Raw genomic sequence first — 57,671 nt, 5'->3', positions numbered from 1 at the left:
AAACAGGGTGTCGCCGGCCTGCGCAAGGGGCAGCGGCTGCCCGTTTGCATCCAGGGCCAGGTAACCACGTTCACCCCTGACCACCGTGCGCACCTTGCTAGAGTCCCGTACACCGGCCCAAGCGATCATTTCGCCACTGGGCGAGGCCGTGCGCAGCTCAACGCGCACGTTGCGCCAGGGCGCACGGTCGGCAATCAGGCCCAAGGCCAGTTGTTCGGTATCACGATTGAGCGCTGCCGCCTGCAGCAAGCCGGCACAGGCGCGGTCAAGGCGCGCATCACGCAGGGACCAGTGCGCGTGCTCGGCCATGTCCAACGGTACGCGTTGTCGCGCCTGCATCTGTTCCAATGATGCCTCGCTGGCCTGTTCGACAAGCTCCCGCGCACCGTTGCCACTCAAACCGGGGAAGTCCCTGCGTAACAAGGCCTCGACTGCGCTGGCGGCCGGCTGTTGTGCTTGCACGTACTGCTCGAAATCCTCCCCCGACAATTCGGGCGCCTGGGCATGCAGTTGGTATCGCTGCACCGCGTCACGCAGGCGAGCGGGCGGGGGCTGCTGGTCCAGATGCAGGCGGCGCAACTGGTCGTCAGTAAACCCCGTGGCATACAACACATTCTCTGCCGTCTGCGCATCGAGCTGCGCCCAATCGCGCTGTAGCCCCTGCAGCAGTTCCAGCCTGTCCTGCCATTGCAACGGGCTCTCCAGCTCATGGCGCCAGCCACCGGCGCCGTTGTCTTCGATCAGCGGCGCATGGGCATCGGCGCGCCGTGGGTGGCGGATGCGCCGCTGCTGCGTTTCAGCATCCAGGTAGGTCAGGTAGCTGGCAGCCGGGGTACGCAGGTACTCACCTTGCGCCGTATCGAGCAGCTCGGCTACTGCGCCGCGGTGCTCGACGGCATAGCCCGGCAAGGCCGGGTCGCACAGTTTCAATTCGCCGGCTGCAGTGTGCACAGGTACCAGCTGCTCGACGTGGGCGGCGCGGGCCAGGCGCTGCGTTGCCGCGCCTGCGCCCACATTCACCGCCGTCATGGCCACCGTCTCGGCCACGGCGTACAGGTGCTGCAGCGCCCCTTGACGGTTACCCAGCTGCCAATCGGCGTAACCTTCGTACACCTCGTCAGCCACCTGCAACGCGCTGATGCCTAACAGCGGCAAAGCCAGCACTGGCAGGGCAAAACTGGCCAGGCTCAACGCATCCAGAGCCACACCGAGATAAAAATGCAGGCGCCGGTCACGCACCCGTGCATCTACCTGGGCGGTGGGTACGGCGTGCACGCGGCCATTCTCCAGCAAGGTGTCGATATGCAGCTTGCGCAGGTACGCAAACAATGGCTGCCCGATAGGCTCACGGCGGCCGTCAAGCGGTACCGGTGCATCCAATGCACTGCCAGCCAGCGCTTTGCTCAAGGCTTGCATGTAGGCTTCGCGGTCCTGCTCGCCGATGAAGCGCTGAAAGAAGTCGACGTAACCTGGCAAGCGGAACTGTTTGCCCAGGGTAAGGAATAGCTGCCCCCAGGAGGTATACCAGGTCAGGGGGCCGCTGGGGTCGTCAGGGATCCAGCACAGTATGCCCTCCCCGCCCCCGCCGGTAGCCGCCTGATCATCCAGTTCGAACGCCACCGCACCGCGGACCTGCAGGCCAAATACCCGCAACTGCCTCGGCTTCACGCCGGGTAGCAACGAACCATCGGTCGCGCACAGGGCAACCAGCGGTGTGCAAAGGCCCTGCGCCCGTCCGGTGATTTCGCCGTTGGCCAGCGACAAGCGCAGCGCCGCCTCCAGATTGGCGCGGATACTGAGCTCAAAGAGCGTCTCGATGCGGCTGCCGGCTTCCCCTCCCGGGTTCAATTGCGCACGCAGATAAGACTGGTACTGCCCACCCACATCCAGTGCCCGGCACAGGCTGTAAAAGCGCGACGGCCGCAGCGTGCAGCGCCGTCCGCGCTCATCCAGCAGCACCGTGCCTGGCATGATCGCGCTGTTGGGTGCTTCAGCCTCGGTGAAGTTATGCATGGCCGCTTGCAGGAGGCTATGCTCGTACACCTGCTCTTTGATCCCGTCGGGAATGTGGCTGATATACGAGGGGAAGCGCAGCAAGGCCTTGCGCCGCAGCTTCGCCCGACGAACATCCAGTGTCAGCGCAAGCTGGGCCTGCAACTCATGCCGCAGCAGCGGCTCGGCGAAGGCATCCGCCGTTGCAATGTTTGCCAGCAGATCGTGCAACTGCTGTTGCAACAGCTGTTGACGACGCTGGCTCTCGTGCAAGCCGTACAGGTTATCCAATGACGTTGCGCTCAGCCAGGCCGGCAGCCGGCTGGCAATCAAGGCGTCGGTGGAGTCGTCAGAAAAATTCGAACTGGCCATCGCGGGCTCCTGTGGGCGAAAGCTGCGATTTGACCATTGCACTGCGGGTCATCTGCCTATTCATTGCACCACCCGCTCCGCCTCGTTGTGCAGCTATCGGCAGCAACCCTTGACTTTGCGGCAAAGGTCCTTGGCCCCGGCCCGGCTTAATCAATTGAGGGTAACCGCCCACACTGTTGCCCTACCCGATCATTCCCCCAGGAGAACCAGCATGAGCATCCCTACCTTTGGCCTCGGCACGTTCCGCCTCACCGGCCAGGCCGTCATCGACTCGGTCAAGTCAGCCCTCGAACTGGGCTACCGAGTCATCGACACTGCACAGATTTACAAGAACGAAGCTGACGTGGGCCAGGCCATCGCCGAAAGCGGCGTGCCGCGCAGCGAGCTGTTCATCACCACCAAGATCTGGGTCGACAACTACGCTGCCGACAAACTGATCCCCAGCCTGCGCGAAAGCCTGCAGAACTTGCGCACCGACTACGTCGACCTGCTGCTGATCCACTGGCCAGCCCCCGGCAACGGCGTTGAACTGCGCGAATACATGACCGCCCTGGCCGAAGCGAAGAAACTGGGCCTGACCCGTCAGATCGGCGTGTCCAACTTCAACATCGAGCTGACCCGCCAGGCCATCGAAGTGGTCGGCAAGGGCGAAATTGCCACCAACCAGATCGAGCTCAGCCCGTACCTGCAGAACAGCAAGCTGACTGCGTTCCTCAAGGAGCAAGGCATCACCGTCACGTCGTACATGACCCTGGCCTACGGCAAGGTGTTGAAAGACCCGGTTTTGGCCGAGATCGCTGCCAAGCACAAGGCCACCCTCGCCCAGGTTGCCCTGGCCTGGGCCCTGCAGCTGGGCTACGCGGTCATCCCGTCGTCGACCAAGCGCGAGAACCTGGCCAGCAACCTGCTTGCCCGAGACCTGAAGCTGGACGCCGACGACATGGCGCGTATCGCCAAGCTCGAGCGCAACGGCCGCGAAGTCAGCCCTGACGGCCTGGCGCCAAACTGGGATTGATCTGCCCCCTACGCGGCTGCTCCGGTGGCCGCCCTAGGCTTTGTACTCAACCTGCTCACAGTCGGAGATTCTCGATGAGCGCTCTTTCCTCCAGCAAGGTCCTGTTCGCCCTGGCGATCGGTGCCTTTGGCATCGGCACCACCGAGTTTACCCCGATGGGCCTGCTGCCGGTGATTGCCCAAGGCGTGGATGTGAGCATCCCCAGCGCCGGCATGCTGATTACCGCCTATGCCATTGGCGTAATGGTCGGCGCGCCGATCATGACGTTGCTGTTCAGCCGTTTCGGCAAGCGCGCTGCGCTGATGGCACTGATGGCGATCTTCACCCTGGGCAACCTGCTGTCGTCGCTGTCGCCAGACTACTACACCCTGCTCGCCTCGCGTCTGGTCACCAGCCTCAACCATGGGGCGTTCTTCGGCCTCGGTGCAGTGGTTGCCGCCAGCGTGGTGCCCAAGGACAAACAGGCCAGCGCCGTAGCCACCATGTTCATGGGCCTGACCATCGCCAACATCGGCGGCGTGCCGGCCGCCACCTGGGTCGGCCAGCAGGTTGGCTGGCGCATGGCCTTTGCCGGCACTGCTGTGCTGGGCCTGCTGGCCATGGCCGCGTTGTGGTATGCCCTGCCCAAGGGGGAACGTGGCAGCGTGCCGCATGTGCGCAAGGAACTGGCCGTTATCGCCCGCCCCAGCGTGCTGCTGGCCATGGCCACCACCGTGCTGGGTGCCGGTGCCATGTTTACCTTGTACACCTACGTGGCGCCGGTGCTGGCCGAACTGACTGGCGCTTCGGACAGCTTCGTTACCTTGGGCCTGGTGCTGATCGGGGTTGGCTTTACCCTCGGCAACAGCCTGGGTGGCCGCCTGGCCGACTGGTCGCTTGACGGGGCAGCGCGGATTTTCCTCGCGGCGCTGGCAGTGATCATGCTGCTGATGCCGCTGGTGCTGGGCAGCCATGTCGGTGCCGCCATCGCCTTGCTGGTGTGGGGCATGTTCACCTTTGCCGTAGTGCCGCCGCTGCAAATGCGCGTGATGATCGCCGCCATCGAGGCGCCGGGGCTGGCTTCGTCGATCAACGTCGGCGCGTTCAACCTGGGTAATGCCGTAGGTGCGGCGCTGGGTGGCGCAGTAATCAGCCTTGACCTGGGCTATGCCGCCGTACCGATGGCCGGTGGCGTGCTGGCGGCGGCCGGACTGTTGCTGGTCTGGCTAGGTGGGCGGAGCAAGGTAACAGACAACAGGGCTACCGACCCAGCCTAAAGATACTCGAGCTCTGTGGGAGCCGCGCTTGCCGGCGATGGGCTGCGCAGCGGCCCCAAAATCTCAAGTCAATCACAATCAGTCGAAATGGTGTCGCCTGCATTGGGGCTGCTGCGCAGCCCATCGCCGGCAAGCGCGGCTCCCACAAGACCACGTCAAATTAGAGAGTCATATGTTGTTCTGTATCAAGCAGATCAACGCCTGTTTGTTTCACTGAGCGAAACAGTGAAATGCCTCCTGCACCGATGTCCGGACACGACCGAGCGTACTACGCTACTCCCTGCCAACCCGCCCCAAGCCCGCCCCAAGGAGTACTCCGATGTCCCGCCCACCGCTGCCCCCTTTCACCCGCGAAAGCGCCATCGAAAAGGTTCGCCTGGCCGAGGACGGCTGGAACAGCCGCGACCCGGCCAAGGTCACACTGGCCTACACCCCGGACACGGTCTGGCGTAACCGTGTCGAGTTCCCCCGCGGCCGTGTCGAGGTCGAGGCGTTCCTCACCCGCAAATGGCACCATGAACTGGAGTACCGCCTGATCAAGGAGCTGTGGGCCTTTACCGGCAACCGCATCGCCGTGCGCTATGCCTACGAATACCACGACGACAGCGGCCAGTGGTTCCGCGCCTATGGTAACGAGAATTGGGAATTTGCCGATGACGGCCTGATGCAGAACCGCCATTCAAGCATCAACGAACACCCCATCAGCGAAGCAGAGCGCAAGTTCCACTGGCCGTTGGGCCGGCGCCCGGACGATCACCCCGGCCTCAGCGAACTGGGGCTCTGATCAACCTCCGCGTCGCCTGCTTCGCGGGCGTGCCCGCTCCCAATTTCCTCGGTTTGGCTGTCGATCTAGGCTTGGCGCGTTAATGCCACGTTCACTGCCACACTGAACGCGTGCTCCAGCGCGCCTTGGCGCTCCGCCAGTTGCCAGTCGACGTAGCCTTCATAGACATCACCGACCACTTGCAAAGCGCCGATCGCCAGCAATGGCAACCCCAGTCCTGGCACATAGAAACTTGCCAACCCCAGCAGGTCGAGACCGAGGCTTGCGTAGAATTGCAGGCACCGATCACGCTCGCCGCTGTCCTGCTCGGCAGTGGGCACTGCCAGCACCTTTGCATCGTCGAACAGGGTGTCGAGCAGGGTCTGGCGCATGTGCTGGAACAGTGGCTCATGGATGACCTCATGACGCCCGTCGAGCACCACCGCTGCATGCCCGCTGCCCTGCGCCATGGCGTGGGCCAATGCCAGCGTGTAGCGCTCACGGTCTCGTTCGCTTACAAAGCGCTGAAAGTACTCTGGGTAGCCCGGCAGACGGAAGCGCACGCCCAAGGCCTGGAACAGTACGTCCCAGGATGCGTGCCAGCTTATCGCACCGTGGGGGTCATCAGGCAACCAGCACAACACACCTTGCAGTTGCCCCTCGCCTTGTCCTTGACGATGGAGTTCGAATGCGACCGCGCCACGCACTTGAATGCCCAGAACACCCAGCGCCGCCGGGCGCATCCGCGTTACCACCCCTGGCGTAGCAGCGATCGCCGCCAAACATTGGATCAACGCCGTTTCATCGATATCGCCGCGCAGAGCCGCCAGGCGCAGGGCTACTTCAAGTACATGGCGCTGGCCTTGCTCAAGCAATGTGGCAACGCCCGGCGCCAGCAGTTGCTGCCTGAGATGGGCCTGATACTGCCCACCGAGGTCGAGTCTGCGGCATTGACCGGCAAAGGCCCTCGCTGCCATGGGCAAGGGTTCACCCATGGCATCCAGCAGTTTGGATGAGTCCATCAATCCCGATGACTTGGCTTCGCCATCACTGAAGTTTTGCAGCGCGCAGACCAGCAAGCTGTGCTGCAACGTGCGCTTGCGAACGCCTCCCGGCGCTTCTGGTCGCGCAGCGGGGTAATGTTCGGGCAGAGGCATCTGCAATTCTGCCTTGCGTACATCCACTGAGCACGCGAGCTGCTCGAAGAGCATCTTCTCAAGCAAAGGGGCTGCGAACTCATCCAATGGCGTCAGGCTGCCAAACAACGCCTCCAAACGCTGCTGCACTGCCTGTTGCTCTCGCAAACAGACATGCAGTTCAAGCAGGCGCGGTGCTGGGGCCTGCGTCAGCCACCCGGGCAAGCGGCTGGCGACCAGGGTATCGATGGAGTCGTCGGATGGTGGTGGGGTTGGCATCTTGGGCCTCTCCTTGTTGGAAAGGCTCATTACAACCTGTAGCGCAGGGCGGCGGCGGTAGGTATGCATGGCCTGTAGGCCCCTCCTTTCCTGTAGGGCGGCCAGCTGGCAGCCGGGGCAATGGCTTGACTGACTGGCAATAGGGCACGCCCGCTCCCAGGTTCAGCACAGCATCTCACCCAGCGCAAACCGGTAGTTGCGCCCTGGCCCAGCCAAGCCGTGTACAGTACCCCCACAACAACGCCCGCAAAGGAGCCCGGCCCATGACCGTGAAGCTGTCCCCCCTGACGATCGACTGCGATTTCGACTCCGGCAACATCCAGGTGCTGGATGCCAGCAACCCGGCCCAGGTACGCCTGGCCATCCGCCCGGACACCCACAGCGGCCACTACCAGTGGTTCCATTTCAAGGTCAGCGGGCTGACGCCGGGCCAGGTCCATCGCTTCAGCCTCGACAACGCCTCCGGCTCCTCGTACAAGAATGCCTGGAGCGGCTACAACGCCGTGGCCAGCTACGACCAGCAAAACTGGTTCCGCGTGCCTAGTCAGTTTGACGGCACGGCGCTGTCGTTCGAACTGAAGGCTGAACAGGACCAGGTCTGGTTCGCCTACTTCGAACCCTACCCCCGCGCCCGCCACAACCAGTTGATCGAACGTGCCCGGCAGTTGCCTGGCGTCGAGTTGCTGGCCAGCGGCCGTAGCGTGCAGGGCCGCGACATTCCCTTGCTGCGCGCCGGTAACGGTGCCGAGGGCAAGCGCAAGCTGTGGCTGATCGCCCAGCAGCACCCGGGCGAGCACATGGCCGAATGGTTCATGGAAGGTGTGATCGACCGCTTGCAGGCCAACGACGCCGCGGTTCTGCAGTTGCTGGCCAAGGCCGACCTGTATCTGATCCCCAACATGAACCCCGACGGTGCGTTTCTCGGTCACCTGCGCACCAACTTCAAGGGCAAGGACCTCAACCGCGCCTGGCAGGACGCCAGCGTCGAGTTCAGCCCGGAAGTATTCTTTGCCCAGGCGCAGATGAAGCAGTACGGTGTGGATGCGTTCATCGACGTGCATGGCGACGAAGAGATCCCGCATGTATTCACCGCCGCGTGCGAAGGCAACCCGGGCTACACGCCGCGACTGGCCAGGCTCGAAGAGCAATTCCGCAGCACCCTGTGCAGCGTGACCCGCGACTTCCAGACGGTGTATGGCTATACCCGTGACGAACCTGGGCAGGCCAATACCACGCTGGCCTGCAACGCAGTGGGCATGGCACATGACTGCCTGTCGCTGACGCTGGAGATGCCGTTCAAGGACCATGACGACGCACCGAATGCCGTTACCGGGTGGTCGGGCGCGCGCTCCAAGGCACTGGCCGGCGCGGTGCTGGAGACCCTGGCGAAGATGGTTGGCGACTTGCGCTGAGCCGCACGTTGTGCGGTCTTTGCAGGAGCGGCCTTGTGTCGCGATCGGGCCGCAACGCGGCCCCGGATTTCAGCTTCACCGCATGGATTGCCGGGGCCGCGTTGCGGCCCGATCGCGACACAAGGCCGCTCCAGGGACCGTTTCAGCCCGCACACTGCGTCAGAACTGCACATCCAGGATCACACTGTCGGTATAACTCGCCGCCGGCGGCGTGGCTTGGTCGGTGTAGACCTTGGCGTTGTAGTTGAACACCTGGCTGCCGGTGCCGGTGCCCGCCCCGGGGTTCACATCGGCATCGCTGCTGGCACGCCGTGCCGCACCTGACGCCCCCCAGCGTACGGTACCGGCACTTTTGAAAATATCGTAGGCCAGGTAATTGTTGGCCGGCGATTTCATCCGTCGCCGTCCGCTGGCTACGTTCAGGCCGTCATCCAGCCCCACGGTGTAGTTGCTGCCCTTGGTGCACGACACGCTCAGGCTCTGGCTCACCGTAGCAAAAGCCGCCACGACCGGGGCACTGCCAAAACTGATGTTGGGCGTGGTGATCTGGCAGTCGTTGGTCACTGTCAAACTGACCGTAAGGTTCTGCGTACCCGCGCCAACGTCACGCCCGATGCAAAGCCCACCAATGGCTATCCCCTCACAGTAGTTCCACGCCCAACTCAGGCTCAGGGTTTCCTGATACAGCCCGGCGGCGACGTTACTGCCGACCTGGGTACGGATATACAGCGGCACTGTCTTCGGCGTGCCGCCGAGCAGGCCGAGCAAATCGAGAATACCGGTGCGGCCGAACTCGAAGGCGACGTTGCGGGTCACCGGGTAGTTGGTGGTGGCATCTGCGTACAACGTATAAGGGATGACATCACCGGTCGGCCCCTTCAACCCCCCGGTTGCCGGCAACACGGTCAGCTTGAACGAGTCAGTGGTGCTGAGCACGCTCAGCACCGTACCGTTGCACTGCAGCCCCCCATTGGTGGTGGAGGCCGTCTGCACCGTGGTGCGCACCTGGGTTGAATTGAGCGAGCCAAACAGTACCGGCGCAGTGGCTACCACCCCGCACTTGGCCCAGGCCGAACCCGCGCACAGCAACAAGGCGCAGGCCGACATTACGCGCCAGGCGGCCTTCATTTGCATACCAGTGGGCCGATCAGCGGGACCGTACCTTCGGCCTCGGGCAGGTCGAAGGCCACCTGGCAATGCCCGCCGCCCTCGTTATCCACCCGCAGGCGGTTTTGCGGCGAGAGGTTTTCCAGGTACACCAGGCCATCCCAGCCAACCACTGCCTGGCTGCCGGTTTGCTCATGGGTAACGCGGCTGCCCAGCTTGAGCGGCTGCTGGTTGGCGTCCACCAGTTCGATGCTGGCCGCCAGCACGCGCTTGAGCGGGAACTCGAGCAGGTAGCCACTGCCCCGGCGCACGGCCACGCGCTGCTCCACATTCGGCGCCAGCACATCGGGTGGCAGCTCCATCGGGTCGATTTCGTACTTGCCGCGGTAGTAACCGCTGCTATAAGGCACCAACAAGTGGCCGCCGGCATCGGTGCGACCAACCTCCTGGTTCTCGTAGCGCACCGGTACGTCAGCGTAACCGTCAGTGCTCACCACTACAAAGGCGTCGTCAATGCGGTTGGCGGCGAACAGGCCGGCATCCATCCACACCAGCGACCCACTGGCGTCGGCCCAACGGGTCATCTCGCCACTACTGCCATACACGCCCGCCTGCAATTGCACCGACTGCAAACGCCAGGTGACGTCGACCTGGCGATAGGCATCGCGGTCGCTCCCGGTGGCGTAGCCCAGGTTGTAACCAACCCCGGTCCCCACCGGCACTGCACGGCTGTAGTTGACCCGCTGCAGGCGCTCACCTTCCTGGTTGCGTTCCATGCCCACCGCCAGGGTGCCGTGGGTGTCGAACGGGATCACCAGTTGCGCCTGCACCGCCCACTGGCTGTCGCCGACTTCGCGGTTGGCCGACAGGTACACGCTGCTGCCGCCCCACAGCGGCCGGCTGTAACTCAAGTTGATCAGCCGGGTGCGGGTACCGTCACCTGCGCGCACGTCAAAGTAGCCAGCGCCGATATTGCCGTATTCATTCAGGTTGAGGCTGAAGGTGACCTGTTCGCTGCTTTTGCTCAGTTGCATGTCCGGGGTATCGACCCGGGTCAGGTCGGCATACTCGCCATGGCGTTGCAGGCGCTGGTAGCTGAAGCCGATGCGCTGGCTGTTGTACTGGTAGCCAAGGGCGACCTGGTGGCCCTTGTCGCCGTCGAACTGGCTTTGCGCAAGGGCGGCGTTGAGTACGCCAAAGTTGCCCAGCCGCATGTTGCCACCCAGGCCGCCAAGCATCAGCGATTCAGCGGTTTCGGCATGGGTTTCCAGGGTGAACGCGTCGCTCACCCCGTAACGCAGGTTGGCCGAGGCAACACCTGGCCCGTAGCCGAAGTCGCGCACGCCGTAATCGCGACGCAGGCTACCGGCCGCTACCGAATAATCCGACAGGCCTTTCTGCAAGAGGCTGCTGGTGACGTAGAACGGCAAGGTGGTCGACACCTGCCGGCCAAGCGCATCGGTAGTGACCACCACCGCTTCACCCGCGCCATTGATGAAAGGCACGTTGGTCAGGGTGTAAGGGCCGGGTTGCAGCTCGGTGGTACTGGACTTGTAGCCGTTGATGAACAGGTCGAGTGAGGTCGGTACTGCAGCCTCTCCGGCAAACGCCGGCAATGGATACGTGACCAGGTCGGGCCGTGCGGCGAAGTCACGTGACAATTGCAGGCCGCCGACCCGCACCGAACTGGTCCAGGGCAGGGCACCGGTCACAACGTCACCGGCTTCATAGGTCAGCAGGCGCTGCTCGTCGGTAAAGCGCCAGGTGGTGTCGTAACGCAAAAAGCCCTGGCGCGTGTCGTCGGCCTGCGCGCCACTGAAGGACTGCCGCCATTGCCCGGTGCTGGAAAAGGTGCCCCAGCTGTCAAACAGGCGCAGCTCGTTCCAGGCGGCCAGGTAGGTGCCGGCGTCATCGGTGTCGTTCAGGTACAGGTCATAGTTGAACAACGCGCCGAAGCTGCTGCGCGCATCGCTGGGCGGGTACAGGTTGCGGTCACCCACCTGCTGGTCCGGCAACCACGCGGGCGGCACTTGCAACAGCAGGCGCTGGTTCTGGCTGTCATAGTCAGTGTGCAGCCCGTTGACCGCCTCCAGGGCGATCTCACCCTGGGGGTCACCCGGCAGTGATACCCCGGCGGCGCGCAAGACCTCGCTGTCCAGGTACAGTTGGCCCGCCCGCTGCTGTACCGGCACCAGCTCAGCCTTGGGCATCTGGTTGACCATCAGGTCGAGGTACAGGGTGGCGTCGGCGATGGCCGACATCTCCGTAGGCGGTGGGGGCAGGTCGTCGGCCAGCGCCAGCCCGGGGCCAACCATGGCCAGCCCCAGGCACCAGCGGCGCGTCCTCGCCGATAGCCATTTCACACACGGTATCCAACCATTGCCGGGTCCTCCCTGGCCCCTGCGCTGCATTCAATCGATCGCTCATTGCCCCTGGCGGATGGCATCCGCCGCGCTTTGGCCGTTCACCCGCCCCTTCAATACACTGCCGGCATTCGTCGCAATCGGCGCTGGCCAGCGCATGCTGGCGCCCGGTAGCACATAGCCCAGCAGGCCCTCGACCAACGGTTTGCTCTGGCCGCCCTGCTGCACTACCACGTCGGTCAGGCGTGCGTGCACCGGGCCGGTGTTGCGCAGTTCCACGTAGGGCTTGCCCTGCACCAGCACCGGGCGCCAGCTGAGCTGCGGCTTGCCTACGCCTTCGGCATTGCGCTTGCCCTCGGGGTCAGCCTTGCCCCACAGGCCTTCGCCATAGACAAACAGCGGCACTGAATAGCGCATCTGCAGGCGGATGGCGGCCGTGGTACCGGGGCCGGCCTTGTCGACCGGGATAGCGGGGGGGATCTCGTCGATGATGATGCGGTAGGCCTGCTCCTGGCCGGCGGGTGACGCGCCGGTACGGGTCAGGCGGATCAGCTGCTTTTGCCCGGGGGCGATGTTGGCCACTGGCGGGCTGCCAATGATGTCGCGCTGGGCCTGGAACTGCTCCTGGTAATCACCCTGGCGCCAGGCGAATACCCGCACCTGCAGGTTGGCGGGGTCCGTACCGCGGTTTTCCAACCACAACGCACCGGCCTTCTGGTCGGCTTCCAGCACCGGGTCGATGGGCCAGATCAGCACCGAGGTGGCCGCACCGGCCGGCAGGCTTGCCAGCCACAACAATCCGATCAACCCACGCGCCCACTTCGCGCCTGCCCCCATGAAGCTCTCCTTAGACACTCGTCATTGATGGCACTGGCGATCACCAGGTCACCGTCACTTGCACGACATCGGTGTAAGTCCCTGCCGGCAGCTTGCCGGTCAACTGAACCCGCCCGTACACCGGCAGCTTGATGGCCGTGGCATCGGTATAGCTCACGGTCACGCTCTGCCCTATCCCCAGGCTCTGGCTATAAGCCGCATCCTGGTACAACTGGTACGCCAGCACCTGCGTGCCGCTGGTGTTCTTCAGGTTGCGCGTGCCACTGGCGCTGTTCTGGCCGCCGTCCAGGCTCATGCTCAGGGCCACGCCCGGGGTGCACTGGAAGGTGACCGTGGTGCCGCCCAGCGAGGTGCTGAGGATGCCGGTGGACAATGCCGACTGGGTGCCATAGTTCAGCACCCCGTAGTGGGTGACACCGCCCACCACCAGGCAACCGGCGACGATCTGCGCATTCACCGTGAAGGTACTGGTGGTTGCCGCATCCAGGGGTGCGGCCAGCAGCACGCCGATGCCGCTCAGGCCACCCGCCAGCCAGCCACGCATGGCTCAGAACGACAACTCGACCGCTACCGTGTCGGTGTACACCCCGGCCGGCAGACCTGCCTTGCCGCGCGCCTGGCCGTACAGGTTGACGGTTTGCGCCACACCGGTACTGGTCGGCAAGGTGATGGTGCCGTCGATGGCCAGCAAGGTCGTGCGCCCGGCGTCGGTGTAGAAGTCGTACGGCACGAAGTTGCCCGCGCCGTCCGCCAGCGCACGGGTACCGCCAGTCGACTGGCCGTCGTGGGTGCCCGCACGCACACGGATCGCCGGTACCGTGCCCGCCGAACAGAGGATGCTCATTGCCCCTCCGCTGCCGCCCAGCACCTGCGCGTTGGCCGTGGTGAACAAGGCATCCTGGGTACCGAAGTTGAGGGAACCGAAGTTCAGCCCCGAGGTACCCGAAGTGCCATTGACCTGGCAAGCCGCGGTCAGGGTCAGCGTCGAGCTGATGGTCCCGGTTACCGTGGCGGCCTGGGCCTGGGAAGCCAGGGCCAGGCCCAGACCGGCGAGGATGCAGCGTGAGAGGTTCGTTCGCATCGGAGTCTCCTTGCGTTGTTACCAGTCCAGGGTCACCCTGAGGGTGTCGCGGTACAGCCCGGCCGGCAGCGCGCGCGGTTGCGCCACGACCACGCCGTAGATGGGGATCGGTATCTGCTGGGTGCTGCTGATGGTGAAAGCGCGTGCCTGGCCGATGCCGTAGCGGCTGTTGCCCCCCGGGTCGACCGCCAGTTGGTAAGGGATCAACTGGTTGCCGTTGCTCAGCCGGCGAATGCCGTCATCGCCGTTCATGCCGCCGTTGATGCGCACGTTGAAAGCGCGTACCTCGGGTGTGCAGCTGATTTGCAGGCTGCCCTCGCCGCCCGCTTCATCTACCCGGCTGCGCAGCGGTTGGTCCCAGTTCGGGCCGCGCTCGCCGAAATCCAGCAACCCGGGGTTACCCAGGGTTGCCGGCTGCGTCTCGTTGCTGCTGATCTGGCAGGCGGCGCTGATCACCAGCCGCGCCTGAATGAACCCGGTGGTGGTGCCATGCGCCGCACCGCCGGGGATCAGCAGCGGGCCAAAGGTAAGCAGCAGGATCGAAGTACGGTTCATGGCATCGCGTCCTTGTGCATGGCGGCGTCGCTCCTACCAGGTGACCGTGACTTTGAGCAGGTCGGCGTACAGGCCGGCGTTCGGTACCCAGGCCAGCGGGTCGATACGCGCATACAGCGGGAGCTCGACCGAACCACTGTCCGGCACCCGGGCCGATTGCGCCACATTCACCGCCAAGGGTTCGCGCCAGGCCGCGTCACGGTAGAGGCGATAGGGGATGGGCCGCGCCTTGCTGTCGTCACTGGCCAGAAAGCGTACTTCGCCTACGCCGCCATGCTGGCCGCCGTCGACGCGTACTTGGTAAGGGGTATCGGGGTTGCACTCCAGGCGCGGCGGCCGCTGGTTCAGCAGCACACCGCTCAGTGGCGCACCCGGGCCGTTCAGGCGCGCCGCCGCACCCAGGTCGATTCGCCCTTGGGCCTGGGCACCCGCGTCGCGGGTCTGGTTGACCAGCATGCAGCCGCGCTCCACCAGCACGCGCACCTCTACCAGGAAATCCGCCGCCATTGCACCGCCACTCAACAGCAGGCCTAACAGCCCGGCCAGAAAACGCTCCGTCACCTTGTTGTCCTTATCGCTCTATGCTGACGTTGAGCGTAGCAGCGGGGTCTTGCCATGGCGCCGCTGGCTAACCGTTTTTTGGTATTAGCAACAAAGCGATAGCGCCCACTGAAAAAAAATCTGCACGGCACAGAACCCTCTCTGTCAGCAAGCCTCCAATGGCCAGATGCCGGTAATCGGCGCGGTATTCTGTTAGGGTGTATGGCTATCATCCTGCCTCAGACTCATGCGGCATGCATGGACCGATCATGACAGGAGCGTTTTCATCAATGACTGCAGACGACACACTTGCCCAGGCCGTCGAGCGCTGTGCGCAAGAGCCGATCCAGGTGCCCGGCAGTATTCAGCCCCACGGCTTCATGCTGGTGCTGGATGAAAGCGACCTGTGTGTGCGCCAAGCCAGTGAAAATGTCCAACAGTGGCTGGGCATGCCCGCCCTTGAACTGATTGGTTGCAGCTTCAGCGAACTGGTCAGCGACAGCTTTGACCTGCGTCTTCATCTAGGCCGCCTGCCTGAAGATGAAGTTTTCCCGTTCCACATCGGTGACGTGCATTTACGCCAGGGCGCGCTCCTGCACCTGCTGGTCCATCGTCACGACCAGGTACTGATCGCCGAATTCGAACCCCCTCGCCTGCCTGCCGACCTGGCCGAGCGTGGTGATTACTACCCGCTGGTGCGCAATTTCGTCGGCACCTTGCACCTGGCGGGCAGCCTCGAAGAGTTGCTCCAGCAGACGGTCGTGCAACTGAAGCGCATCACCGGTTTCGGCCGTATCAAGGCCTATCGCTTCGATGCCGCTGGCAATGGCCAGGTGCTGGCCGAGGTCGCCGACCCGGGGTACCCCAGCTACCTGGGCCTGTGCTTCCCCGCCTCGGACATCCCGCGCCAGGCGCGCGAACTGTACAAGGTCAACCGCATCCGCGTGATCGAAGATGCCAACTACCACCCTTCGCCACTGCTGCCCGCTGCCAATCCGCGCACCGGCAAGCCTTTGGACATGAGCTTCGCCGCACTGCGCAGCGTATCGCCCGTGCACCTTCAGTACATGCGCAACATGGGCACGCTGGCGTCGATGTCACTGTCGATCGTGGTCGAAGGCGAGCTGTGGGGGCTGGTGTCGTGCCACAACGAGCAGCCGCGCGCCGTAGACCTGCGTACCCGTACCGCGTGCGAGCTGCTGGCCAGCGTGCTGTCGCTGCAGATCGAGTCCCGCGAGTCCCACGCCAGCACGCACAAGCTGCTGCAACTGCGCCAGCATATCGTGCGCATGATCTCGTCGATGGCCGACCACGACAGCGTCAGCGACGGCCTGCGAGACTTGCCGGAGGTGCTGCTGGCCTTCGCCGGCGCGCAGGGCGCTGCGGTGATTTCCGCCGAACGCTGCGAGCTGATCGGTCATACCCCTCCCGAGGCGCAGGTCAATGCGCTGGTGCACTGGCTGTCCACGCAGGACGAAGGGCAGGTATTTCACAGCGACAACCTGGGCCGCGATGTCGATGAGCTGCCGGAACTCGCCGAGCATGTCGGCGGCGTACTGGCCGTGGCCATCTCGCAGATTCACTCCCACTACCTGCTGTGGTTCCGCCCCGAGCAGGTACGCACCGTGAACTGGGCCGGGCAACCGAGCAAGCAGGCCGGGGCGCACGGCAGGCTCGACCCGCGACACAGCTTTGAACGCTGGCAAGAAGAACTGCGCGGCTACTGCGAGCCGTGGGACCCACTGGTCATCGAAGGGGTCGGCGAGCTGCGCACAGCCGTGCTCGGCATCGTTTTGCGCAAAGCCGAGGAGCTGGCCCAACTGGCCGGCGAACTGCGCCAGTCGAACAAGGAGCTCGAAGCTTTTTCCTACAGTGTGTCCCACGACTTGCGGGCCCCACTGCGGCACATCGCGGGCTACACCGAACTGTTGGGCGAAATCGAAGGCCAGGGTTTGAGCGAGCGTGGCAAGCGCTTCCTGCAGCATATCGGTGAGGCCGCCCAGTTCGCCGGTAGCCTGGTGGACAACCTGCTCAACTTCTCGCAGATGGGCCGCTCGGCCCTGCGCATGTCGGACGTCGACCTCAACGCCCTGGTCGCAGCCATCCGTAACGAGTTGGCGCCCGACTACGCGGGCCGCGAGATCATCTGGGACATCACCCCTTTGCCGAAAGTAATCGGCGACCCGGCGTTCATCAACCTGGCCTTGCACAACCTGGTGGCCAACGCCATCAAGTACACCCGCGGTCGCACGCCGGCGCGCATTCGAATCAGCGCCATACAGCACCCGGATGAAACCGAGATCTGCATTCGCGACAATGGTGTAGGCTTTGACATGGCCTACGCCAACAAGCTGTTCGGCGTTTTCCAGCGCCTGCACCGCATGGAAGAATTCGAGGGCACAGGGATCGGCCTGGCGAGTGTGCGCCGCATCATCGAGCGCCACGACGGCCGCGTCTGGGCCCAAGGCAAGATCGACCAAGGCGCCACGTTCCATTTCACCCTTCCGCGCCACCCCGCGAAAACCTGAGGCACTGCTACCACCATGCTCAAACCCATCCTGCTGGTCGAAGACAACCCCCGGGACCTGGAGCTGACGCTCCTGGCCCTGGAGCGCAGCCAGTTGGCCAACGAAGTGATCGTGCTACGCGACGGTGCCGATGCGCTCGACTACCTGCTGCGCCGCAATGCCTACGCCGAACGCGATGACGGCAACCCGGCCGTGCTGTTGCTGGACCTGAAGTTGCCAAAAGTCGATGGCCTGGAGGTACTCAAGGAAGTACGCGGCACGCCTGAATTGCGCAGCATCCCGACCGTGATGCTGACGTCTTCGCGCGAAGAGCCCGACCTGCTGCGCGCCTACGAGCTGGGCGTTAACGCCTACGTGGTCAAACCCGTGGAGTTCAAGGAGTTCGTCGCCGCGATCTCCGACCTGGGGATTTTCTGGGCCGTGCTGAATGAACCACCACCCGGCTCGCTGCGCCTGAACCGACGCAGCGGCAACTGAGGCCAACGCAACGATGCAGCAAACGCCTCTTAAACTGCTAATGGTCGAAGACAGCTCGATGGATGCCGAGCTTACCCTGATGCGCCTGGAGCGCAGCGGGCTGCATGTACAGTCGCATCTGGTATTCGACCATGCGGGTGTCGAGCAAGCCTTGCACGAGGCGCGCTACGACCTGATCCTGTGCGACTGCGTACTGCCGGGTTCGTCCGGCACCGAAGTGCTGGCCATTGCCCAACGGCTGGCGCCGGACGTCCCCTTCATATTCCTCTCAGGCATCTACGGCGAAGAGCACGCGGTGGAAATGATCCGCCTGGGTGCAACGGACTATGTGCTGAAGAAAAACCTGCCATTACTGCCCAAGGCGGTGCGCCGGGCGCTGACCGAGGTGCAGGAGCGCCAGCGACGGCGCCGCGCCGAAGAAGCCCTGGCCAACGTCGAGGCGCGCGCGCGCATTGCCATCGATGCCGCCGGCATGGGTACCTGGGACCTGCGCCCGCAAGAAGGCCTGCTGCTATGGGATGACCGCTGCAAGATCCTGTTCGGTGTAGCCCCCAGCACCGAGATGAGCCTTGAGGTGTTCTATGGCGGCATCTACCCCGCCGACGTGCAAATGGTGCGCAATGCGGTGGAGTACGCCATGCGCCCCGAGAGTGGTGGCCATTACCGGGTGGAGTTCCGCATTGCGCAAGCCAACGGCCTGGAACCGCGCTGGTTGCTCAGCAGCGGCCAGAGCCAGTTCGTCGACGGCCAATGTGTGCGCTTTTCCGGGGTACTGCAGGACATCCATACCCAACGCCTGGCCACCCAGGCGCTGCGCCAACTCAACGAAATGCTCGGCGAACGGGTCGAGCGCCGCACCCGTGAACGCGACCGCGCCTGGGAGCTGTCGCAGGATTTGCTGGCCGTGCTGAACAAGGACCTGACCCCGGTCGCGCTGAACCCTGCCTGGGAAGCCAGCCTGGGCTTTTCCCGCGAGCGCCTGAGCCAGTCGTCCTTGCTGCACCTGTTGCCCGAGCCCGACCAGGAATTGCTGCTGACCGAACTGGCCGCCCTCTCCCACGGCCGCACCAGTGCCCGCTTCGTTGGCCGCATCCTGCACGCCAGCGGCCAGCACCGCTGGCTGTCGTGGGTAGTGGTGCCGGAGGACACCTTGCTGTACGTGGTGGCGCGGGATATCACCAGCGAACGCGAAGCCGCGCTGGGCCTGGCCGAAGCCAACGCCCGCCTGCGCGAGCAGATCGCCGAGCGCGAACGCATCGAGGCGGCATTGCAACAGATGCAGCGCCTGGAAGCGGTAGGCCAGCTGACCGCCGGTGTGGCGCACGACTTCAACAACCTGCTGACGGTGATTCTTACTGGCGCCAGCTTTCTGGAACGCGACCTGGCCAAGGGCGACCTGGACAAGGCGCGCACACGCCTCACGCATGTCCGCGAAGCAGGCGAGCGCGGCGCCAAGCTGACCTCGCAGCTGCTGGCCTTTTCGCGCCGCCAGCGTCTGGAGCCGGTACCACTCAACCTCAACCGCACCCTGGCCGGCCTTGAAGAGTTGCTACGCCGGACCTTGGGCGGCAATGTCTCGGTGCGCCTGGACCTGGACCCGGGCCTGTGGCAGGCACTGACCGACCCGACCCAGACCGAAATGATCATCCTCAACCTGGCGATCAATGCCCGCGATGCCATGCCGGACGGCGGCCAGCTGACCCTGGTGACCCGCAACACCCGCATCGATGCTCGCCCGCAACGCCCGGAAGACCCAGACCCGGGCGAATACGTGATGCTGAGTATCCGCGATACCGGCTGTGGCATGAGTGACGAGGTGCTGGGCAAGGTGTTCGAGCCGTTTTTCACCACCAAAGACATCGGCAAGGGCTCCGGTTTGGGCCTGGCCCAGGTGTTCGGCTTTGCCAAGCAGTCCGGGGGTGGCGTGCGTATCGACACCACGCCGGGGCGCGGCACCGAGGTGGCGGTGTACCTGCCGGCAGTTAAAGAAGCAATGCTCAACGAACCTGCAACGCCGCGGCTCAGCCAGTCGATCAGCGAAAACGGCGATAACCGCACCGTGCTGCTGGTGGATGATGACCATTTGGTGCGCGACATGCTCGGCGATGTACTGCGCCAGTACGGTTACCAGGTGCGCCAGGCGCACAGCGGCGAGCAGGCCTTGGCACTGCTGGATGACCAGATCGACCTGTTGCTGACCGACTTCGCCATGCCAGAATTCAATGGTGCGCAACTGGCGCTGGCGGCGCGCGAGCGCTATCCGCGCTTGCCGGTGCTGTTCCTCACCGGTTATGCGGAGCTGGAGGGGCTGGAGCTGCCAGGCAGCCTGGTGATGCAGAAGCCGGTGCAGGCCGATGAGCTGGCGCGGGCGCTGAACGAGATGCTGGGGATTTCTGGGTAAACTGAAATGGCGCGCCCCCTGTAGGAGCGGCCTTGTGTCGCGATCGGGCTGCGCAGCAGCCCCCACACTTTATGCTGTGACTGCAATCTTGGGGCTGCTGCGCAGCCCGATCGCGACACAAGGCCGCTCCTACAACAGGGGTCGGGGATGGCAGCAAAAACCGGAGACGACAAAACCCAGCGCTCATCAAACTAAGCACCGGGCAATATACGTTTGAAACTGGAAAATGGCAGGGGCGGCTGGATTCGAACCAACGCATGGCAGGATCAAAACCTGCTGCCTTACCGCTTGGCGACGCCCCTGTATCGGATGCAGCATTTGCTGCTCTGACAATTCCAAGTAGGTGACAACTGCTTGTTTGCTTGTTGTCTTGGAATGCGCGGCACTTTAACAACAAAGTTTCAGTCTGTGAACCCCCTGATCAAAAAAAATTGTCAAAAAACAGCGGCTTAGTCATTTACACCGGATGCAGGTTGACCGTCCGTCGCTTTCCCCCCGCTTCGCTTCAACACAATCGCTTTCCTCCCTTCCAATCAGATGAGCCATTTGCATTGACCAAGGAGGACCCCATGCCTGTCTCCCACGACCTCTACCAAGACCTGCACTACCCCCGCGAAATCGTCCAGCAGCGCCGTCAGCAGGACAAGACACTGGACCGCTTGCTGGACGAATACGTGGACATCGACAACCAGGTGCTGGCCGCCGAGTCGATCTCGGCTGGCAACTTCGTTGACGAAGACCTGCGCCACTTGAAGGAGCGGCGCCTGGCGGTGAAGTACATGATCGAACGCCAACTGGAGCGCAAGGCCTAGGTCAGCTGCGCACAGGGCGGCCGAACCTATCGCGAGAAGCGATGATTGCCGGGCACTTTCTGTATTAGTCAAAATGGCCGCCCTCGGGCAAGCTGCACGCTGCCCCGCCATCGCCCAAGGAGCGTTGCTTTTGTCTGCCTGGATCCCTAACCCGCTGCGCCAGCTCGGCCAACGCCTGCGCGGCGCCGCCAATCAACAGAGCGAACTGCTCAGCTGGTTCGAGGACAAGGCGCTCAGCCGCAGTTATCAGCTCAGCGATGGCCAGCGCCGGGTCATCCACTGCATGGCCGCACAACTGGCGCAGCTTGAGCAAGGGCAGCCACGCAGCCTGTACCTGTACGGCTCGGTTGGCCGGGGCAAGAGCTGGCTGCTCGATGGTTTCTTTCAGGCCGTGCCGGTAGCAGCCAAGAAGCGCCTGCATTTTCATGACTTCTTTGCCCGCCTGCACCAGGGCATGCACCGCCACCGCGCGCTGGACGACGCACTGGGTGCGACGCTCGACGAACTGGTGGGCGACTGCCAAGTGCTGTGCTTCGACGAATTCCACGTGCATGACATTGGCGATGCCATGTTGCTTACCCGGCTGTTCACGGCTTTGTTCAGCCGCGGCGTTTTCCTGCTGGTAACCTCCAACTATGCGCCGGAAGGGCTGTTGCCCAACCCGCTGTACCACGAGCGCTTCCTGCCGGTGATCCGCCTTATCAACAGCGCGATGGAAGTGCTGGAAGTGGGCGGCGACACCGATTTTCGTAGTTTGCCGGCCAACCGCGAGCATCAGCGCTTTACCCAGGGCCATTACGTGTGGCCAGGCAATGCAGCGCAGCGCCAGGCGCTGAATGTACCTGCGCAGCTGCCGCTGATACTGGAAGTGAACAAGCGCCCGCTGCGCGCCCTGGCCGTTGATGGCCGGCGGGTAGTGCTTGGCTTTGACGACTTGTGCGAAAAGGCCACGGCAGTGATCGACTACCTGGTACTGGCCCAGGCGTACGATGAGTGGATTATCGATGGGCTGGATGACTTGTCGGAGTGTTCGCTGGCGGCGCAGCAGCGCTTCGTCAACCTGGTGGATGTGTTGTATGACCAGGACCGGCAGGTGGTGGTGATCGGCAAGCGGCCGCTGGAAGAAAGCCTGGGCGGGCCGCTGGCCGACCTGATGCGTACGCGTAGCCGGTTGGGGCAGCTGCATCAGCTGGCCCCTTAGGTTTGTATTGCCTGAACCGGCCTATTCGCGGGTAAACCCGCTCCTACAAGGGTACGTGATTCCATGTAGGAGCGGCTTTAGCCGCGAAAGGGCCAGCACTGGCAACCCATCAACCGGCCCGGGGCAAATCCGCCAGCACCGCCTCGATCTCCCCCAACACCGCCGGATCATCCAGCGTCGACGGCGGCACATATTCCTGCCCATCGGCAATCTTGCGCAGCACCGCCCGCAGAATCTTCCCGGAGCGGGTCTTGGGCAAGCGCTTCACCCGCCGCACGCGGTTGAAGCAGGCCAACGGGCCGATCTCCTCACGCACGCTGCCCACCAGGTCCACCAGCAGCTGCGCCTCGGCAATGCCCTCACCGTCCTTGAGCACCACCAGCGCCAATGGCACCTGGCCCTTGATCTCGTCATGCACGCCAATCACCGCGCACTCGGCCACCGCCGGGTGGCGCGCCACCAGGTCTTCCATCTCACCCGTGGAAAGCCGGTGCCCGGAGACGTTGATCACATCATCGGTGCGCCCCATGATGTAGACGAAACCGTCGTCATCCAGATACCCGCCGTCGCCCGTGTGGTAATAGCCAGGGTAGGTGCGCAGGTACGCCTGCAGGTAACGCTCGTGGTCGCCCCACAGCGTCTGGCTGCAGCCGGGGGGCAATGGCAAGGCGATCACGATCGAACCTTGGTGGTTGGGGCCAAGTAGGTGGCCCTCATCATCCAGTACACGCACGTGATAACCCGGCACGGCGCGGTTGCTCGAACCTGGTTTGGCCGCGCTGCCTTCCAGCCCGACACACGGTGCGGTGACCGGCCAGCCAGTCTCGGTCTGCCACCAGTGGTCATGCACCGGCTTGCCGCTGACCCGCTCCAGCCATTCATGGGTGCTGGAATCGAGTTTCTCTCCTGCCAGGAACAGTTGGCGCAGCGAACTCAGGTCATGCTTGCGGATCAGTTCACCCTCCGGGTCTTCCTTGCGGATCGCGCGCATGGCGGTGGGCGCACAGAACAGCGCATTGACCTTGTACTGCTCCACCACCCGCCAGTAGGCCGAAGCATCTGGCGTGCGAATCGGCTTGCCTTCGTAGAACACCGTGGTACAGCCGCTCATCAACGGCCCGTAGACGATCAGCGAATGGCCGACCACCCAGCCCACATCGGAGATACCCCACCACACATCACCGGCCTGCATGCCGTAGATATGGCGCATGGCATAGCACAGCGCCACGGCATTGCCGCCATTCTCGCGAACAATACCCTTGGGTTTGCCGGTGGTACCCGAGGTATACATGATGTTAGGGGGCGTTTGAATCGTTAGCTGATGTCTCTGACTTGATCTACGCTTCCCTCAGATGATCAAGCCCAGCTCCAAGCTTTCCATCAAGGGACATCCATGCATCTGATCCTTTCCACCCGAGAGTTCAAGCTCGCAGGCCTGTCTCTCGAAGGCTTCCCCATCCTTCTGCACGACAGCATGGAGAGCTGCGTCCCAGCGAATGATTTTCTGAGGAGCTACCTCCGGCGTGGAGCCATTCGCTCACCCAAAACATGGGCAGCCGCCGGAGAAGCCCTTTATGACTATTTTTCATTTCTTCAAGCTCATAACTTGCACTGGCGCGATGTGGATCGGGGAGAGTCGAAAACGCTCTTACATGCTTACCGCGACTACTGCTTTAACATCCATAACTTGGCCACGAGAACAGTTCGCCTTCGCTTGTTTTTCATCTTGAGATTTTATAAATACGCATTGAAGACCGGTTTGGTTTCAAAGCTACCAACCGACCTAGAAATCCGAGCAGTATTTAAAGACCCATCTTACCTCGCTCACATTAGTGGATCTAGCACTACAGCAGAGGCAAGCGATGTGATGCCGCGCCTCGCAAAAACACTACCAAAATATCTAACAATGAAGCAAACCAAACTAATTATAAAATCAACGAAAAACGTGCATCATCGAGCGCTTATAAAATTTGCGCTCAGAACTGGACTGCGTAGAGAAGAGCTTGCCACGTTCCCGCTTAATTACATCAAGAAAGCACTGGCCACGCCCGGCAAAACAGCAAATATCAAAATGCTTCTGGATCCAGAAGATGGATCCGGGATAAAAACTAAGCGCAAAAAATCTCGTTCCATCTGGGTCAGCCGCTCGCTTATAAATGAAGTTAACTTGTACATCAAGCACTACAGGGGTGAAAGGATCGGCCTGGGCAGGACGGACAATGAAAGGCTTTTCGTGAACCAAGATGGACGGGGTTATTCAAATGGCGGAAAAGCCCTTGAGAAGATAGTTAAAAACATAGGTCGCTCTATAGGGCTGGAGGTCACGCCGCATATGCTCCGGCACACCTATGCCACCCATACGCTTGTTCAACTCCAGCGTACCCGTAGCGTAGTTGATCCTATCGCGTTCCTGAGAGATCAATTAGGTCACTCATCAATTAATACGACAATGATCTACGCCCACCTTGTCGATGACTACGTAGACGATGCTGTACTGGAGTATGACCGCGAGCTAAGCGAGTTGGAGGACTGACATGGCTAAAAAGAAGGTATTTCAGTCCTCAGACCTATCCACCCCTGAAATAACGCCCGACATCAACTCTTCAGAACCGTCAATACACGATTTGAAGATTAATCATACTGTAGTGTTTCCCGCCAACCCTACGGGCAGGGTCGGATTCTCCTTCAAAAAGTGGTATGGAAAGAAAATCGATGCGATCACCTACATATTCCACGTACAAATTCTTCGCTTCGTAGCCAAACAAGACGCACAGCTTGAAACCGCCACCGTAGCGTCAATCTGCGGAGCCGTTGGAACTTTCCTTACTTATCTGGCGCTTCATGCCAGGACTCTAAATAAGACGCTAGTCCCTGCGGACATCAACAGCGAAATGATAAACGGCTTTTTGCATCACACCTCTCAACTTGGGCTAGCCATATCTGCTCAACGGGGAAGATTTTCACTAATAAAAACCGCACTACTGGCATTAGGTCAGCGCGGTATTTTCAAATTGGTAACTCACGGCCCGGATAAGACATTCCCCCTAAACCCGTTTCCCAACTCGAATCGATCCATGAAAAAGGCAGAGGGACTCACAAACTCGGAAAAGAAATCACTATTATCAGCACTGCGATCAGCTATCCAGCCAATCTGGGATAACACACAGCCGCTGACAAGTGAGGTTCTCTCCTACTGCCTTCTTATTGTTGCTCTCCATACCGGTAGAAATACCCACCCCCTGCTTGAAATGCCCCCGGACTGCCTGAAGCCACATCCGAAGGATGATACTTTTTTCCTAGTTCTATGGAAGCGTAGAGGGCATAACACGTATAAGGTAGCTTTACGCGAAGAGAGCGAGACTGAAAAAAACTTGGACTCAATGCCTGGAGTTCGATCAAACGTGGCGCGCATGATCAGGCAGGTCATCTCGCGCACCCAACCGCTCCGAGAGCAAGCAACCTATAATAGAGTCTGGCTTTACCGATCTCGCGAATCCGGAAAGCACGACAAGATCTGTTACCTTTCATCATCAATGTTGCAGTCTGCAACCGCGAAGTTGGTAGCCGACTATAACCTTAGAGACAACCAAGGTAATCCGCTGAAAATCACGGTATCAAGATTACGGAAGACCTTCGCCAATCGAATTTATGAGATTCTTGATGGTGATATTGCCAGTACTGCCAGAGCACTGGGCAACAGCCCAAGAATCACAAGTGATAACTATCTAGCTCCTACAACGGAAAGCAAGCAGAATTGGCGCTTTATGGGTGAGATCCTTGTTAAAGAGCTACTTTCTAATACCATAGGCAACACCTATCACAAAACACCAGTTGCCAACTGCAACAACAGTACTCGCAGCCGCTTCATGAATCGAAGTGATCCAATCTGCACGAGCTTTTTGAACTGTGTACGCTGTGAGCATTTCGCAGTGACCTCAGATGACCTGTATAAGCTTTTCAGCTTTTACTTCAGAATATTCAAAGAGCGCAATAACATGCCTAAACACAGGTGGAATCGGGAGCTTGCCCATATCCCGAGACTCATCGACAAATACATTGTCGCAGAGGGCGTTAGCCGTGGAATTTTCAAACAATCCGCAGTAGACGAAGCCAAAGCTCAAGCTCAGAAAAATCCGCATCCATTTTGGAGTTCCGACTGCATTCCTGGCATTGAGGTGATTTCATAATGGATACATCATACAGACCTAATACTGAACGTGAGCTCAGCCCTGTCGATTTAAAAAAAATCCCGACATCTGAACGCGACCTTCTGCCCATTGCGGTTATTAATATAAACAAGCAATGGATAATTGTGAGCCGCTTTGGCGACGACAAATGGCAGGTAAGTGGACATCCTAAAAACCGCGCTAGAAGTCATACCATCGTAGACTTTTCCCGATACCCAGCCGAGTACAGAGATGCAATCAAGGAAATTGCCTACCGGTACTTAATCTGGGGAAGAGAAGGCACCAGAAAGCCAAAAGGCTCGACGCTACGCAACATGCTTAATGACTTGCTGCACTTCATTCGCTATCTAAAAAAACTGGGCGTAACGAACCTCAAGGACATCCCCAAAATTATTTTCCACAATTTCGCCCAAGAAACAAGTACATTAATAACCGCCAGAGGCAAACCGATTGCAAAACTTACCATTTCCAGACGTTTCCTTGCCATTGAGGCACTATTTGAACTAAGCCAACACACCAACCACCCTCTGAAAGCGCATCCATGGCCTGAGACCTCTGCGTTAGGGTTAGCGCGACTCACAGGCAGCAACGCCCAGCATAAAACCACGAGCTCTACGCCTCTCATGCCTGACTTGATTTTTAGCTCGCTATTTGCCAAGTCTCATGAGCTCATTAAAAATGGAAGCCGCCTACTGGATATTCGTGACGACCTAGACGAAGTCAAGATAAAATTTGGCGCAAGAGGACAGAGCAAATATACTGCCGAAAGGAAAAAAGTATTAGAAAATCACAATTACGAGAATGGCGCCAGCGTATTGAGAGAGGAAATCATACACCTCCGAACCGCCTGTTACATCTTAATTTCAAGCACATCAGGCTGTAGAAATCACGAACTTGCCAATCTCAAAGCTGGCGGGTATCACAACACAATTGACGATGATGGCGAAACTTACTATTGGATCAGCGCCGAATCTGAAAAAACTTACGCCGGCATCTGCAACTGGATGATTCCTTCTATCGGAATCGATGCAGTGAAAATCATGGAGCGTTTTGCGTTACCGTACCAGGCCATGATAGCTGATGAAATTGCAAGGCGTGAAAAAACTGACCCATTCGACCCAGAAATCGCTATCGCCAAGGCACACCAAGAGTCCTTATTCCTTGGTGTGGCCACTAGTAAGAATGCAGAGGCGCGCACACTTTCAGTGGGCAGCTGGAATAAACAACTCAAAAAGTTTGTCGAGCTTACTGGCTTAGACTGGAATATTTCAAGCCATCAGTTTCGGAAGAAGTTTGCAAACTATGTTGCACACAGCAAATTTGGTGACCTGCGATACTTGAAAGAGCATTTCAAACACTGGTCAATGGATATGACGCTTGGCTACGCTCTGGATGACTCGTGGGCCCAGAGTTTCGATTTGGAGCTATATGATGAAATCGAAACCGAGCTTGCCGCAATCAAAAAGGAGACAGTGGAAAGCTGGTTGGACGAGAGCGTATTAGCCGGAGGGTATGGCACCAGCCTCAAGGAGTGGCAACGTGACCCTGACAACTTAGCGCTCTTCAAAAATCATGCCTCTATGATCAAGTCAATTTCTGAAAGCACGGCTATACGTAGCAATGGGCATGCCTGGTGCACCGCTGATAATAATGCATGCATCGGGAATTCAATGGATCGAGGGCGCTGCTCGGACTGCAGTAACGCCGCAATCGGGCAAACTCATGTACGAATTTATGAGGAATTGTACGCTAACCTTAAGAATCTTCTCGACGTTAAGGATATTGGAGAAGCAGGTATTGTCCGAATCACTCGTGACATTGAGAGATACGCCGCAGTTCTAACCAAACTTGGCCACAGCCCTGAGAAAAACAATGAACAACTCTAGAAAGCCTGCTGAAGATCGGGAAAAACTAATTCTTTTAGCCCTAGCACGGATAAGAAACAATCGCTCTAACAATGACGAAACCAAGGTGTCTATTTCAGCGGTAGCAAGGGAAGCTGGAGTTTCGGCATCGCTGATCCATAACCATTACCCAAAAGTCGCGGAGATAATTAGAACCGAGCAAGACAAATCAAGTAGAACCCAGCGAGACTTGAAACACAGTGAACTAAAATCCGAAAAAACAAAAAACACCGAGCTCAGGACAGAAAACAAGGAACTAAAGCTCCAGATAGCCAAGCTTGCATCCATTAACGAAATGCTGATTATAGAGAATCTGGAGCTTCGAGCAATCATAACATCTGAAAACGTATCGCACATACCAAAGACTTGACGTTAATTACGATGGCCAACCGATGGATTTTGGAGGAGCAAAGCTCTCATTTCTTCGCCCCACCTCCTTGGATAACCTCTGGCGCTCAACCCCACCTTTAACAGGTCACCCAAGATGAACAACAAACAACGCCGGAGCCTCAAAAAAGCTCGTTTGAAAGCAAAGATCAGCGTGCCTCTCGCCGCCAGAATGGCTTTGGTCGATCCGCGAACCTGGCGGCAACGGGAAGCAGAGGGACGCAGCGAAATGACGGGTGCACTTGGATGACCTGGGCCTTGGACGGGCTCGTACGAGAGCTTCGTTGGAGTAGGAGTCTCAGTCGGCAAGGGCGTTCGCGCTCGTTAAAAGTACGCGACCACAATCGCTCCATATGCTGTAGTTTGATAGGTGGCTTCGACGGGTGCCTAGTTAACGGCGAAGCCCACGGAGAGGTAGTCGAACCATCAGCACCTCATGGCAAACCGCTGAGCTTCGGCAAGCCCAGCAGCTCTACGTCATTCAAGCCTCCGTTTCTGGGAGCTCTTGCGCAAAGCCAGTTAGCCACTCCCTATCCTCCCCTTTCCCTGCCTGGTCAAGGTACCGACGGCCTAGATCCGTAATCGCTATTTGCTCGACGCCATGCTCCAGAACATCAGCCTGCACTATCAGGTCAAAGATCTCTCCATTTTCAGCCTGGCTTACTGTCCCCTCCTCAGGCTTTGAAAATGTCTCGGCGATAGCTGCTTTCGCCTGGCTCTTGGTGTCGAACAGTTCGAGGATGCGTACATCCTCAGATTGATGCCGAGCGCAGACAAGCTCAGGCATACCGGGCACGCCGATGAAGAATACAGAGCGCTTCTTCAACCCGAGCACCTGGGGGTGTTTAGGCCCGCGCCGAATGAGCCAGATGCCATTCGGGCCTCGTGCAGTGCGGTGAGGGATGAGCATCAACTGGCGAGTCTTCATGCTCTCAAAGCAACGGAGTGACAAAGTCGGCGTCCCGACATGAATCAAAGTGCTCCCGCAGCGAAACGTTGCACGCTCGGCGACTGCCTCACTCCATGTCCCGTTGGGCTCAGTCAGATTTGCGACGCGCCAGATGGCAGGCACCAGATCGCGAGTCTTTTGGGTCATGTCACTCGCGATCGTGATCAGCCTGGAATCTCTTCGAGACAAACCTGAGTCCGGGATGGGGCTCATCAGCTCATCGTTGAGAGGGAAGTAATCCCATTCAAGAAAACCTTCCTGGTAAAGCTTGGCAGCACGGATGAAATCATCACCGTGGGTGCGCAACTGCTCCGAACGCAACGGGATGCAGTCTGTATCGCGCGGAGCCCTTCCTGCATCTGCATCAGGCACGATCGAGTCGATCCTCGCCCTCCACGCGTTTGCATCGTCACTGCCGGCCCAAATGAGCACCGCGCCGGATAGCTCAGCACCGGAGCTATTCTCCTGCGGATCCCCATCGTAGAACCTTACGCCTGGGCATAAGCCGAAAAACGCACGTGTGTAGACCTTTGGCATTGGCTTGCCGCCCAACGCCTTCGTGTATTTGACGACAACATCCAAATCCCCGCACGTCAGAGCTCCGCGTGCGTATGAGCCGAATACCCAAAGCTGGTTGACTGTCATACGACAGACGCGCGGCTCATCGAACAGCATGTACTCAAATTCACGGGTCGATACCTTGTCCAGCGCTTCACAAATCCGGATCAGTTGCTTTGTGAACCGCTCCCTCGCGTACCGCTTTTCCTCTGCGCCCACCGCTGTGCCTCCAAGCAAATAGGTTTAGGGTGCCCGTCAATGAACCATGTGGCAATAGCGATGAGCCACTACTTTGTGTCTGCCCTGGGACTCGTATGCACTGTCCCCACCGTCTTGATAGCGTTGCGCCACTGTCGTATAACCATCACGCTCAAAGGCCAGTCACATTTGGTTTCACCGCAGGCGGACGAAGGTCGCCGGGCAGGAAGGCCTCAGGTTAAACAGGGCCGCAAACCTCGCAGCTACAACCGACTTAAACATAGGGAAATACGATGCGCACAAAAGTGGCTGCCATTTTGATGGCTGGTTTATTGATGGCTGGTTGCAGCGATCCAAAGCAGGCGATGCTTCCAGCGGACATGGCCAAATGGTCAGAAGACCAAGGGCTCAAGGATGCTGTGTCCAAGCTGTCCGATGACGAGAAGAAGCTCTTCATTGGGTATGCAACACGCCTCGCGGTAGCAAGTGCGTTTGGGGGCAATAAAACCGTGACCGAGATGACGGTCAATGATGCTCTGAAGTCCCAGCAAGCCTGGTTGGACGAGAAGGCAGCTGAGCAAGAAAAGCAGAGACTCCTGGCCGAGCAGATCAAGCAGCAGCAGCTGGCAGCGCTCAAGGAAATGAATGCCACCCTCACTGCCTCTTTGGTTGAGCTCAAGCTCAATCCCAAGGACTACGAACGAAGCAAATACTCGGAGTACTTCACCATCAGCGTGGCGTTCAAGAACAACACAGCTGAGGCCCTGGCAGGCGTGAAGGGCACGGTTGTGCTGAAGGATATGTTTGGCGATGTCATCAAACGCATCCGGCTGGCTGACGACGCCCAGATCGACGCGGGCCAGAACTACATCTATCAAGGCACCATGGACTTCAACCAATTCGAAGCCTCGGACACCAAGCTCGCCTCGTCGAACACAGCAAAACTGCAGTTTGAATGGGAACCAGACACCTACATTTTCGTGAACGGCAAGAAGCAGGTTATGCCCAACTAAGACCCTGAGCCTGTCGCTTGGGAAGCCAGAGGTAACAGGGCGATGGAAATGACCCTATCGCCCTGTGTGCATCAACCCCACAAGCCGCTTTTCAGCCCAGTCGACTCGTTACAGACACTCACCGCCAGTATTGTGCTGTCGCCAGCGCCTGAGATCCTCCCCCTTTTTTTCGCAGATTCTGTGCAGCTCAGCAGCCTCAAGGTAAGTGTCCGAAGCGAAGGCAAAGTGATGTGCCGCTCGGTCATATTGATCCTTGGCCATGAACAGGTGGCCCAGTTTTAAGTGGGCCAGAACTGCCTGGGCGGGCGAAGCATTTTCAGAGTCATACACCCACTCATACCAACATAACGCCTCTTCAAGATCCGGTTTTATTTCCATCTCCCAGGCCCCCTCGCCCGCCAGCAAGCTCGCGAGCTTGAGCTGCGCTTCGATATCGCCTCCGACCGCTGCACACCGATAGAGCGACATCACCATACGCTTCGTGTCAGAGGAATGGTCGTGAGCCAAATAGATCTCAGCCAAGGCCGTTGCAGCCCCCTCGCACCTCATTTCGACACACTCCTTCAACATCCCAACAAGATGCTCAGGTCTCGGCATCTCTCCAGGATTGCGCAACCAAAGCCGAGCCATCGCAACCCATGCAGGTGGGTAATTTCCCGTTGTGGCTTCTGCATAAAGATCGAATGCGGCTCGAACGCTTTTCAACTGCCCTCCAACACCACGCTCCGCAAACTGAGCCAACTGGTACTTACTGACACTACATCCTTTGTACGCTCCTGATTCATAGGCCTCGGCAGCTTCATAAGCCCGCCCCTCCCCCAGGTGGTAATCCCCCAGGAAGCTGTACACCGACACATACCCGAACTCTGCAGCCATCACTGCAGCTTTGAGGCCTCCGCCAGGTGTAGCCAGCGGGGGGAACTGGGCCCCCACAAGATAGAGCTTTGAGATCATTACCAACGCTCCCAACGAGCCATCCGCGTATACCATCTCAAGTTGCTCATAGATGTCGTCATACGCTGTGAGAAGGCTCTCGGGAGGCTGCCCTTGCTTTAACAAGGTTTCTAGCGTCTTGATCCGTACGCTGATTGCGCCGAGGCGAGCTTCAAGGTGTTCAATACACTCGGCCCTTATGGAAAACCAGCTCCTTCCAAATCTGCTCTGGCAATGTATGTCAAAACAGTCGGGATCTCTGTAGCCCTCTTTCACCATGCTCCCATCCGGCAGCTTGAGACGGCTTTCAAGGGGCTGATCGAGGTTCAGCGGAGGGAATTTAAGGGGAGAAACGGGTGGTAGGTCTGGCTTCATCGCGATCTCCAGACAATAGAAAACGAACTCCCCGCCGAACGGGGCAATGGTTTCTCATATTGTCTGGCCGCTTCCAGCTCACGGCGGAACGCCTGTAGAAGGCGTCTGGCATCAGATTAGAAGACACGCGAGACGTGTCAAGACGCTCGGATTTTACTGGGCAACCAATTGATTTCGCCGGGGCAAAGCTCTCATTTCTTCGCACCTCCCCTTGGGAAACCTCTGACCCTCAAAACCACGCCAAGGCGGGGTCGGTAAGACCCCCATCACACTCAACGTGGCAGCTTGCCTGGGGGAGCCGGGAGCAGGATGAGCATTTTGGCCGGTTGGCCGCGAAGCCGTGAGACGATATGAGCGATCACCTCGACGTATTGGTTGTAGCAGCTCTCTTTCCCTCGCCGGCTAGCCGATGAGCCTTGTAACTAATTTCGCTAGATTCACCCTCCTACCCCACTTCCGGCGCCATAGCACCGATGTCATTATGCCAATACTGCGTTGCCCACAGGTTTCATCACGCGCACTCGATTGGCCCATAGCACGCCATCGGGATACGCCCCCTCAAGGATCGTGTTGATGTCCAACGAAAACGCCCCGCCAGCCCCAGCCCTTTCTGTAGAAGCCGTAGCCCCCCCGCCCCCTGCTGACAAACCTGTGGAGCTTGATGCCAACCGTAAGGGCCTTCAAGCCTACCTAGCACCAGGGGCTTCTGATTGGGCGCCTTTGAATGAAGAAGCCTACATAGTCCTCAAGGGCGTACCACCACCTGATCCAACAAGGATCGTTTCAAACCGCACAGCACTGTCGGACATGCTCGCTGCGGCACTGCAAGTTCCCAATCTTGGCTTTTTGGCTGGAAGTGGGACTTCGCTTGGTGCACCAGGTGGGCCGAGCATGTGGGATCTGTGGAAGCGCTCCATGTGCACACCCGGCTCAGGGGATCCCACTGAGGCGGCAGGGCTCGTGATGGATGTGGTGCGCTACAAAGAAACCATAAATCCAAATATCGAGCATTTCCTTTCTCAATGCGACGCCTATCTCGCCTTCAATAAAGACGCCACCGTCGAAGGGTTTGTCAGCGGGGTCAAAGCAGTCATCCTAGATGCATGCTCAGCATTCCTGCGAGCCCCAAGCGCCGATATCTCTGCATACAGGCAGTTGCTGCAGAAGCTGGCGAGACGACGAGTCCGAGACCCTCGCCTGAAGGTCTTCACCACAAACTATGATATGTGCTTCGAGACAGCAGCCTCTGACCTCGGGATGATGGCCATTGATGGATTCTCCTACACCCGCAGGCGGCGGTTCGATGGGAAACATTTCAGCTACGACATCGTCAGGCGAGAGGTGGAAGGTCATGAGTTCGCCGAAGGTGTGTTCCAGCTACTGAAGTTGCATGGATCGGTGAGCTGGAGCAGAGAGGGAAAGGACATCTACGAGGACACAGCGCCTACACCTGCGAACGCGTGCCTCATCTACCCAGCCAAAGGCAAGTACCAGCAGGCATTCCTGCAGCCTCACCTAGAGCTTCTGTCGCGCTACCTGGAGTTTCTGCGTCAGCCCAACAGTTGTCTCATCGTGGGGGGATTCGGCTTCAACGATGATCACCTCTCTGAGCCAATCTTCTCAGCGATCCAATCTAACCCGAGCCTGAAACTCATACTCTGCGACTTCCAGTGCATCACGCACCTGCATAACCGGGGACACCATGGCTCAAGCGACTATTGGGGCAGATTCCATGACCTCGCCAAGCGTGGCCTGGACATCCACTTCGTCAGTGGCTCGTTCAGCGATCTTGTCAGCCACATTCCGCACCTGAGAACAGCTTCTCCAGCAGAGCAGTTGGCGAATGCCGTCAGACGCCTGGGGAGCCAAAACGCATGAGTGCTCTCGACGGGATTCTGGCCAGCAATCTCAAAATTGGTGTGGTTTCGAGTGTGAGTGCCCAGCTGGTAAAGACGAACCTGGCGCATGCCGGCAATGTGAGCGGCCAATACTTGGGCCACAACCGTTACGGCAAAGGTGAGGTCGGCGAGCTTGTGCTCATTGAAGGCCAGCAAGCAGTGCTGCTCGGGCGCATAACCGAAGTGACGCTGCCTGACAGGGATCGCTCGGAGATTTCACAGGACTTTGCAGGTAGCCGCCAAATCGACGCAATAGGCTTCATACGCCTTCTGGGCTCCGTAAACCCGCAATCGCTGCGAGTCACAGCAGGAGTTAGCTCGTATCCACGGCTTGGCGATCGGGTCTACTCCGCCCCTGGAGAATTCATTTCCCAGATCCCTTTGTTGACCTCAACGGGTGTGGACGGTGCGCCACCTGAGGTAGCGTTGAACCTTGGTCACGTTGCCGGGGATGGCGGATTTCCTATTGCCGTCACTCCCGAAAAGATATTCGGACGGCACTGCGCAATCCTGGGCTCCACAGGCGGAGGCAAGAGCTGGACGACATCCAAGCTGATCGAGGAGTGTCGCCGCTTCTCAGCCAAAGTAGTGCTGATTGATGCCACGGGCGAATACCGCTCGCTCGTTGGCGATGACACGGTTCATTGCCACCTTGGCAGCCCCCTCCACCGGGCTGAAGGCTCTGTAGAGGTCGCGATTCCCCCGACTAGCTTCACCGAATCCGACTTCATTGCCCTCTTCCAGCCATCAGGGAAGACACAAGGGCCGAAGCTGAGGGAAGCGATCAAAAGCCTCCGACTCGTACATCTCGCACCTGACCTGTTCCCGAGGCACATCGTCTTGAAGGTAGACCAATCGAAAGACGTCTATCGCGAGGCCATGAAGAGAGGCAACAACGCAAGCCTGGTAGGAAATCCAACAACGCCATTCAACCCTCGCAAACTGGTATCTCAGCTGGTGCAGGAGTGCTGCTTCCCGACCGCTTACAACGACTCTGAGCGTTTCGGGGGAGCCAGTAATGAAATCTCTCACTGCACATCTCTGATGACCCGCATCCTCGGCGTGATGGAGTCGCCGTCGCTGGGCTGCGTCTTCAGTCCCGCTGCCGGCCTTTCCAGTTTCGTAGATCAACTGGACAGCTTCATTCGTAGCGACAAGAAGCTGTTTAGGGTCTGCTTGAGCTCAATTGGATACGAGTTCAACGCCCGTGAGGTAGTGGCCAACGTTATCGGCAGACTACTGCTGCAGCGAGCCCGGGCTGAGGTTTTCAGGATGAGACCACTAATCACCATCCTCGACGAGGCCCATAATTTCCTGGGCAAAACCGTTGGTAACGAGGATGACCTACAGAATCTGGATGCCTTCGAACTGATCGCGAAAGAGGGTCGAAAATACGGGCTGAACATTTGCTTGGCGACCCAACGACCACGCGACATAACTGAAGGCGTGCTCAGTCAGATGGGTACCCTGCTCGTCCACCGGCTTACGAACGACCGTGACCGCGAAGTCGTTGAACGAGCCTGCGGTGAGATAGATCGCTCCGCTGCAGCATTTCTGCCAAACCTAAAGCAGGGTGAGGTAGCGATGGTGGGTGTGGATTTCCCGATCCCGGTTACGATTCAAATCAGTCGACCAACCCAACCTCCCATGTCGGATGGGCCGAGCTTCCAGAGCAGTTGGGGATCACTGGGGCATTGATCTGACGCGCATAGGCATGCATGGCAGTGACGATTTCCGCGCCAAGAGACGGAGTGTCAATCCGCATGGAAATCTTCATTGCCCAATTTGATGGCAAATTGATAGCCTACCAGCTCGCCTGCCTGGTAGTGCTTCACCCCAGTTCCGAGGACGCTCCAGGATGGATAGGCACACCTCGAAGGAACATCTGCAACTCGGTTGAGCTGCAAGGAGCGCGTCCATGGATAGAAACGTCGCTGTCATCAACGCCACGCAACTGGCACTGGTCAACCCGAGCCTCCGGGATCCTGTCGAGTACCGTAAAAGTGGCCTCAGCCTGAACCATATCGTCGGCTGTCCCCTGGACTGCAGCTACTGCGTGAGGCACCTGTTCGGTAACTTCGAGCAGCGCACTCCCCAGGCTGTGATGACCGACGAAGAAGCCTTCAGGCAGTTCGTTTCGCATCGCTTCTTCCAGCCTCATATCACGCCGATTCAGCTTTTCAACCGAGCAACCGATCCGATGCTTCCGGACGTGAAAGGCCATACCCATAACCTGCTGCGACTGCTCGATGAGGCAGGGTTTACCAACAACGTGCTTGTGATCACTCGCTGGCGTGTGACGCCCGAGGACTGCGAACGCTTCAATGCCCTGACGAACATCAAGCTGACGGTGCTGGTGACTTACTCAGGCATCGAAGACCCGAAGATCGAGCCCATCAAATCGTCGATCGCAGCCAATAGCCTGCGAACCCTGTTCAAACATGCGCAGCGTTACCGGACGTTGCTCTACTGGCGACCAATTGTCCCTGGGCTTAACGATTCCGAGGAACACATCGCTCGCGCCGCGCAGCTCGCAAAACACGCCCACGCAACGGTGTTCAGCGGGCTGTTTTATCGACAAGAGATTGCCCGGTACTACCAAAGCCAGGGTATTCCCGAGCCCTACACCTCAACCGCCAGACGTAAGCTGCTGCCGCTGGAGGAGGAGCAACGGTTGCTGAGCATCTATCAAGCGCACGCTCCAAGCACTCCGATATTCCGCAAGACCTCATGTGGGGTTGCCTATGCCCACCAGCAGCCCGATTACAACGGCCATTTCGGGATCACCGAGCTGTGTGACACATGCCCTTCCGCTCAATACGCCACATGCCAGGCAGCGTGGAAGAAGCCCGATGAAGCACTTCTCGACAGCCTATGCCAGCGGCTGGGCGTTGAGGGTGAACCGGTGGTAACAGAACGCTCCATCATCGTTCGCGGCCTCGATGAACAGCGCCGGTACTTCATGCAGCACACGCTTGGGTACCAGGTGCACGATGCCGACAAGCCACATCATTATGATCGCCATGGACGCGCGGAAGCGCAGAGGAATATCTGATGACCGATACGGAGTTTCAGTGGCCCTCCGAGCCCATCGTAATCGTCGACGTTGAGGGTAATGGCCACACACCGCCTGACCTCGTGGAGCTGGCTATCGCCTCGTTCCCTGTCGTCGATGGCGATGAGCCTTCAAGCTGGCTCATCAAGCCGCCAAATCCCATCACCTGGCAAGCCAAGCGTGTGCACGGCATCGGCAACACAAAAGTGAAGAGCTCACCTGTTTGGGAAGAGCTGCGGGACAATGTCGAACAACAACTTCAGGGCAAATGGTTCGTCGCGCACAACGCGTCAGTCGACTACGGAGTGATGAAGCGCCATCTTCCCGACTGGGCACCGATTGGAGTGATAGACACCCTGAAGCTATCACGCCATGTGTACCCAGATGCTCAAAGCCACAGCCTCTCCGCGCTGCTGGCTCTGACTGGCCTGGACGCTGAAGTTTCGGGCGAGTTGCATCGCGCCGGGGAGGACGCCCGAGTAACCGCCCTCCTCCTGGGCAGATTGATTCAGGACTCCCTCCTCAATAGCTGGCCAGAAGTCTGCAAGATCGCTCAGCTCAAGATTCAGACCGTGGACAAAACACCCGCACCTGAACAGGGAAGCTTGTGGTGAGTTCGGTCGTAATCGGGGTTGCCGGCACTCACTCAACCGGAAAATCCACCTTCTGTGCCGACTTGAGGAAGGTACTTGAGGTGAAGGGGATCCGCGTCGAAGCCATCCCCTCCTTCGGGGCACTTGCCGTTGAGCAAGGCATTCCTCTGCTCACCCAGCACACATACGACTCCACGATGTGGTTCATCGACCGGACGCTTGAAGCGGAGCACGCTGCCCGCGTCAACGCAGATGTTGTGTTGGTTGATCGCCCTGTCATGGATGCGGTGGCGTACTGGAACGCTGCCGTTGAGTACCGAGGGTGCGATTTGGCTACGCATGAAGTCGAGGCCATTGGGGCCGTAATGATGAATCACAGCCCCAACTACACGACCGTTCTTGCCACGAAGCTGGATCCTTCCATTGCCCTCGGCCCGGGGCGAGACACGGACAGTCGCTACAGAGCATCAGTGGACACTCATCTGCATGCGCTACTTGAGCGGCACTCAATCCATCACAAGGTGCTGACTCCTGCGGCGCGCGAGGCGCTTCTGGCTCAAATCACCGCCGACGTATTCCTGCGCATGGGGTTGGCATGACGTTCACGACACACGGGATGCTGACCGGAAAAAAGATACGTCGCTTAGGTTTTGGCACCATGCGGCTGACAGGGCCTGGAATCTGGGGGCCGCCTGCTGACGAGAAAAACGCGATCGAGGTCTTGCGCTCTGCTGTGGCATTGGGTGTCCAACATATCGACACCGCTGACGCTTACGGCCCGTACGACGCCGAAAGGTTGATCCGCAAAGCTCTGTATCCCTACGCAGAAGATTTGATCATTGCCACGAAAGGCGGATTTACCCGCCAGGGCCCAGGGCAATGGACACCGTGCGGTGTGCCGGCCTATCTGCGCCAGTGTGTCGAGATGAGCTTGCGAAGGCTCGGAGTCGAAGCAATCGATCTTTACTACCTGCACAGAGTTGATCCCAACGTACCGCTCGCAGATCAGGTCGGGGAGCTGGAGCAGTTGCGCGTAGAGGGCAAGATCAAGGCACTGGGATTGTCCAAAGTGACCGTTGCTCAGATCATCGAGGCAGCAGCGATCGCTCCGATTACGGCAGTTCAGAATGCCTTCAGCCTTCTGAACACCGAGTCCAAAGACGCGGTGCAGTGGTGTGAGGACAACAGCATCGCTTTCGTCCCGTATGCCCCTTTGGGGGCCGGAAAATACCTTGAGTCCGAAGATGCCTCGGCGACGTCCCGCAGTGCTCTGCGCTGGCTGCTTGAGTACTCCCCTGTCACGTTCCCCATCCCAGGCACCTCTAGGATCGAGCACCTGGAAGAAAACATGGGTGCCGACGTTGAGCCGACGAGTTAGCGGTTAATCGGATGCAACTCCCCCACACGAACAGTTCGCCTCTCCAACTCACGAGGATCCTGCATGACCGTTGATGCTCCTGACCCAACAGCTCAAATTGCCTTCTCCATGTTTGAGAACAAAGGCGTCTATGCCGTGCTTATTGGCTCGGGAGTATCCCGCTCAGCGGGTATTCAGACCGGATGGGAAATCACCCTGGAGTTGGTGAAACGTTGGGGCATCGCGATGGGTGCGGGAGAGCAGGATGACTGGGTGGCGTGGTATGTAAGTCAGACAGGAGAGCAGCCCAACTACTCAACCCTACTCGAACGCCTGGCGACCACCCAGACCGAGCGGCGAGCCATCATCCAGGGTTTTCTGGAGCCTAGCGATGAGGAATTGGAAGACGGCTTGAAGTTGCCTACACGTGCCCATCGGGCGATCGCAGCCATGGTCAAAGCCGGACATGTGCGCGTGATCGTTACGACGAACTTCGACCGACTCATGGAGAATGCGCTGCGCGATGTTGGCGTTGAGCCAACAGTGGTCAGCTCTGAAGATACTCTTGCAGGTGCTGAGCCGCTCACCCATGCTTCCTGCTACATCCTGAAGATCCACGGTGATTACAAGGACGCCAGGATCCTCAATACCGATGTAGAACTGGGCGAGTATCCGGCGGCGTTCAATACGCTGCTTGATCGCATCATCGATGAGTTCGGGCTCATCGTCGCAGGATGGTCAGGTGAGTGGGATCATGCGCTGAGGGCGGCGTTTTTGAGAGCGCCGTCACGTCGCTACCCGACCTACTGGCTATCCCGGGGTCGATTGAGCGAGCGTGGTCAGGAGGTCATCACCCAGCGTCGTGCCACGACCGTAACCGGGATGGATGCCGACACCTTCTTCGACGGGCTAAACCTCAAGCTTGAGACTATCCAGCAGTCCCGTCTGCCGAATCCAGCTGGCATCGAGCTCACTCTCGCTATGGCCAAACGCTTTATGGCCAGACCCGAGCACCGGATTCAGCTCGATGACCTAGTAGCCAGCCAGGCTCATCAAGCGATTAGTCATCTTGCTCCTCTCTTCTCTGCACGACCTCAGGATAGTACGGCTAAGGATTTTACCGATCTGGTTGAGATCTACGAAGCTGCTATCGAGCCCCTAGCACGTCTTTGTGCAGTGCTAGGGCGATGGGGTGCAGCTGCAGAGCATACGATCGTTCTGGATACCATCAAGGGCCTGCACGCTGCGTCTCAGGTCGAGCAGTCCGGATGGGTAGCTGGACTTGCATTGAAGAGTTACCCGGTAGCGCTTGTTAGCTATGCGTACGGCATGGGACTTGTCCGGGCTAATCGCCTGGGAGAGCTAAACGAACTGTTTAACACGACGCTTATCAACCGGCGCGAAGTGCCTTTCCCTCTGGGAGTTGATCTATCACCGTTCTACGTTGAAGGAGCTAATGGCCTGTTCGAGTTATGGAAGAGCTTTGAAGATCAAAGTAGAGCTCTCACCCCCTTGTGCAACCGACTGCATGACCTTCTTACGCCTAAATGGGCGCCTGACTTTGCAGGTCTGCACGATCACGGGCTGCTTTACGAACGGTTTGAGTTTTTGAGTTTCCTGTTCTTCTGCGAGCAACGCGGAATCAGTGAAGAATCGCTCGCGGATGTGGTGAAAAACCACGGTTTCAGGAAAATCGCATTGGGTCGGATTTCTTGGCACTCAGAAACGATCCACCGCTTTGCTCACGAGTACGCGACCGAGGAGTACAAGACGCCGGTGATTGCCGCAGGGTTTGCACTCGGATCTGAAAGCTACTTGGAGCTCATGCTCGATGGCCTAAAGCGGCTGTCCAGGTACTAAGCCAGCGCGCCGCTCGACTCCAAAAATACTCGAATCATCTGGGACATGACGTTTGCTGATGAGAAAACAGGAAAAGTTTGGACTCTGGCGGCGGGCAGCCAGGGAGGTCATCTACGCGCTCTTCATCGGGGCATTGCCACTGCTCATCAGTACCTCACCCAAGGAAGTGAGCACTTTGGTCACTGCGTTACTGGCTGCACCAGAGCTCATGGCGTACTACGTGTACCTGCTCATCGCATTCGCGATCGTCAGTGTCTTCACCCTGAGGGTAACGTTCCGATCGCTTCATCTCATTGGCAAGTCGCGTGAGGTTCATGCGTTTTTCGTCAACGTAGGCGGTAGCCTGCTGACTGCCTGCAGGGCCGCGCTGGGGGCGATGATTGGTTACCTATGCGTATGGTGCTATCGAGCAGTAGAAGACGTGAGCGCAGGAGGCGTGTATGCAGTGGTCAGCTACGCCTCCTTAACCCTCATGTTCTGTATTGGCCTTGCCTGGACAGATGAAACCCTTAGAGACCCGCATGCCGTGAGCAGTTATCGGTGAGAGTGAAATCACCGTCCCCCTGTCGAGCCAGTCAGCGCAGGCTGGTCGAGCCAAGTCATTTGGCACTCAACTTTTGAGATTTTCATGACCAAAAGCCTCTGTCCCTGCAAGCCTGAGTTTCTATTGAACGGCTGCTGCCTGGCGTGCGACGGCACCAAAATCAAGATTGCCAACAGAGAGAAAACACTGGATAGCAATCTGCGCCGGCGAATTCCTAGCTGGGAGGATTACCTTAGCTTTGATGGCGCACATTGCCGCCAGCTGTGGGCGAAGCTTGATGATCATTGGCAATGCCCATGCTGTGATCGGACGCGATACGAATTGCTGCGCTGGACGATGCTGTTCCCCAAAAGACCGGATAGACGAGAAGGCTGGGCGGTGGGGCTCCATACCCACCATGATCATGGAACCGATCCCTACGCGACCAAACCTCTCCCCGGTCAACCTCGCCGCATCACCTCTTTTGCCCCAGTCATCATCTGCGAACAATGCAACAGTGCTGACGGCACGGCTAAACGACATCTGGGGCTTCCGTCTAGCTTCACCTTCGCGCCTGTGGAGATACGTCAGTTCGTGCGGCCAACGCCACACGGGAAGCACATCATTCGCTACAACTTAGCGCAGATGATCTTCGACCAAGCCACGACACCCCCTTGCCTGCCCCGTTGTTCTTCAGCTGACGGGTGGGAAGAGGTGTATCGCAGTATGCGTGCGAGCCAAGCCCAGAACTGTACTTCTGTGGTGAGCAAACCATATGATCAGAACAGCACCTACCTGAATGGGAGTAACCATTTTGCCGAACGTGTTCTTCTCGTATTGCCATGCGGACGAAGCGCTGCGCGACCAACTCGAAAAGCAGCTTTCCATGCTCAAGCGCCAGGGCGTCATTGAGACTTGGCACGACCGCAGAATCGGTGCTGGCCAAGAAATCGATGCAGCGATCGATGATCACATCACCAGCGACGAAATCATTCTGTTGCTGGTGAGCCCCGACTTCATCGCTTCCGACTACTGCTACAACATCGAGATGACTCGTGCGATGGAGCGCCATGGAGCGGGGGAAGCGATCGTCATTCCTGTAATTCTTCGCCCGTGCGATTGGCACCACGCGCCGTTCGGCAAGCTGCTTGGCACGCCCCAAGATGGTAAGCCCGTGACACTTTGGCCGGATCGTGACGAGGCATTCTTGCAAGTTGCGAAGGAGGTTCGGAAGGCCGCTGAGCGATGCAGCCGTGACCGACCGAGTTCTGCTCCAAGGGCCGAGCGCAACGACTTCACTGGCGGTTCAGCGCCCTCCCATATGGCCCCTGCTGGCCCTAGGTCTAGCAACCTTCGGATGGCCAAGACGTATACCCAGCTGGACAAAGATCGCTTCCTGCTCGACAGCTTCGAGTACATCGCTCGCTATTTCGAGAACTCACTGGAGGAGCTTCAAGCACGCAACCCTGGGTACGAAGGAGTGTTCCGTCGCGTGGATGCAAATCGCTTCTCTGCGAGTGTCTATAAGGACGGTCACGACGTTGCGAAGGCGACGGTGTTCACCGGTGGCCAGCTAGGCGCCGGGATCTATTACAGTCAAGGCGACTCGTTTGGCGGTGGCTCATACAACGAGGCACTCACCGTAGAGACGGACGACCAATCCATGTACCTGAAAACGTTCGGTATGGCGTTCCACACTCGGCAAGACCAGAAGCTCTCACAAGAAGGCGGCGCCGAAACGTTTTGGAGCCTTCTCATCGCACCACTACAGCGCAATCGTTGAGCACTGCTGGACGCGAATGAGCATGAGCACAGGGGCGGCATGACCGCGTTTACGCTGACGCCTCTGCTACCTAGAAATCAGACTCACATAGAAGGCACACTTCATGGAAGTAGTTCTGCTCGCTCACATCACATTCAACCGCATCGGCTCAGCCAGTGGGGGCGGACGGTTTAGTAGTCAGCGTCAGGTCAGATTTTCAGCTGAGGTTACGAGCACCGATCAACAGGTTATACGGGAGTTGGTAATCGAAATCGCCGAGGCCAATGGCGAGGCGATGGGAGCTTTAAAAGGTTTGAGGTACGAGGGAGGCTACGGAGATGAGCTGGTGCTCAACATCCAAGGCCCGAGCACCTCATACAGCACCGCTTATGCCCAATGCCGCATCATCCATGCGTTAAAGGCCAACGGGCAATACTTCAGGCTTCAGGTGGTAGACGACAGAGAAGTGAAGCCGTTTGTCTCTTCTCGGCAGGCTACGTAACTCGCATACAGGGTACAGCCGCGCTGCCGTATTATGCGATCCGGCAAAACTGGGCATGAAATTTTGTAAACCTGTTTTTGACTTGTAAAGCACTGCAGTTAACAGGTCAACAAAGAGGTTTACATACCAATGTTGTCGAGGCTTTTCGCTTCGGACGCTTAGGTAGCAGTCTAGGTGCGGAACGATACTCAGCTACCATCCCTCCAACTCACCTTGCGCAGTCAGGTCGGCCCGGCGCAGTAGGTACCAGCCACGCAAACGAAAACTAACCTATATATTCGATTTCGCGGATCATGGAGCAGTTGAACCGAAAATCTAAGCGAGAGCTTAGTTTTTCAGGGATGCTTTCTAAGGATATCCATGCTCGATCTGAGCGAGTACTTCCATCACCCGCTCCAAGGTTTTCTGGTCTTTCACAAAATCAATTGCTGTCATGCCATCGAATGAGTGCTTAGGCGTCGTAAGCCACACCGCCGCTTTGGCTTTGTCACCAAAAACCTGCTCAGCCTTTTGCCACACCAGGTCAAAATCTTGCATATCCCACCCCCCTCGAAGCCAGGCCTTCGACAAGTAGTTTAAGCGCACCTTCAAGTGCGTCATAACGAAAAGCCTCGGGGCAGTGCCCCAGCCAGGAAACAGCAGGCCATCATCGGACGCCGAAGCGGCCAATAGGGTAAATCAGACCGGGCGCCCCAACACCCTGCAGTGAGCCGATGAATCGACGTCTGCAGTCGGTCGAACACCATGATCACGGGGAAACCTTGGCACTTGCCCGACTCTTTAAACGGCTCAATTGGAGCGAAGTGCGCGGGGGCGCAATAGATGATGACGAAGCCTATGTAATCCGAGCCGCCGTTGGAAAGCGGCAGGATGTCCTAGCACGCGGTGGGTATGCACCCCGCTAAATCCTTTCGGTATCGCACAAAACTAGGACTGCTGCAGTGGGGGGCACACGCAAGAAAAACTTCGATCGAATCTTACGAAACCCACGACTCAACAACATCAGAACCGTACTGGGCTTTCCATTCTTTCAGCAGCTTGTGGTTGCCGCCCTTGGTTTCGATGATTTGGCCATCATGCGGGTTCTTATACTGCTTTACCTGCCGTTCACGGCGCGGTGCTTTTTCTGCAGCAGCAGGAGCGGCTGCGCGGCGGCCCGCTTGGGGATCCAGGATGTTAATGATGTCCCGGAGGCTATAGCCATACTTGGCCAACAGGTCGCGCAGTTTGGTCTCAAACTCAATTTCTTTCTGCAGTTCGCTGGAGCCTTTCAGGGCTTCCAGCTCAGCCAACTGGGCTGCCAATTTTTGCTCAAGCTGACGAAACTCTGCCAAACGCGACATGGGAATACTCCTAAATGGGGTGAATGACCTGTAGAGAATCCTAACGCAGTTTTAGTTCACACCCAAATAAAAATCAGGGCCACCAGTCCTCGACTTGCTTGCTACTGCTCCCAGTAGCCGTATTCTGAGCTCGGCAAGTCCACAGATAGGTCAATAACTTTCGGGATATCTACTTTTAATGGATCAAGCAGCTCAACTTGTTGGGCAGCCCAGCTAACCCACATCGCCAATGCCATTTGAGTTGCTTCATCCCTAGGGATTCTCCGACCAAGTCAGCACAGGCCATCTGACCTGTGCTGAAATAGCCCTCCGTCCAACTGCCTTCTACAAGCCCGCCATCCCATGAGCCAGATGAGCTTTTCCGATTTCGAGTATGCCGGTAAGCGCAAGCAAACCCGTCGCGAGCGTTTCCTGGCCGAGATGGAACAGGTGGTTCCGTGGAGCGGGTTAGTGGCGTTGATCGAGCCTCACTACCCAAAGGCTGGCGGTGGCCGCAAGCCGTATCCACTGGAAACCATGCTGCGCATTCACCTGCTGCAGAACTGGTTCTCGTTGAGCGATCCAGCCATGGAAGAGGCGCTGTACGAGATCACTTCGATGCGCCAGTTCGCTTGGCTGACGCTCAGCGCTCCGATCCCCGAAGACACGACAATCATGAATTTCCGGCACCTGCTTGAGAAGCATCAGTTGGCGGCGGGCATTCTGGAAACCATCAACAATTACCTGCGAGACAAGGGCCTGTCGTTGCGCCAGGGCACCATCGTCGACGCCACCATCATCCACGCACCCAGTTCGCCCAAGAACAAGGAAGGTAAACGCGATCCCGAGATGCATCAGACGAAGAAAAGTAACCAATATTTCTTTGGCATGAAGGCGCATATCGGTGCAGATGCCGAGTCGGGTCTGGTGCACCACGTCCACGGCACAGCGGCGACTGTGGCCGATGTAACGGAGGTCGCTCACCTGTTGCATGGCGATGAAAATGTTATCTGTGCCGACGCGGGCTATACCGGTGTGGAGAAGCGGTCTGAGCATGAAGGAAGGCCGGTGATCTGGCAGATTGCGGCACGTCGTAGCACCTACAAGCGCTTGAGCAAACGCAGCATGCTCTACAAAGCCAGACGCAAGATCGAGAAGGTCAAAGCGCAAGCGCGAGCGAAGGTCGAACACCCATTCCGTGTGATCAAGCGCCAATTCGGCTATGTGAAAACCCGCTTCCGTGGCTTGGCCAAGAACACGGCGCAACTGACCACGCTGTTTGCCCTATCGAATCTGTGGATGGTGCGCCGGCAATTATTGCCGGCTGCGGGAGGGGTGCGCCCGTGAGGGCAGAAAACCAAGGCTCTGCCTGGTTTTCCAATAATCTGCGGCTGAAATCGGTCTTTTCGGCATCCCCAAACCGCCTGTTTCCGACTGATGGGCAACTTGTTCGGAGTTTCCCTAGGCGAAGCTTCGACTATCGCCTGGATGAATGCTCGCAGCCGCTGAGCGCGCTCCCAGCTTTCTAAATTTTTCATCAGCTTCTGACGCGCCTTGTCCAACCGGCGCTGCTGGTCAATTCCCTCTTTGCGCACTCGCTCCTCCTCAGCGCGTCGACGGCGACTAGCTTCGCCGGATAATCGTTGGACTTTCACGGAAGCGGCGATGCGAACGAGACCTTGCAGGATCTGACCAAGCTTCGACTCAAGCCTCCCTGTCTTGCTGTCAGTCCAAGTTTTTTGAATGAGAACCTCGGATCGTGCATCGACGATGAGGGAAAATACGCCAGTGGGCTCCCACCCAAAGCGAACCGCTCTCATCGCGGTAACGTCAGGCATCCATTGCTGCCCAGGCTTGATAGGTTTGGGAGGGGGCGGTGGAATATCAAAGCGTTTTATGTGCTCTTGAATCGTCATCAGTAGCTCTTCCCCGTCGACTCGCACGAAGCTGCCGTTACTACCAATACCCCAGGTGTACCCCGACGACTCACTGGCTTTGATCTCAGCGATCCACCTCAGTCGGGATATGTGCGAGTTCAATACCGTTGTTTTGGCGAATACCAGTGCACTGTTGAGCTCCTTGGCCTTTCTCGCTGCACCAAGCCATTTTTTTACCAACGGATGGGGGTCAGATAACTCCGTTGGCACGCTCAATATCTTGGGGGCTTTGATTACATTTTCTGGCGTCAGCCTGGCAGCCTTCTCGACATTCAGAACGTGAAACGTGACAGGTGTGGTAGAGGCTGGAGGCTTTGGACGACGCGGGCGCTTTGAGACCGGCTTGGCCCAGTGGCCCCGCGTAGGCAGCGTAATCCCCGCTTTGCGGCAGGCCTTCGACAAGCCCACATCCGAGACACCTATTTCCTTTGCGATGATGAGAACAGGTCGCTCCCACATCATTTCAAATAGCTGTTGAGGTGTGAGGGTCTTTTCGACGTACATTACTCACCCTTTGTGGCATCCAAAGCGCTGTACCAATCAGCATATGGCGCTTGCCGAGCATTTCATAGAGCTTGGTTTCAGCTTCTACAGCCTGGATGAACACGCCCGGTGGGCGATAGCCTCTCCCCCAATTTTGTTCACGTTTGTCTCACATCGGATATGTGAACGTCAAGTAACCCTACGTGTAATAGAGGCTTCCTTGTCCGCCCCCAGCGGGCTTTCATTTGCCCGCTAAATCTCCCGACCGAACTCGTAATTGATCCCTATATTTGCGCTGCTACTCGGATGCGTCGATTTGCGTAGAGCAACCAAATTATTGCCAAAGCAGCGCATCCCAGCCATGGCAGCAGCATGACGTTTAGAGTTTGCCAGCCAAAAATGTTGAGCAAGCCGCCAGCGCCGAATGAGCAAGACAAGCCGACTGCGAAAATCACCATGTCATTGGTAGCTTGAGCGCGACTCTTTTCTTCGGGAGCGTAGGTTGTGGTCAACAAAGTTGTGCCGCCGATGAACAGGAAATTCCAGCCGATCCCAAGTAATGCCAATGCAAGGGCGAAAGATGAAAACCCGAGACCGCTAAAGGTAGTCACGACATGAAGGGTAAGGAAAACCAATCCTAGCAGCATGACCCACAGCGCTCCGATACGGGAAATGATTGCCCCCGTGAAAAACGATGGAAGGAACATTCCCAAGACATGCAGCTGTATCACAGTCGCAGCAGTAGATAACGAGTGATCGTGATGGATCATAGCCAATGGGGTGGCCGTCATCGCCAGAATCATGATGCCATAGCCGGTCAAGGCTCCGAACAACGCCACCAAGTATGTGGGTTGGGTGACTATCGCAGCCCAGGAACGTCCTCTGCAGGTATTCACCGGCGCTGCCTGCGCCGGGGGCATTCTCAGAAAAGCCAGAACACACATACCCAGGGCCGATACCACCGAAAGCAGCACGAACGACCCCATATACAACGGCCCGAGAAGATCACCGCCATAATGCGCTAGCGTCGGGCCCAGCAGTGCAGCGACGATTCCACCTGCCAGGACTAGCGAGATCGCTTTGGGACGGAACGTATCATCGGCAATCTCGCTTGCGGCGAAGCGATAGAACTGAGCGAATGCCTGATATGTGCCTGCGAAAAAGGTGCCCAGCGCCAGGATAGGCATTGAGCCCAACCAAATGCCCAAAGCTGCAACCAGGCCGGCGAGTACCCCCAGAAATGCACCCAGCATGAATCCTGCCCGGCGCCCGAACTTGGCCATGAACGTGGATGCCGGAAACATTGCCACCGCAGTCCCTAGGAACATAGTGGCAATAGGCAAAGTCGCTAGATCAGCTTGAGCGGTCAGTTGGGCTCCGGCCAACCCTCCCACTGTCATTACCAATACCGAGACTGTCTGGAATAGCGCCTGCGCGCTTGCCAACACCGCAACCTGACGGTGCATAGATGCTCTCTTCATTTGTGCCCAGCGACCTTGGATGCCGTGAAAAATCTGGTTGTCAGTATGAAAATTTGAGGTCTATTATTCAAACGAATAATTTACCAGGTTTATCTCAAAAAAATTAATGGACAGAATTCCTATTGATGTACGACACCTTCAGACCCTCATCGCTCTTCGCGACAGCGGCAGCGTTTCACGGGCTGCTACTTGGATGCGGCTGACGCAGGGGGCGCTCTCTCATCACATCAAGTCGCTTGAGGACTTTTGCGGGCTACCATTGTTTGTGCGCAAATCCTCCCCGGTGGTTTTCACCCCGGCAGGAAAACGGCTTCTGGAGGCGGCTGACAAAATTGTGCCGGTGCTGAACCAGACCACTCGCGATCTGCTGCAAATGGCGAAAGGCGCGAGTGGCACCATGCGTATCGCGGTCGAGTGCCACACCTGCTTTGACTGGCTGATGCCGGCTGTCGATGCGTTTCGAGCGCGTTGGCCGGAAGTCGAGATTGACTTGGTATCGGGTTACCACGACGACCCCATCGGCCTTCTTCACCAAGGACGTGCAGACCTGGCCTTGGTGTCATGCTCCGATAGGGACGAGTCTGGAGTCGACTTCCATGGATTGTTTCGTTATCCCCTCGTCGCGCTGGTATCCAATGATCATGCCTTGGCACAGAAAGAGTATTTGGTCGCTGAAGATTTTGAAAATCAGACGCTCGTGACCTATCCCATAGAGGAGGAATCACTGGACATCGTCAAAGCCGTCCTTCGCCCTGCCGGGATCAAGGTCAAACGCAGAACGACTGAATTGACCGTGGCCATCCTCATGCTGGTAGCATCGAATCGGGGAATTGCAGTGTTGCCTCGCTGGGCAGTGCAGACATACCTCCAACGCCAGTACGTCTCCGCTAGACCTATTACCAACAAGGGGCTGATTTCTGATATCTGGGCCGCAACCCTACCCACAGAAAGCGGCAAGCCTTATATGGTGGAGTTTCTGTCCTTGCTCAGAGAGACCACTGCAGCGGCAATTCCAGATGTGGAGCTGATCTGATAAGTAGCGCCTCGCATCTCCATCTTCATCATGTGACCAATGAATAGCCATGGATGGAAATGGACACATTGGTTATTCCATTTCTACTTGCATTAGCCAGTCCATAGCTCCTTCATTTTGGTCGTGAAGCTTTGACTTATCATTTCTCGCCGCATAGCCCAGGATGGGCCGACCGGCACACTGGCCTAGCGCATGGTACCTCGTCCCCAGCGGGCGTTCACAGTGTCCAGAACACCCAGGAGTTTTCACTGGCCACCGGTTGAACTGCTGCGAACAGATCACCCGTAATTTCCCCACGCTGGCTCAGGTCGAGAAGCAGCACCTCCGCCTTCTAGCCACCCAAGCCACGCATTTCAGTTGGTGCATCGGCTGCGGTGTCCTTGCTCTCACGGATTTCCGGCAGCGGCGTATTCGAGAACGAAATCGTCACCAAGGCGGCCAAGGCTAGGTAGGGTCTCCTAGTTCGGCCATATCAAACTTTTCTATAAATCTGCTCCTAGCGGTTTTGCACGCATCCAGATACATGGAAAATCCAATGTTTTCGTCGAAATACCGGAAGGATCAAATGAGTAATAACCAACACCTTATCGTTACAATTTCCAGCAAGCCAGGGCATGAGTCTGATCTAAAAAGCGTGCTACTGGAGCTCGTGAAGGCCAGCCGTGCGGAGCAAGGCTGTATCCGCTACGACCTGGCGCAGAGCGGCTCTAAGCCTGAAATTTTCTTCCTAGTCGAGTGCTGGGAAAGCGAACAGTCGCTGCGAAACCATGAGCAGACCCTGCACTTCATTGAGGGGGTCAAGAAAATTCAAGCGCTGTCCAGTCAGGCGGATATTCAGAACGTGAATTGGGTGGAGCCTGATGAATACACCCACGTTTACACCGTCTCATAAATAGCGGTAATGCTCGAAATTAAACTGGTACTGCGTTGCAGTATCTAGGTATGGCCAGCGGGGCCGGCTTTGGTCTTGGACTCAAACGCATGCCTCGCCCCCGATAAGTAGTAATTTCCACCGCACTGCTCAACTCTTGAAGCACCCTCCTCACTTCATGCAGCTGCACCTCAACGATTTTCGTACCAGGATGGAAGTCGTAACCCCATACAGCAGCCAAGACTGCGTCCTTGGTAACCAATTCTCCACTGTTGTTCGCGAGGTAGTGCAACAGCCTGAAAGCCATTGCTTTTACAGTTAGCGCCTTACTTCCGCATATGACTTGGCGCTTGCGTAGGATTAAACGCAAGTCAGCAACGCAGAGTTCATCTGAATTTGAAACAGCAGCAATCATTACAGCGACCTGCACCATAGGTAGATGATGTTCGAGAATGGCAGCTAAGGGGAGCCAGAAGTAGGTATTACTAGCTTCCTTATCGCCCAGAACACACAACTCAATTGAGCTTAGCGACAAGGCCGGCGGTACCCACTTTGAAGCTTACGAGATTTTTAGACGCATAGCATCATTGTCGCAGGGCTTTAGGGCATAAATGCCATAATCGTATCAATCATCGCGTCAAACATACCAAGACCAAAGCAACCACCCTGATAAATTCTGCCGCCAAATCATTCTCGAAAAATTGGGAGCGGCAAACCTTGCGTATCGAAGTCAGATAACGACCAAAAAAACCAAATCACGAATCAAAGAACGCTCTTTGATTAAAGTACAAAATATTAATCTGTCGCCCTACATAAGACTCACCAGTAGCACCAGTGGGTTTATTGAGGGCTGCCTAGGTAATTTAAATGCACAACCCAAAACAACCCATAGCTAAGGCCTCATGGCCGTTGAAGCTGCTTGCGGTGTTTTTAGCGATCTTCGGTGCTGCCCAATTTGGCGGTGGCGCATGGCTTGGCATACTCGGGGGCTCCTGGTATTACGCCGTGAGCGGCCTCGCACTGGTCATCACCGGTATGCTGCTTTTTCGTAAAAAGAAATCGGGCGCTTGGCTGTTCGCGGCAATCATGCTCGCCACCGCCCTGTGGACGATCTACGAGCGCGGCTTCGCGTACTGGGCGTGGGTTCCACGTCTCGATGTGCTGCTGATTGCAGGCCTCTTCCTGTGCGTCCTGCTGCCACGCCTGGAGAATGGCCCATCTCGTCGGACTTCGATGAACCTTGCCGGGCTTTGCGCAGGCGTCATCGCTGTCTGCATGGGCCTGGCATTCGCCCCTCATCAGGACATCGATCCGACCGGGCCGATCCCAAGCAAGCCCCTGGTCAAAGAGCCGGTGACCACCACCGATATTCCAGACTCCGACTGGGCTGCGTATGGTCGTGACAAGAACGCCACTCGCTACTCCCCGCTGACCCAAATCACCCCCGACAACGTAGGCAAGCTGGAAAAAGTGTGGGAGTACCGTACTGGTGCAATGACCCCACCGGGCCAAGTCAACGTTCGTGGCGCAGAGACTACCCCGCTGAAAGTCGGGGATGGCGTTTACCTGTGTTCGGCACTAAACGACCTGATCAAGCTTGATCCGTCTACCGGCAAAGAGATCTGGCGCTATAAGTCGGGCGTTGAGTGGAAAAATACTCGCTTTGCTGCCACCTGCCGCGGCGTATCTCACTACGTATCGACTGTCGTACCTGCCGGCGCTGCCTGCCACGAACGAATCATCGAATCGACCGTCAACGATGCCATGAAAGGCTGGCGTTTGATCGCTGTTGACGCCCAGACCGGTGAAGCATGTCAGGACTTTGGCAACAACGGCCAAGTTGACCTGCTCAAAGGCATGGGCCGGGCAGTGCCTGGTATGGTTTCTGAAGCCTCCCCTCCGCCAATCGTGAACGGTGTCATCGTCACCAACCAGGAAGTGCTCGATGGCCAGCGTCGTTCGGCACCTTCTGGCGTAATCCGCGGCTACAGCGCGGAGACTGGCGAACTGGTTTGGGCTTGGGACGTTAAGCACCCAGATCGCAAAGGTCTCCCACCAGAAGGCGAGACCTACAGCCGTGGTACGCCTAACTCGTGGGCGGTGCTGACCGGTGATGACAAGCTGGGCTTGGTCTATGTACCGACCGGCAACGCTGCCGTCGATTACTACAGTGTCATGCGCTCTCCTGAAGAGAACGCAGTGTCCTCCTCCGTCGTAGCTCTCGATGTGAAGACAGGCACCGTTCGCTGGGTGTTCCAGACCGTCCACAAAGACGTTTGGGACTACGACATCGGCTCCCAGGCGACTTTGTTCGATTACCCAGCTGCAGACGGTAGTGCTGTTCCGGCGCTGATCATGCCGACTAAGCGTGGGCAAACATTCATCCTGGATCGTCGTACCGGCAAGCCGCTGACTCCTGTCGAAGAGCTGCCAGTACCGAGCCACAATGAAATCGCGGACGATCCTCGCTCGCCCACTCAGCCTTACTCGACTGGCATACCTCGCCTCGCCGGCGCGGATCTGACCGAGCAAAAAATGTGGGGCCTGACCCCTCTGGATCAGCTGTATTGCCGAGTTAAATTCCGTCAAGCGCGATACGACGGAGAGTTCACCAACCCATCGCTGAGCCAACCCTGGATCGAGTACCCAGGCAACAATGGTGGTGTCGACTGGGGCAGCATGTCCTACGACCCGAAAACCGGTGTTCTGATCTCGAATTGGAACATGGTTCCTATGTACAACCAGCTGCTGAGCCGCAGCGCGGCGGACAAGCTAGGTCTGCAGGCATTCGATGATCCGAACTGGAAACCGGGCGGCGGCGGCGCCGAAGGCCCTGGTGCACAGATCGAAGCTCCTTACGCGATCTCTGTGAAGCCATTCGACGTTCCGTTCACTGGCGTACTCTGCAACGAACCTCCGTTCGGCATGATCACTGCCATCGACATGCACACACGCAAAGTCTTGTGGCAGAACCCGCTGGGTACTGCTCGTGCGAACGGCCCGTTCGGCATGCCAACCGGCCTTCCTGTACGTTTCGGTGTGCCGAGCAACGGCGGCCCGATTACCACTGCAGGCGGCCTGGTGTTCATCGCTGCGGCGACCGATAACCTGATCCGTGCCATCGACATCCACACCGGCAAGGTGGTCTGGAGCGATGTGCTGCCGGCAGGTGGCCAGGCCACCCCGATGACATACGAGAGCAAGGGTCGCCAGTACCTAGTGATAGCGCCTGGCGGACACCATTACATGGGCACGCCTGAGGGTGATTATGTGATCGCCTACGCTTTACCTAATCAGGACAGATAAGTCCTCAAAGGCAATACGGCCTCCGATGAGGCCGTATTTTTTGGGTTTCTACCGGCAGAGTGTTCCGCTCGAACGGACGTGGTCTATATGGATGAGCAGCGAGGTAGGACGACTTGAGCAAGGAACGGCGTCACATCCCTGCCCGCCTCATGCTTTCACCGGATGGAATTTGCATTCCCGCTGATGGCCTTGCTACCATCTTTGACAGACATCGAGCCGCATGGCGCGTTGCGTAAGCGTTAACGTCAACCAACGCACTGCTGGGACACCTCCGTCCCTCCCTATGTGTGCGTGGTATTTATGACACCTCCAGTTTCGGCTACCCGAGCCGTCGATAGTTTCTATTCATCCTTTCTGCTCCTTGGAATACTACTGATCGCCGCAAATTTGCGCGCGCCCATTACCTCGCTAGGCCCAGTGCTTTCGGATGTACAGCTTTATTTCGCATTGACCCCGACTACAGCTGGCCTGCTCAACGCACTCCCTCTTTTGATCTTCGCCTGCGGCTCACCATTGGCGCCTATCCTCACAAAGCATATTGGGCTGGAACGCGCGCTGTTCGTCTCACTCTGCCTGATAGGCATGGGGGGCCTGATCCGCTCATCAGGCTTGGTCAGCGCACTGTGGTTTGGTACCGCATTAATCGCCGCCGGTATCGCACTTGCAAATGTGTTGGTTGTGCCATTGGTCAAACGTGATTTCCCCCATCATACAGCGCTGTGCGTAGGACTATATGCCTCGACAATGGCGCTTATGGCAGCTGTAGCTAGCGGACTCGCAGCGCCATTGGCACAAATTAGTGATTATGGTTGGAGGGTCTCTCTCGGAGCTTGGTCTTTGCTCAGCATCGTTGCCGGAATTTGTTGGCTGCCTAATTTGAAATCCGCAGTACCCACTCCGGCAGGTAAACACATAAATCCCCAATCATCCCCATGGAAAAGCGGTATTGGTTGGCAGGTGTCTATGTTCATGGCCCTGCAAACCATGACTTTCTACACTTTAATTGACTGGTATCCGGCGATGGCTAGCTCTAGTGGCGTCGGAGCATCTCAGGCTGGTACTCACCTGTTCGCTTACCAAGCCGCTGCCGTCCTGGCTAACATCGGTACATCCGCAGCCATCAGAAAATTTAGCGATCAGCGCGGGCTAGGATTAATTTGCTCCATCGCAATTCTTGTCGGCGTAGTTGGATTGATGTTCGATCCGTCAAAATCTCTACTGTGGCTCCTATTCGCCGGCGTTGGAGCAGGGATGTCAATGGTCACCTGTCTAACCCTATTTGGGCTTCGTACTCGTGATCATCATCAAGCTGCCTCCCTATCGGCAATGGCCCAGTGTGTGGGTTACGGGCTTGGGGCGTCTGGCCCGTTTTTGGCTGGCTGGTTCCATGACATTTTTGGAAGCTGGCAGGCCCCGCTTTTCTTGCTAATGGCAGCCGCTGCGCTACAAATCGTCTTTGCTGTAATGGCAGGACGGAATCGGTATGTTTAATGGTACCCAGGCCACAATCGTCCGGGCGGGTAAGTGCGGCTTTTAGCGGGACGAATGCCGGTAGTGAAGCCGCTGCGGGCTGATCTCGATAGAGCGGCAGCCATTTGCGGATGACGTTGGAATTGATGCCGTGGCTGATGGCGACACTGGACAACGTTGCGCCAGGTTGCAGGCATTCCTGAACGACTCGGGCTTTGAAGGGTTTCGGATAAGAGCTTCGTTGGCGCACAGAAATCCGGGCTATAAGGGCGATCGCGTCCGCTTAAAAATACGCGGACACCATCGCCCTTAAAGCTGGAGTTCGGAAGGTGAGTTCGCCGAACGCTTACGATCAACAGAGCGCAGCCCTGGATTTAAAGCTGTGGGGATGGCCTTTGCAGTAGGGTGAAACGGTGTGCAGCCTATCGCGTTGAGCGTATCCGTCCGGCCAAGTCATTCACCCTGCACCGTAAAGCCAAGACATGGTGTGCACTTAAATTTAGGTGGACACCAGTTCTAGCCTTTTAAGCGGGTATTTCATGCAGCCACAACGACGTTCTTACTCCAAATCCTTCAAGGCCCAAGTCATTCAAGAGTGCGCCCAGCTTAGCACTTCCATTGCTAGCGTCGCGCTGAGCCACGACCTCAACGCGAACCTCGTCCATAAGTGGAATCGGCTGCAAGGCGCCAAATACGGCAGGAAAAAGCCGTCCCGGTGATGGAGAGGCTGCACACCTGGATGATCGCGCAGCGAGATCTTGTGCCCGAAGGTTTGGCCATCAGCAGAACGCTTGATTACAGCCTAAAACGCTGGGCAGCGCTGTCGCGCTACCTCGATAACGGGGCCGTACCCATTGATAATAATTGGGCAGAGAACCAGATCCGACCATGGGCTCTGGGACGCAAGAACTGGCTCTTCGCAGGGTCATTATGCAATGGCAAACGGGCGGCGGCGATCATGAGCTTGATCCAGGCTCATCGGGCATGATCAGTATGCTTTTTTGAAGGACGTGCTCACGCGCGTGCCGTCGCAGCGGGCGAGTGAGATTGCCGATCTGCTGCCACAAAATTGGGTGGCCATCTGATCGCGCATATTTCAATGCGGAAATTTGCGGCGTAACTCCAATTGGCCTAATCCTACGCGATTTTTATTACTACCTTACCAAAGGCGCCTCTGGCCAAATGTTCGTACGCTTCGCGTGCTTGATCGAATGGATACACGTAATCGATTACCGGGCGAATCTTGTGCTCATTTAAGAATTCGTTCATTCGGTCAAATGACGAGCGTGGCGCAACGGCTATGCCGCGAATCGTTGTTTGTCGGAAAATCATAGGCATCAGGTTCAGGGCAGAGGTTTGGCCAGTCAGAAAGCCGATCTGCGCGATACGTCCACCTACCTTTGTTGCAGCAATCGATTGATTGATGCCGTCACCGCCTGCCACATCCAGCAGAAGATCCACTCCCTTGCCATCAGTGAGCTTCAGAACTTCCTCTGCCCATTCAGGGGTAGTGCGATAATTCACACCAGCAATAGAGCCCAGTTTTTTTACAGCTTCCAGATTGTCATCACGGCTGGAGGTGACGAT

The 57,671-nt window shown here is 58.0% G+C and carries 48 protein-coding genes, 1 tRNA gene and 4 pseudogenes (1 of these 53 running past the window's edge); 33 read left to right on the top strand and 20 right to left on the bottom strand.

Annotated elements, in window-relative coordinates:
- Window positions 1–2,364 carry the beginning of an NEL-type E3 ubiquitin ligase domain-containing protein gene (locus tag ACI2KG_RS18745; RefSeq protein ID WP_404662903.1) on the bottom strand. The gene continues 2,796 nt to the left of window position 1, outside the view, so 2,364 of the gene's 5,160 nt are visible here — the first part of the coding sequence; its start codon is at window positions 2,362–2,364; its stop codon lies off the left edge, out of view.
- 211 nt (window positions 2,365–2,575) lie between these two features.
- Here ACI2KG_RS18745 and dkgB point away from each other — a divergent pair, with 211 nt between their 5' ends.
- The 3 genes from dkgB to ACI2KG_RS18730 all read left to right on the top strand — a co-directional run bounded on the left by dkgB (window position 2,576) and on the right by ACI2KG_RS18730 (window position 5,419).
- Entirely contained in the window at window positions 2,576–3,379 is an 804-nt protein-coding gene (dkgB, locus tag ACI2KG_RS18740; protein ID WP_404662902.1) for a 2,5-didehydrogluconate reductase DkgB, read from the top strand.
- A gap of 74 nt (window positions 3,380–3,453) precedes the next feature.
- On the top strand, window positions 3,454–4,635 hold the full coding sequence (locus ACI2KG_RS18735) for an MFS transporter (protein ID WP_404662901.1): 1,182 nt from the start codon (window positions 3,454–3,456) through the stop codon (window positions 4,633–4,635).
- 319 nt (window positions 4,636–4,954) lie between these two features.
- Window positions 4,955–5,419, top strand: coding sequence for a DUF1348 family protein (locus ACI2KG_RS18730; protein ID WP_404662900.1), 465 nt, complete (start codon window positions 4,955–4,957; stop codon window positions 5,417–5,419).
- A 65-nt stretch (window positions 5,420–5,484) separates the two neighbouring features.
- Here the strand turns inward: ACI2KG_RS18730 and ACI2KG_RS18725 are convergent, their stop codons facing one another.
- A complete protein-coding gene (locus ACI2KG_RS18725; RefSeq protein ID WP_404662899.1) occupies window positions 5,485–6,813 on the bottom strand; it encodes a dermonecrotic toxin domain-containing protein in 1,329 nt (442 codons plus the stop codon).
- Window positions 6,814–7,076: 263 nt separating this feature from the next.
- Here ACI2KG_RS18725 and ACI2KG_RS18720 point away from each other — a divergent pair, with 263 nt between their 5' ends.
- Window positions 7,077–8,225: a M14-type cytosolic carboxypeptidase gene (locus ACI2KG_RS18720; RefSeq protein ID WP_404662898.1), complete on the top strand. Its 1,149-nt coding sequence runs from the start codon at window positions 7,077–7,079 to the stop codon at window positions 8,223–8,225.
- 159 nt (window positions 8,226–8,384) lie between these two features.
- Here the strand turns inward: ACI2KG_RS18720 and ACI2KG_RS18715 are convergent, their stop codons facing one another.
- The 7 genes from ACI2KG_RS18715 to ACI2KG_RS18685 all read right to left on the bottom strand — a co-directional run bounded on the left by ACI2KG_RS18715 (window position 8,385) and on the right by ACI2KG_RS18685 (window position 14,729).
- Complete coding sequence (locus tag ACI2KG_RS18715) at window positions 8,385–9,353, bottom strand: spore coat protein U domain-containing protein (protein WP_404662897.1); 969 nt, start codon at window positions 9,351–9,353, stop codon at window positions 8,385–8,387.
- Entirely contained in the window at window positions 9,350–11,647 is a 2,298-nt protein-coding gene (locus ACI2KG_RS18710; RefSeq protein WP_404662934.1) for a fimbria/pilus outer membrane usher protein, read from the bottom strand. The genes ACI2KG_RS18715 and ACI2KG_RS18710 overlap by 4 nt, the downstream gene beginning before the upstream one ends.
- A gap of 108 nt (window positions 11,648–11,755) precedes the next feature.
- Window positions 11,756–12,532, bottom strand: coding sequence for a molecular chaperone (locus ACI2KG_RS18705; protein WP_404662896.1), 777 nt, complete (start codon window positions 12,530–12,532; stop codon window positions 11,756–11,758).
- Between the two features lie 40 nt (window positions 12,533–12,572).
- Window positions 12,573–13,076, bottom strand: coding sequence for a spore coat U domain-containing protein (locus ACI2KG_RS18700; RefSeq protein WP_404662895.1), 504 nt, complete (start codon window positions 13,074–13,076; stop codon window positions 12,573–12,575).
- A 3-nt stretch (window positions 13,077–13,079) separates the two neighbouring features.
- Entirely contained in the window at window positions 13,080–13,613 is a 534-nt protein-coding gene (locus ACI2KG_RS18695) for a spore coat U domain-containing protein (RefSeq protein ID WP_404662894.1), read from the bottom strand.
- Between the two features lie 18 nt (window positions 13,614–13,631).
- A complete protein-coding gene (locus ACI2KG_RS18690; protein WP_404662893.1) occupies window positions 13,632–14,168 on the bottom strand; it encodes a spore coat U domain-containing protein in 537 nt (178 codons plus the stop codon).
- Window positions 14,169–14,201: 33 nt separating this feature from the next.
- A complete protein-coding gene (locus ACI2KG_RS18685) occupies window positions 14,202–14,729 on the bottom strand; it encodes a spore coat U domain-containing protein (protein ID WP_404662892.1) in 528 nt (175 codons plus the stop codon).
- A gap of 269 nt (window positions 14,730–14,998) precedes the next feature.
- Here ACI2KG_RS18685 and ACI2KG_RS18680 point away from each other — a divergent pair, with 269 nt between their 5' ends.
- Genes ACI2KG_RS18680 through ACI2KG_RS18670 form a run of 3 tightly spaced genes read left to right on the top strand, consistent with a single transcriptional unit; the run spans window position 14,999 to window position 20,114 of the window.
- Window positions 14,999–17,236 carry an ATP-binding protein gene (locus ACI2KG_RS18680; RefSeq protein ID WP_404662891.1) on the top strand — a complete coding sequence of 746 codons (2,238 nt, stop codon included), beginning with the start codon at window positions 14,999–15,001 and terminating at the stop codon, window positions 17,234–17,236.
- A 15-nt stretch (window positions 17,237–17,251) separates the two neighbouring features.
- Complete coding sequence (locus ACI2KG_RS18675) at window positions 17,252–17,713, top strand: response regulator (protein WP_400617410.1); 462 nt, start codon at window positions 17,252–17,254, stop codon at window positions 17,711–17,713.
- Between the two features lie 13 nt (window positions 17,714–17,726).
- Window positions 17,727–20,114 (top strand): response regulator, encoded by a 2,388-nt coding sequence (locus ACI2KG_RS18670; protein WP_404662890.1) that lies wholly within the window; start codon window positions 17,727–17,729, stop codon window positions 20,112–20,114.
- Between the two features lie 227 nt (window positions 20,115–20,341).
- Here the strand turns inward: ACI2KG_RS18670 and ACI2KG_RS18665 are convergent.
- A tRNA-Gln gene (locus tag ACI2KG_RS18665) sits at window positions 20,342–20,416 on the bottom strand.
- 267 nt (window positions 20,417–20,683) lie between these two features.
- Between ACI2KG_RS18665 and ACI2KG_RS18660 the strand changes: the two genes are divergently transcribed.
- Both ACI2KG_RS18660 and zapE read left to right on the top strand, forming a co-directional pair.
- Window positions 20,684–20,926: a hypothetical protein gene (locus ACI2KG_RS18660; protein ID WP_176507476.1), complete on the top strand. Its 243-nt coding sequence runs from the start codon at window positions 20,684–20,686 to the stop codon at window positions 20,924–20,926.
- Window positions 20,927–21,056: 130 nt separating this feature from the next.
- Window positions 21,057–22,127: a cell division protein ZapE gene (gene zapE / locus ACI2KG_RS18655; RefSeq protein ID WP_404662889.1), complete on the top strand. Its 1,071-nt coding sequence runs from the start codon at window positions 21,057–21,059 to the stop codon at window positions 22,125–22,127.
- Window positions 22,128–22,236: 109 nt separating this feature from the next.
- On the opposite strand, the pseudogene ACI2KG_RS18650 reads toward zapE, so the two are convergent.
- Window positions 22,237–23,430, bottom strand: a pseudogene (locus ACI2KG_RS18650) (AMP-binding protein); the annotation flags it as partial.
- 90 nt (window positions 23,431–23,520) lie between these two features.
- Here ACI2KG_RS18650 and ACI2KG_RS18645 point away from each other — a divergent pair.
- The 5 genes from ACI2KG_RS18645 to ACI2KG_RS18625 all read left to right on the top strand — a co-directional run bounded on the left by ACI2KG_RS18645 (window position 23,521) and on the right by ACI2KG_RS18625 (window position 28,855).
- Window positions 23,521–24,660, top strand: a complete 1,140-nt coding sequence (locus tag ACI2KG_RS18645) for a tyrosine-type recombinase/integrase (protein ID WP_404662888.1) — start codon at window positions 23,521–23,523, stop codon at window positions 24,658–24,660.
- Window position 24,661: 1 nt separating this feature from the next.
- On the top strand, window positions 24,662–26,314 hold the full coding sequence (locus ACI2KG_RS18640; protein WP_404662887.1) for a hypothetical protein: 1,653 nt from the start codon (window positions 24,662–24,664) through the stop codon (window positions 26,312–26,314).
- Window positions 26,314–28,200: an integrase gene (locus ACI2KG_RS18635; protein WP_404662886.1), complete on the top strand. Its 1,887-nt coding sequence runs from the start codon at window positions 26,314–26,316 to the stop codon at window positions 28,198–28,200. The genes ACI2KG_RS18640 and ACI2KG_RS18635 overlap by 1 nt, the downstream gene beginning before the upstream one ends.
- Entirely contained in the window at window positions 28,187–28,588 is a 402-nt protein-coding gene (locus tag ACI2KG_RS18630; protein ID WP_404662885.1) for a TetR family transcriptional regulator, read from the top strand. Before ACI2KG_RS18635 ends, ACI2KG_RS18630 begins: the two co-directional genes overlap by 14 nt.
- A 114-nt stretch (window positions 28,589–28,702) precedes the next feature.
- The gene (locus ACI2KG_RS18625) at window positions 28,703–28,855 is read left to right on the top strand and encodes a hypothetical protein (protein ID WP_186517051.1); all 153 of its coding nucleotides are present in this window, start codon (window positions 28,703–28,705) and stop codon (window positions 28,853–28,855) included.
- A 231-nt stretch (window positions 28,856–29,086) separates the two neighbouring features.
- Here ACI2KG_RS18625 and ACI2KG_RS18620 read toward each other — a convergent pair whose 3' ends face one another.
- Entirely contained in the window at window positions 29,087–30,331 is a 1,245-nt protein-coding gene (locus tag ACI2KG_RS18620) for a hypothetical protein (protein WP_404662884.1), read from the bottom strand.
- 272 nt (window positions 30,332–30,603) lie between these two features.
- On the opposite strand from ACI2KG_RS18620, the gene ACI2KG_RS18615 reads away from it, so the two are divergent.
- Complete coding sequence (locus tag ACI2KG_RS18615) at window positions 30,604–31,323, top strand: hypothetical protein (RefSeq protein WP_404662883.1); 720 nt, start codon at window positions 30,604–30,606, stop codon at window positions 31,321–31,323.
- Between the two features lie 108 nt (window positions 31,324–31,431).
- On the opposite strand, the gene ACI2KG_RS18610 is transcribed toward ACI2KG_RS18615, so the two are convergent.
- Window positions 31,432–32,631, bottom strand: coding sequence for a hypothetical protein (locus ACI2KG_RS18610; protein WP_404662882.1), 1,200 nt, complete (start codon window positions 32,629–32,631; stop codon window positions 31,432–31,434).
- 573 nt (window positions 32,632–33,204) lie between these two features.
- On the opposite strand from ACI2KG_RS18610, the gene ACI2KG_RS18605 reads away from it, so the two are divergent.
- The 11 genes from ACI2KG_RS18605 to ACI2KG_RS18555 all read left to right on the top strand — a co-directional run bounded on the left by ACI2KG_RS18605 (window position 33,205) and on the right by ACI2KG_RS18555 (window position 44,181).
- Window positions 33,205–34,509 carry an SIR2 family protein gene (locus ACI2KG_RS18605; protein ID WP_404662881.1) on the top strand — a complete coding sequence of 435 codons (1,305 nt, stop codon included), beginning with the start codon at window positions 33,205–33,207 and terminating at the stop codon, window positions 34,507–34,509.
- Window positions 34,506–36,227 (top strand): ATP-binding protein, encoded by a 1,722-nt coding sequence (locus tag ACI2KG_RS18600; protein ID WP_404662880.1) that lies wholly within the window; start codon window positions 34,506–34,508, stop codon window positions 36,225–36,227. Before ACI2KG_RS18605 ends, ACI2KG_RS18600 begins: the two co-directional genes overlap by 4 nt.
- A 220-nt stretch (window positions 36,228–36,447) precedes the next feature.
- The gene (locus ACI2KG_RS18595) at window positions 36,448–37,584 is read left to right on the top strand and encodes a radical SAM protein (protein ID WP_404662879.1); all 1,137 of its coding nucleotides are present in this window, start codon (window positions 36,448–36,450) and stop codon (window positions 37,582–37,584) included.
- Complete coding sequence (locus ACI2KG_RS18590; protein WP_404662878.1) at window positions 37,584–38,198, top strand: exonuclease domain-containing protein; 615 nt, start codon at window positions 37,584–37,586, stop codon at window positions 38,196–38,198. The genes ACI2KG_RS18595 and ACI2KG_RS18590 overlap by 1 nt, the downstream gene beginning before the upstream one ends.
- Window positions 38,195–38,776, top strand: a complete 582-nt coding sequence (locus tag ACI2KG_RS18585; protein ID WP_404662877.1) for an AAA family ATPase — start codon at window positions 38,195–38,197, stop codon at window positions 38,774–38,776. The genes ACI2KG_RS18590 and ACI2KG_RS18585 overlap by 4 nt, the downstream gene beginning before the upstream one ends.
- Window positions 38,773–39,555 carry an aldo/keto reductase gene (locus ACI2KG_RS18580; RefSeq protein WP_404662876.1) on the top strand — a complete coding sequence of 261 codons (783 nt, stop codon included), beginning with the start codon at window positions 38,773–38,775 and terminating at the stop codon, window positions 39,553–39,555. Before ACI2KG_RS18585 ends, ACI2KG_RS18580 begins: the two co-directional genes overlap by 4 nt.
- A gap of 63 nt (window positions 39,556–39,618) precedes the next feature.
- On the top strand, window positions 39,619–41,394 hold the full coding sequence (locus ACI2KG_RS18575; protein ID WP_404662875.1) for an SIR2 family protein: 1,776 nt from the start codon (window positions 39,619–39,621) through the stop codon (window positions 41,392–41,394).
- Window positions 41,395–41,452: 58 nt separating this feature from the next.
- Window positions 41,453–41,938: a hypothetical protein gene (locus ACI2KG_RS18570; RefSeq protein ID WP_404662874.1), complete on the top strand. Its 486-nt coding sequence runs from the start codon at window positions 41,453–41,455 to the stop codon at window positions 41,936–41,938.
- An 84-nt stretch (window positions 41,939–42,022) separates the two neighbouring features.
- The gene (locus ACI2KG_RS18565; protein WP_404662873.1) at window positions 42,023–42,829 is read left to right on the top strand and encodes a hypothetical protein; all 807 of its coding nucleotides are present in this window, start codon (window positions 42,023–42,025) and stop codon (window positions 42,827–42,829) included.
- Window positions 42,732–43,700 (top strand): toll/interleukin-1 receptor domain-containing protein, encoded by a 969-nt coding sequence (locus ACI2KG_RS18560; RefSeq protein ID WP_404662933.1) that lies wholly within the window; start codon window positions 42,732–42,734, stop codon window positions 43,698–43,700. Before ACI2KG_RS18565 ends, ACI2KG_RS18560 begins: the two co-directional genes overlap by 98 nt.
- 103 nt (window positions 43,701–43,803) lie before the next feature.
- Window positions 43,804–44,181 carry a hypothetical protein gene (locus ACI2KG_RS18555; RefSeq protein ID WP_404662872.1) on the top strand — a complete coding sequence of 126 codons (378 nt, stop codon included), beginning with the start codon at window positions 43,804–43,806 and terminating at the stop codon, window positions 44,179–44,181.
- A gap of 348 nt (window positions 44,182–44,529) precedes the next feature.
- Here ACI2KG_RS18555 and ACI2KG_RS18550 read toward each other — a convergent pair whose 3' ends face one another.
- Together ACI2KG_RS18550 and ACI2KG_RS18545 are read right to left on the bottom strand one after the other, a co-directional pair.
- On the bottom strand, window positions 44,530–44,718 hold the full coding sequence (locus ACI2KG_RS18550; protein WP_404662871.1) for an antitoxin Xre/MbcA/ParS toxin-binding domain-containing protein: 189 nt from the start codon (window positions 44,716–44,718) through the stop codon (window positions 44,530–44,532).
- A 440-nt stretch (window positions 44,719–45,158) separates the two neighbouring features.
- Window positions 45,159–45,524 (bottom strand): histone-like nucleoid-structuring protein, MvaT/MvaU family, encoded by a 366-nt coding sequence (locus tag ACI2KG_RS18545; RefSeq protein WP_404662870.1) that lies wholly within the window; start codon window positions 45,522–45,524, stop codon window positions 45,159–45,161.
- Between the two features lie 342 nt (window positions 45,525–45,866).
- Between ACI2KG_RS18545 and ACI2KG_RS18540 the strand changes: the two genes are divergently transcribed.
- Window positions 45,867–46,850, top strand: coding sequence for an IS5 family transposase (locus tag ACI2KG_RS18540; RefSeq protein ID WP_404662869.1), 984 nt, complete (start codon window positions 45,867–45,869; stop codon window positions 46,848–46,850).
- A 1,357-nt stretch (window positions 46,851–48,207) separates the two neighbouring features.
- On the opposite strand, the gene ACI2KG_RS18535 is transcribed toward ACI2KG_RS18540, so the two are convergent.
- Window positions 48,208–49,425: an MFS transporter gene (locus ACI2KG_RS18535; protein ID WP_404662932.1), complete on the bottom strand. Its 1,218-nt coding sequence runs from the start codon at window positions 49,423–49,425 to the stop codon at window positions 48,208–48,210.
- An 85-nt stretch (window positions 49,426–49,510) separates the two neighbouring features.
- Between ACI2KG_RS18535 and ACI2KG_RS18530 the strand changes: the two genes are divergently transcribed.
- A complete protein-coding gene (locus tag ACI2KG_RS18530) occupies window positions 49,511–50,437 on the top strand; it encodes a LysR substrate-binding domain-containing protein (protein ID WP_404662868.1) in 927 nt (308 codons plus the stop codon).
- A 92-nt stretch (window positions 50,438–50,529) separates the two neighbouring features.
- On the opposite strand, the pseudogene ACI2KG_RS18525 reads toward ACI2KG_RS18530, so the two are convergent.
- A pseudogene (locus tag ACI2KG_RS18525) lies at window positions 50,530–50,768 on the bottom strand (DUF4113 domain-containing protein); the annotation flags it as partial.
- 234 nt (window positions 50,769–51,002) lie between these two features.
- Here ACI2KG_RS18525 and ACI2KG_RS18520 point away from each other — a divergent pair.
- A complete protein-coding gene (locus tag ACI2KG_RS18520) occupies window positions 51,003–51,329 on the top strand; it encodes a putative quinol monooxygenase (RefSeq protein ID WP_404662867.1) in 327 nt (108 codons plus the stop codon).
- Window positions 51,330–51,348: 19 nt separating this feature from the next.
- Here ACI2KG_RS18520 and ACI2KG_RS18515 read toward each other — a convergent pair whose 3' ends face one another.
- Entirely contained in the window at window positions 51,349–51,723 is a 375-nt protein-coding gene (locus ACI2KG_RS18515) for a winged helix-turn-helix domain-containing protein (RefSeq protein WP_404662866.1), read from the bottom strand.
- Between the two features lie 452 nt (window positions 51,724–52,175).
- Between ACI2KG_RS18515 and ACI2KG_RS18510 the strand changes: the two genes are divergently transcribed.
- Window positions 52,176–54,614, top strand: a complete 2,439-nt coding sequence (locus tag ACI2KG_RS18510) for a membrane-bound PQQ-dependent dehydrogenase, glucose/quinate/shikimate family (protein WP_404662865.1) — start codon at window positions 52,176–52,178, stop codon at window positions 54,612–54,614.
- Window positions 54,615–54,914: 300 nt separating this feature from the next.
- Window positions 54,915–56,105, top strand: a complete 1,191-nt coding sequence (locus tag ACI2KG_RS18505) for an MFS transporter (RefSeq protein ID WP_404662864.1) — start codon at window positions 54,915–54,917, stop codon at window positions 56,103–56,105.
- Between the two features lie 85 nt (window positions 56,106–56,190).
- On the opposite strand, the pseudogene ACI2KG_RS18500 reads toward ACI2KG_RS18505, so the two are convergent.
- Window positions 56,191–56,334, bottom strand: a pseudogene (locus ACI2KG_RS18500) (transposase); the annotation flags it as partial.
- A gap of 289 nt (window positions 56,335–56,623) precedes the next feature.
- Here ACI2KG_RS18500 and ACI2KG_RS18495 point away from each other — a divergent pair.
- Complete coding sequence (locus tag ACI2KG_RS18495; protein ID WP_404662863.1) at window positions 56,624–56,803, top strand: transposase; 180 nt, start codon at window positions 56,624–56,626, stop codon at window positions 56,801–56,803.
- A pseudogene (locus ACI2KG_RS18490) lies at window positions 56,767–57,169 on the top strand (transposase); the annotation flags it as partial. The gene ACI2KG_RS18495 and the pseudogene ACI2KG_RS18490, both read left to right, overlap by 37 nt.
- A 52-nt stretch (window positions 57,170–57,221) precedes the next feature.
- Here ACI2KG_RS18490 and ACI2KG_RS18485 read toward each other — a convergent pair.
- The coding region (locus tag ACI2KG_RS18485; RefSeq protein WP_404662862.1) for a zinc-binding dehydrogenase at window positions 57,222–57,671 on the bottom strand (450 nt) is incomplete at its 5' end.

The organism is Pseudomonas sp. NPDC089407 (assembly GCF_044900445.1).
GTDB lineage: Bacteria > Pseudomonadota > Gammaproteobacteria > Pseudomonadales > Pseudomonadaceae > Aquipseudomonas.
The sequence above is the reverse complement of the archived record's forward strand: the minus strand, read 5'-3'. Positions and strand labels throughout refer to the sequence as shown.

Bases quoted from the DNA above. Each gene is read 5' to 3' on its own strand.
- ACI2KG_RS18725 (WP_404662899.1), bottom strand. From the start codon at position 6,813: ATGCCAACCCCACCACCATCCGACGACTCCATCGATACCCTGGTCGCC.
- ACI2KG_RS18705 (WP_404662896.1), bottom strand. From the start codon at position 12,532: ATGGGGGCAGGCGCGAAGTGGGCGCGTGGGTTGATCGGATTGTTGTGG.
- ACI2KG_RS18575 (WP_404662875.1), top strand. From the start codon at position 39,619: ATGACCGTTGATGCTCCTGACCCAACAGCTCAAATTGCCTTCTCCATG.
- ACI2KG_RS18540 (WP_404662869.1), top strand. From the start codon at position 45,867: ATGAGCCAGATGAGCTTTTCCGATTTCGAGTATGCCGGTAAGCGCAAG.
- ACI2KG_RS18605 (WP_404662881.1), top strand. From the start codon at position 33,205: ATGTCCAACGAAAACGCCCCGCCAGCCCCAGCCCTTTCTGTAGAAGCC.
- ACI2KG_RS18700 (WP_404662895.1), bottom strand. From the start codon at position 13,076: ATGCGTGGCTGGCTGGCGGGTGGCCTGAGCGGCATCGGCGTGCTGCTG.
- ACI2KG_RS18670 (WP_404662890.1), top strand. From the start codon at position 17,727: ATGCAGCAAACGCCTCTTAAACTGCTAATGGTCGAAGACAGCTCGATG.
- ACI2KG_RS18610 (WP_404662882.1), bottom strand. From the start codon at position 32,631: ATGAAGCCAGACCTACCACCCGTTTCTCCCCTTAAATTCCCTCCGCTG.
- ACI2KG_RS18625 (WP_186517051.1), top strand. From the start codon at position 28,703: ATGAACAACAAACAACGCCGGAGCCTCAAAAAAGCTCGTTTGAAAGCA.
- ACI2KG_RS18495 (WP_404662863.1), top strand. From the start codon at position 56,624: ATGCAGCCACAACGACGTTCTTACTCCAAATCCTTCAAGGCCCAAGTC.
- ACI2KG_RS18520 (WP_404662867.1), top strand. From the start codon at position 51,003: ATGAGTAATAACCAACACCTTATCGTTACAATTTCCAGCAAGCCAGGG.
- ACI2KG_RS18595 (WP_404662879.1), top strand. From the start codon at position 36,448: ATGGATAGAAACGTCGCTGTCATCAACGCCACGCAACTGGCACTGGTC.
- ACI2KG_RS18570 (WP_404662874.1), top strand. From the start codon at position 41,453: ATGAGAAAACAGGAAAAGTTTGGACTCTGGCGGCGGGCAGCCAGGGAG.
- ACI2KG_RS18550 (WP_404662871.1), bottom strand. From the start codon at position 44,718: ATGCAAGATTTTGACCTGGTGTGGCAAAAGGCTGAGCAGGTTTTTGGT.
- ACI2KG_RS18730 (WP_404662900.1), top strand. From the start codon at position 4,955: ATGTCCCGCCCACCGCTGCCCCCTTTCACCCGCGAAAGCGCCATCGAA.
- ACI2KG_RS18545 (WP_404662870.1), bottom strand. From the start codon at position 45,524: ATGTCGCGTTTGGCAGAGTTTCGTCAGCTTGAGCAAAAATTGGCAGCC.
- ACI2KG_RS18580 (WP_404662876.1), top strand. From the start codon at position 38,773: ATGACGTTCACGACACACGGGATGCTGACCGGAAAAAAGATACGTCGC.
- ACI2KG_RS18690 (WP_404662893.1), bottom strand. From the start codon at position 14,168: ATGAACCGTACTTCGATCCTGCTGCTTACCTTTGGCCCGCTGCTGATC.
- ACI2KG_RS18600 (WP_404662880.1), top strand. From the start codon at position 34,506: ATGAGTGCTCTCGACGGGATTCTGGCCAGCAATCTCAAAATTGGTGTG.
- dkgB (WP_404662902.1), top strand. From the start codon at position 2,576: ATGAGCATCCCTACCTTTGGCCTCGGCACGTTCCGCCTCACCGGCCAG.
- ACI2KG_RS18590 (WP_404662878.1), top strand. From the start codon at position 37,584: ATGACCGATACGGAGTTTCAGTGGCCCTCCGAGCCCATCGTAATCGTC.
- ACI2KG_RS18615 (WP_404662883.1), top strand. From the start codon at position 30,604: ATGCGCACAAAAGTGGCTGCCATTTTGATGGCTGGTTTATTGATGGCT.
- ACI2KG_RS18640 (WP_404662887.1), top strand. From the start codon at position 24,662: ATGGCTAAAAAGAAGGTATTTCAGTCCTCAGACCTATCCACCCCTGAA.
- ACI2KG_RS18530 (WP_404662868.1), top strand. From the start codon at position 49,511: ATGGACAGAATTCCTATTGATGTACGACACCTTCAGACCCTCATCGCT.
- ACI2KG_RS18715 (WP_404662897.1), bottom strand. From the start codon at position 9,353: ATGAAGGCCGCCTGGCGCGTAATGTCGGCCTGCGCCTTGTTGCTGTGC.
- ACI2KG_RS18710 (WP_404662934.1), bottom strand. From the start codon at position 11,647: ATGGTTGGCCCCGGGCTGGCGCTGGCCGACGACCTGCCCCCACCGCCT.
- ACI2KG_RS18735 (WP_404662901.1), top strand. From the start codon at position 3,454: ATGAGCGCTCTTTCCTCCAGCAAGGTCCTGTTCGCCCTGGCGATCGGT.
- ACI2KG_RS18630 (WP_404662885.1), top strand. From the start codon at position 28,187: ATGAACAACTCTAGAAAGCCTGCTGAAGATCGGGAAAAACTAATTCTT.
- ACI2KG_RS18510 (WP_404662865.1), top strand. From the start codon at position 52,176: ATGCACAACCCAAAACAACCCATAGCTAAGGCCTCATGGCCGTTGAAG.
- ACI2KG_RS18555 (WP_404662872.1), top strand. From the start codon at position 43,804: ATGGAAGTAGTTCTGCTCGCTCACATCACATTCAACCGCATCGGCTCA.
- ACI2KG_RS18695 (WP_404662894.1), bottom strand. From the start codon at position 13,613: ATGCGAACGAACCTCTCACGCTGCATCCTCGCCGGTCTGGGCCTGGCC.
- ACI2KG_RS18635 (WP_404662886.1), top strand. From the start codon at position 26,314: ATGGATACATCATACAGACCTAATACTGAACGTGAGCTCAGCCCTGTC.
- ACI2KG_RS18675 (WP_400617410.1), top strand. From the start codon at position 17,252: ATGCTCAAACCCATCCTGCTGGTCGAAGACAACCCCCGGGACCTGGAG.
- ACI2KG_RS18565 (WP_404662873.1), top strand. From the start codon at position 42,023: ATGACCAAAAGCCTCTGTCCCTGCAAGCCTGAGTTTCTATTGAACGGC.
- ACI2KG_RS18505 (WP_404662864.1), top strand. From the start codon at position 54,915: ATGACACCTCCAGTTTCGGCTACCCGAGCCGTCGATAGTTTCTATTCA.
- ACI2KG_RS18660 (WP_176507476.1), top strand. From the start codon at position 20,684: ATGCCTGTCTCCCACGACCTCTACCAAGACCTGCACTACCCCCGCGAA.
- ACI2KG_RS18645 (WP_404662888.1), top strand. From the start codon at position 23,521: ATGCATCTGATCCTTTCCACCCGAGAGTTCAAGCTCGCAGGCCTGTCT.
- ACI2KG_RS18680 (WP_404662891.1), top strand. From the start codon at position 14,999: ATGACTGCAGACGACACACTTGCCCAGGCCGTCGAGCGCTGTGCGCAA.
- ACI2KG_RS18720 (WP_404662898.1), top strand. From the start codon at position 7,077: ATGACCGTGAAGCTGTCCCCCCTGACGATCGACTGCGATTTCGACTCC.
- ACI2KG_RS18515 (WP_404662866.1), bottom strand. From the start codon at position 51,723: ATGATTGCTGCTGTTTCAAATTCAGATGAACTCTGCGTTGCTGACTTG.